The sequence below is a fragment of the Curtobacterium oceanosedimentum genome, from assembly GCF_020297365.1.
Lineage (GTDB): Bacteria > Actinomycetota > Actinomycetes > Actinomycetales > Microbacteriaceae > Curtobacterium.
Genome location: NZ_JAIXIG010000018.1, coordinates 1 through 55,555 on the forward strand (window position 1 = coordinate 1; position 55,555 = coordinate 55,555).

66 protein-coding genes (1 of these 66 cut by a window edge) are annotated in these 55,555 nt (G+C 70.4%); 59 read left to right on the forward strand and 7 right to left on the reverse strand.

Annotated elements, in window-relative coordinates; genetic code table 11:
• The 24 genes from LEL83_RS09495 to map all read left to right on the forward strand — a co-directional run.
• Positions 1-720 (forward strand): DarT ssDNA thymidine ADP-ribosyltransferase family protein (locus tag LEL83_RS09495; RefSeq protein WP_225558639.1); only part of this gene is annotated, 720 nt, incomplete at its 5' end.
• Positions 721-1,241: 521 nt separating this feature from the next.
• A complete protein-coding gene (gene rpsJ / locus LEL83_RS09500) occupies positions 1,242-1,550 on the forward strand; it encodes a 30S ribosomal protein S10 (RefSeq protein ID WP_017885534.1) in 309 nt (102 codons plus the stop codon).
• Positions 1,551-1,563: 13 nt separating this feature from the next.
• A complete protein-coding gene (rplC, locus tag LEL83_RS09505) occupies positions 1,564-2,217 on the forward strand; it encodes a 50S ribosomal protein L3 (protein ID WP_198656995.1) in 654 nt (217 codons plus the stop codon).
• A gap of 2 nt (positions 2,218-2,219) precedes the next feature.
• Entirely contained in the window at positions 2,220-2,879 is a 660-nt protein-coding gene (gene rplD / locus LEL83_RS09510; protein ID WP_198656994.1) for a 50S ribosomal protein L4, read from the forward strand.
• Positions 2,876-3,175 (forward strand): 50S ribosomal protein L23, encoded by a 300-nt coding sequence (gene rplW, locus LEL83_RS09515; RefSeq protein WP_071259768.1) that lies wholly within the window; start codon positions 2,876-2,878, stop codon positions 3,173-3,175. Before rplD ends, rplW begins: the two co-directional genes overlap by 4 nt.
• A gap of 18 nt (positions 3,176-3,193) precedes the next feature.
• On the forward strand, positions 3,194-4,033 hold the full coding sequence (rplB, locus tag LEL83_RS09520) for a 50S ribosomal protein L2 (RefSeq protein WP_027466728.1): 840 nt from the start codon (positions 3,194-3,196) through the stop codon (positions 4,031-4,033).
• Between the two features lie 11 nt (positions 4,034-4,044).
• Positions 4,045-4,326, forward strand: coding sequence for a 30S ribosomal protein S19 (gene rpsS, locus LEL83_RS09525; protein WP_071276761.1), 282 nt, complete (start codon positions 4,045-4,047; stop codon positions 4,324-4,326).
• A gap of 25 nt (positions 4,327-4,351) precedes the next feature.
• On the forward strand, positions 4,352-4,744 hold the full coding sequence (gene rplV / locus LEL83_RS09530; RefSeq protein ID WP_198656993.1) for a 50S ribosomal protein L22: 393 nt from the start codon (positions 4,352-4,354) through the stop codon (positions 4,742-4,744).
• A complete protein-coding gene (rpsC, locus tag LEL83_RS09535) occupies positions 4,744-5,544 on the forward strand; it encodes a 30S ribosomal protein S3 (protein WP_225558640.1) in 801 nt (266 codons plus the stop codon). The genes rplV and rpsC overlap by 1 nt, the downstream gene beginning before the upstream one ends.
• Before the next feature lie 2 nt (positions 5,545-5,546).
• On the forward strand, positions 5,547-5,966 hold the full coding sequence (gene rplP / locus LEL83_RS09540; RefSeq protein WP_198656991.1) for a 50S ribosomal protein L16: 420 nt from the start codon (positions 5,547-5,549) through the stop codon (positions 5,964-5,966).
• Positions 5,966-6,286 (forward strand): 50S ribosomal protein L29, encoded by a 321-nt coding sequence (gene rpmC, locus LEL83_RS09545; protein WP_017885525.1) that lies wholly within the window; start codon positions 5,966-5,968, stop codon positions 6,284-6,286. Before rplP ends, rpmC begins: the two co-directional genes overlap by 1 nt.
• Positions 6,286-6,570, forward strand: a complete 285-nt coding sequence (gene rpsQ / locus LEL83_RS09550; protein WP_017885524.1) for a 30S ribosomal protein S17 — start codon at positions 6,286-6,288, stop codon at positions 6,568-6,570. The genes rpmC and rpsQ overlap by 1 nt, the downstream gene beginning before the upstream one ends.
• Before the next feature lie 31 nt (positions 6,571-6,601).
• On the forward strand, positions 6,602-6,970 hold the full coding sequence (gene rplN, locus LEL83_RS09555; RefSeq protein ID WP_017885523.1) for a 50S ribosomal protein L14: 369 nt from the start codon (positions 6,602-6,604) through the stop codon (positions 6,968-6,970).
• A 3-nt stretch (positions 6,971-6,973) separates the two neighbouring features.
• Entirely contained in the window at positions 6,974-7,333 is a 360-nt protein-coding gene (rplX, locus tag LEL83_RS09560) for a 50S ribosomal protein L24 (protein WP_198656990.1), read from the forward strand.
• A complete protein-coding gene (rplE, locus tag LEL83_RS09565; protein WP_198656989.1) occupies positions 7,333-7,923 on the forward strand; it encodes a 50S ribosomal protein L5 in 591 nt (196 codons plus the stop codon). Before rplX ends, rplE begins: the two co-directional genes overlap by 1 nt.
• A gap of 179 nt (positions 7,924-8,102) precedes the next feature.
• Positions 8,103-8,501, forward strand: a complete 399-nt coding sequence (rpsH, locus tag LEL83_RS09570) for a 30S ribosomal protein S8 (protein ID WP_017885519.1) — start codon at positions 8,103-8,105, stop codon at positions 8,499-8,501.
• Positions 8,502-8,507: 6 nt separating this feature from the next.
• Entirely contained in the window at positions 8,508-9,044 is a 537-nt protein-coding gene (gene rplF, locus LEL83_RS09575; RefSeq protein WP_198656988.1) for a 50S ribosomal protein L6, read from the forward strand.
• Positions 9,045-9,046: 2 nt separating this feature from the next.
• Entirely contained in the window at positions 9,047-9,421 is a 375-nt protein-coding gene (gene rplR / locus LEL83_RS09580) for a 50S ribosomal protein L18 (protein ID WP_225558641.1), read from the forward strand.
• Positions 9,418-10,206: a 30S ribosomal protein S5 gene (gene rpsE / locus LEL83_RS09585; RefSeq protein ID WP_225558642.1), complete on the forward strand. Its 789-nt coding sequence runs from the start codon at positions 9,418-9,420 to the stop codon at positions 10,204-10,206. Before rplR ends, rpsE begins: the two co-directional genes overlap by 4 nt.
• A complete protein-coding gene (rpmD, locus tag LEL83_RS09590) occupies positions 10,206-10,391 on the forward strand; it encodes a 50S ribosomal protein L30 (RefSeq protein ID WP_173168934.1) in 186 nt (61 codons plus the stop codon). The genes rpsE and rpmD overlap by 1 nt, the downstream gene beginning before the upstream one ends.
• Positions 10,388-10,852, forward strand: coding sequence for a 50S ribosomal protein L15 (gene rplO, locus LEL83_RS09595; protein ID WP_110893938.1), 465 nt, complete (start codon positions 10,388-10,390; stop codon positions 10,850-10,852). Before rpmD ends, rplO begins: the two co-directional genes overlap by 4 nt.
• Positions 10,853-10,999: 147 nt before the next feature.
• Positions 11,000-12,322 (forward strand): preprotein translocase subunit SecY, encoded by a 1,323-nt coding sequence (secY, locus tag LEL83_RS09600; RefSeq protein WP_198656986.1) that lies wholly within the window; start codon positions 11,000-11,002, stop codon positions 12,320-12,322.
• Positions 12,319-12,909: an adenylate kinase gene (locus tag LEL83_RS09605; protein WP_225558643.1), complete on the forward strand. Its 591-nt coding sequence runs from the start codon at positions 12,319-12,321 to the stop codon at positions 12,907-12,909. Before secY ends, LEL83_RS09605 begins: the two co-directional genes overlap by 4 nt.
• 58 nt (positions 12,910-12,967) lie before the next feature.
• Positions 12,968-13,747: a type I methionyl aminopeptidase gene (map, locus tag LEL83_RS09610; protein ID WP_372454453.1), complete on the forward strand. Its 780-nt coding sequence runs from the start codon at positions 12,968-12,970 to the stop codon at positions 13,745-13,747.
• A gap of 323 nt (positions 13,748-14,070) precedes the next feature.
• Here map and LEL83_RS09615 read toward each other — a convergent pair whose 3' ends face one another.
• Positions 14,071-15,369, reverse strand: a complete 1,299-nt coding sequence (locus tag LEL83_RS09615; RefSeq protein ID WP_225558644.1) for an LCP family protein — start codon at positions 15,367-15,369, stop codon at positions 14,071-14,073.
• Between the two features lie 291 nt (positions 15,370-15,660).
• On the opposite strand from LEL83_RS09615, the gene infA reads away from it, so the two are divergent.
• From infA to glmM, 12 genes are all read left to right on the forward strand, one after another.
• A complete protein-coding gene (gene infA, locus LEL83_RS09620) occupies positions 15,661-15,882 on the forward strand; it encodes a translation initiation factor IF-1 (protein ID WP_017885509.1) in 222 nt (73 codons plus the stop codon).
• A gap of 70 nt (positions 15,883-15,952) precedes the next feature.
• Positions 15,953-16,069: a 50S ribosomal protein L36 gene (gene rpmJ, locus LEL83_RS09625; RefSeq protein ID WP_022903266.1), complete on the forward strand. Its 117-nt coding sequence runs from the start codon at positions 15,953-15,955 to the stop codon at positions 16,067-16,069.
• 186 nt (positions 16,070-16,255) lie between these two features.
• Positions 16,256-16,630 carry a 30S ribosomal protein S13 gene (gene rpsM / locus LEL83_RS09630; RefSeq protein WP_058728274.1) on the forward strand — a complete coding sequence of 125 codons (375 nt, stop codon included), beginning with the start codon at positions 16,256-16,258 and terminating at the stop codon, positions 16,628-16,630.
• Positions 16,631-16,639: 9 nt separating this feature from the next.
• Entirely contained in the window at positions 16,640-17,038 is a 399-nt protein-coding gene (gene rpsK, locus LEL83_RS09635; RefSeq protein WP_017885507.1) for a 30S ribosomal protein S11, read from the forward strand.
• Between the two features lie 190 nt (positions 17,039-17,228).
• The gene (locus LEL83_RS09640) at positions 17,229-18,224 is read left to right on the forward strand and encodes a DNA-directed RNA polymerase subunit alpha (protein ID WP_198656983.1); all 996 of its coding nucleotides are present in this window, start codon (positions 17,229-17,231) and stop codon (positions 18,222-18,224) included.
• A 63-nt stretch (positions 18,225-18,287) separates the two neighbouring features.
• Positions 18,288-18,860 (forward strand): 50S ribosomal protein L17, encoded by a 573-nt coding sequence (gene rplQ / locus LEL83_RS09645; RefSeq protein WP_198656982.1) that lies wholly within the window; start codon positions 18,288-18,290, stop codon positions 18,858-18,860.
• Between the two features lie 141 nt (positions 18,861-19,001).
• Entirely contained in the window at positions 19,002-20,120 is a 1,119-nt protein-coding gene (locus LEL83_RS09650) for an FUSC family protein (protein ID WP_225558645.1), read from the forward strand.
• A gap of 70 nt (positions 20,121-20,190) precedes the next feature.
• Positions 20,191-21,099 (forward strand): tRNA pseudouridine(38-40) synthase TruA, encoded by a 909-nt coding sequence (gene truA, locus LEL83_RS09655; RefSeq protein ID WP_225558646.1) that lies wholly within the window; start codon positions 20,191-20,193, stop codon positions 21,097-21,099.
• Positions 21,100-21,210: 111 nt separating this feature from the next.
• Positions 21,211-24,336 (forward strand): ExeM/NucH family extracellular endonuclease, encoded by a 3,126-nt coding sequence (locus tag LEL83_RS09660; RefSeq protein ID WP_225558647.1) that lies wholly within the window; start codon positions 21,211-21,213, stop codon positions 24,334-24,336.
• 321 nt (positions 24,337-24,657) lie between these two features.
• Positions 24,658-25,104, forward strand: a complete 447-nt coding sequence (rplM, locus tag LEL83_RS09665; protein WP_017885500.1) for a 50S ribosomal protein L13 — start codon at positions 24,658-24,660, stop codon at positions 25,102-25,104.
• Between the two features lie 38 nt (positions 25,105-25,142).
• Positions 25,143-25,628: a 30S ribosomal protein S9 gene (gene rpsI / locus LEL83_RS09670; RefSeq protein ID WP_111083442.1), complete on the forward strand. Its 486-nt coding sequence runs from the start codon at positions 25,143-25,145 to the stop codon at positions 25,626-25,628.
• A 22-nt stretch (positions 25,629-25,650) separates the two neighbouring features.
• A complete protein-coding gene (gene glmM / locus LEL83_RS09675; protein ID WP_198656978.1) occupies positions 25,651-27,024 on the forward strand; it encodes a phosphoglucosamine mutase in 1,374 nt (457 codons plus the stop codon).
• Between the two features lie 269 nt (positions 27,025-27,293).
• Here the strand turns inward: glmM and coaA are convergent, their stop codons facing one another.
• Both coaA and LEL83_RS09685 read right to left on the reverse strand, forming a co-directional pair.
• The gene (coaA, locus tag LEL83_RS09680; protein WP_198656977.1) at positions 27,294-28,238 is read right to left on the reverse strand and encodes a type I pantothenate kinase; all 945 of its coding nucleotides are present in this window, start codon (positions 28,236-28,238) and stop codon (positions 27,294-27,296) included.
• 101 nt (positions 28,239-28,339) lie between these two features.
• On the reverse strand, positions 28,340-28,825 hold the full coding sequence (locus LEL83_RS09685) for a glutathione peroxidase (RefSeq protein ID WP_225558648.1): 486 nt from the start codon (positions 28,823-28,825) through the stop codon (positions 28,340-28,342).
• 70 nt (positions 28,826-28,895) lie between these two features.
• Here LEL83_RS09685 and glmS point away from each other — a divergent pair, with 70 nt between their 5' ends.
• The 10 genes from glmS (at position 28,896) to LEL83_RS16235 (ending at position 37,688) form a co-directional block, all read left to right on the forward strand.
• Positions 28,896-30,743, forward strand: coding sequence for a glutamine--fructose-6-phosphate transaminase (isomerizing) (glmS, locus tag LEL83_RS09690; protein WP_198656975.1), 1,848 nt, complete (start codon positions 28,896-28,898; stop codon positions 30,741-30,743).
• A 6-nt stretch (positions 30,744-30,749) separates the two neighbouring features.
• A complete protein-coding gene (locus LEL83_RS09695; RefSeq protein WP_225558649.1) occupies positions 30,750-31,124 on the forward strand; it encodes a holo-ACP synthase in 375 nt (124 codons plus the stop codon).
• A complete protein-coding gene (gene alr / locus LEL83_RS09700) occupies positions 31,121-32,224 on the forward strand; it encodes an alanine racemase (protein ID WP_225558650.1) in 1,104 nt (367 codons plus the stop codon). Before LEL83_RS09695 ends, alr (LEL83_RS09700) begins: the two co-directional genes overlap by 4 nt.
• Entirely contained in the window at positions 32,221-33,387 is a 1,167-nt protein-coding gene (gene alr / locus LEL83_RS09705) for an alanine racemase (protein ID WP_198656972.1), read from the forward strand. The genes alr (LEL83_RS09700) and alr (LEL83_RS09705) overlap by 4 nt, the downstream gene beginning before the upstream one ends.
• A complete protein-coding gene (tsaE, locus tag LEL83_RS09710; RefSeq protein ID WP_225558651.1) occupies positions 33,384-33,899 on the forward strand; it encodes a tRNA (adenosine(37)-N6)-threonylcarbamoyltransferase complex ATPase subunit type 1 TsaE in 516 nt (171 codons plus the stop codon). The genes alr (LEL83_RS09705) and tsaE overlap by 4 nt, the downstream gene beginning before the upstream one ends.
• A gap of 69 nt (positions 33,900-33,968) precedes the next feature.
• A complete protein-coding gene (locus LEL83_RS09715; RefSeq protein WP_225558652.1) occupies positions 33,969-34,568 on the forward strand; it encodes an NAD(P)H-dependent oxidoreductase in 600 nt (199 codons plus the stop codon).
• Between the two features lie 40 nt (positions 34,569-34,608).
• On the forward strand, positions 34,609-35,244 hold the full coding sequence (tsaB, locus tag LEL83_RS09720) for a tRNA (adenosine(37)-N6)-threonylcarbamoyltransferase complex dimerization subunit type 1 TsaB (RefSeq protein ID WP_225558653.1): 636 nt from the start codon (positions 34,609-34,611) through the stop codon (positions 35,242-35,244).
• Positions 35,241-35,786: a ribosomal protein S18-alanine N-acetyltransferase gene (gene rimI / locus LEL83_RS09725; RefSeq protein ID WP_225558654.1), complete on the forward strand. Its 546-nt coding sequence runs from the start codon at positions 35,241-35,243 to the stop codon at positions 35,784-35,786. The genes tsaB and rimI overlap by 4 nt, the downstream gene beginning before the upstream one ends.
• Positions 35,773-36,828, forward strand: a complete 1,056-nt coding sequence (tsaD, locus tag LEL83_RS09730) for a tRNA (adenosine(37)-N6)-threonylcarbamoyltransferase complex transferase subunit TsaD (protein ID WP_225558655.1) — start codon at positions 35,773-35,775, stop codon at positions 36,826-36,828. The genes rimI and tsaD overlap by 14 nt, the downstream gene beginning before the upstream one ends.
• 113 nt (positions 36,829-36,941) lie before the next feature.
• Positions 36,942-37,688 (forward strand): DUF4190 domain-containing protein, encoded by a 747-nt coding sequence (locus LEL83_RS16235; protein ID WP_308009904.1) that lies wholly within the window; start codon positions 36,942-36,944, stop codon positions 37,686-37,688.
• Positions 37,689-37,715: 27 nt separating this feature from the next.
• On the opposite strand, the gene LEL83_RS09740 is transcribed toward LEL83_RS16235, so the two are convergent.
• Positions 37,716-38,918, reverse strand: a complete 1,203-nt coding sequence (locus LEL83_RS09740; protein ID WP_225558656.1) for a class I SAM-dependent methyltransferase — start codon at positions 38,916-38,918, stop codon at positions 37,716-37,718.
• A 160-nt stretch (positions 38,919-39,078) separates the two neighbouring features.
• Between LEL83_RS09740 and groES the strand changes: the two genes are divergently transcribed.
• Positions 39,079-39,375, forward strand: a complete 297-nt coding sequence (gene groES, locus LEL83_RS09745) for a co-chaperone GroES (RefSeq protein WP_017885484.1) — start codon at positions 39,079-39,081, stop codon at positions 39,373-39,375.
• Positions 39,376-39,506: 131 nt separating this feature from the next.
• Positions 39,507-40,469 (forward strand): EamA family transporter RarD, encoded by a 963-nt coding sequence (gene rarD / locus LEL83_RS09750; RefSeq protein WP_225558657.1) that lies wholly within the window; start codon positions 39,507-39,509, stop codon positions 40,467-40,469.
• 122 nt (positions 40,470-40,591) lie between these two features.
• On the opposite strand, the gene LEL83_RS09755 is transcribed toward rarD, so the two are convergent.
• Positions 40,592-41,920 (reverse strand): ABC transporter substrate-binding protein, encoded by a 1,329-nt coding sequence (locus tag LEL83_RS09755; RefSeq protein ID WP_225558658.1) that lies wholly within the window; start codon positions 41,918-41,920, stop codon positions 40,592-40,594.
• 237 nt (positions 41,921-42,157) lie between these two features.
• Here LEL83_RS09755 and LEL83_RS09760 point away from each other — a divergent pair, with 237 nt between their 5' ends.
• Entirely contained in the window at positions 42,158-42,958 is an 801-nt protein-coding gene (locus LEL83_RS09760) for an SDR family oxidoreductase (RefSeq protein ID WP_225558659.1), read from the forward strand.
• 72 nt (positions 42,959-43,030) lie between these two features.
• On the opposite strand, the gene guaB is transcribed toward LEL83_RS09760, so the two are convergent.
• Positions 43,031-44,533 carry an IMP dehydrogenase gene (guaB, locus tag LEL83_RS09765; RefSeq protein ID WP_198656962.1) on the reverse strand — a complete coding sequence of 501 codons (1,503 nt, stop codon included), beginning with the start codon at positions 44,531-44,533 and terminating at the stop codon, positions 43,031-43,033.
• A gap of 242 nt (positions 44,534-44,775) precedes the next feature.
• Between guaB and LEL83_RS09770 the strand changes: the two genes are divergently transcribed.
• From LEL83_RS09770 to LEL83_RS09815, 10 genes are all read left to right on the forward strand, one after another.
• Positions 44,776-46,170, forward strand: coding sequence for a branched-chain amino acid ABC transporter permease (locus LEL83_RS09770; RefSeq protein ID WP_225558660.1), 1,395 nt, complete (start codon positions 44,776-44,778; stop codon positions 46,168-46,170).
• A gap of 12 nt (positions 46,171-46,182) precedes the next feature.
• Positions 46,183-47,169 (forward strand): branched-chain amino acid ABC transporter permease, encoded by a 987-nt coding sequence (locus LEL83_RS09775; RefSeq protein ID WP_198656961.1) that lies wholly within the window; start codon positions 46,183-46,185, stop codon positions 47,167-47,169.
• Positions 47,162-48,049: an ABC transporter ATP-binding protein gene (locus LEL83_RS09780; RefSeq protein ID WP_198656960.1), complete on the forward strand. Its 888-nt coding sequence runs from the start codon at positions 47,162-47,164 to the stop codon at positions 48,047-48,049. The genes LEL83_RS09775 and LEL83_RS09780 overlap by 8 nt, the downstream gene beginning before the upstream one ends.
• Positions 48,046-48,858 carry an ABC transporter ATP-binding protein gene (locus LEL83_RS09785; RefSeq protein WP_225558661.1) on the forward strand — a complete coding sequence of 271 codons (813 nt, stop codon included), beginning with the start codon at positions 48,046-48,048 and terminating at the stop codon, positions 48,856-48,858. The genes LEL83_RS09780 and LEL83_RS09785 overlap by 4 nt, the downstream gene beginning before the upstream one ends.
• Positions 48,859-49,044: 186 nt before the next feature.
• Positions 49,045-49,224, forward strand: coding sequence for a hypothetical protein (locus LEL83_RS09790; protein ID WP_198656959.1), 180 nt, complete (start codon positions 49,045-49,047; stop codon positions 49,222-49,224).
• Positions 49,225-49,303: 79 nt separating this feature from the next.
• Entirely contained in the window at positions 49,304-49,927 is a 624-nt protein-coding gene (locus LEL83_RS09795) for a M15 family metallopeptidase (protein WP_225558662.1), read from the forward strand.
• A complete protein-coding gene (gene alr / locus LEL83_RS09800; RefSeq protein WP_225558663.1) occupies positions 49,924-51,108 on the forward strand; it encodes an alanine racemase in 1,185 nt (394 codons plus the stop codon). Before LEL83_RS09795 ends, alr (LEL83_RS09800) begins: the two co-directional genes overlap by 4 nt.
• The gene (locus LEL83_RS09805) at positions 51,105-52,142 is read left to right on the forward strand and encodes a D-alanine--D-alanine ligase family protein (RefSeq protein ID WP_198656957.1); all 1,038 of its coding nucleotides are present in this window, start codon (positions 51,105-51,107) and stop codon (positions 52,140-52,142) included. Before alr (LEL83_RS09800) ends, LEL83_RS09805 begins: the two co-directional genes overlap by 4 nt.
• A 9-nt stretch (positions 52,143-52,151) precedes the next feature.
• Entirely contained in the window at positions 52,152-53,270 is a 1,119-nt protein-coding gene (locus LEL83_RS09810; RefSeq protein ID WP_198656956.1) for a GuaB3 family IMP dehydrogenase-related protein, read from the forward strand.
• Between the two features lie 62 nt (positions 53,271-53,332).
• The gene (locus tag LEL83_RS09815) at positions 53,333-55,219 is read left to right on the forward strand and encodes a glycerol-3-phosphate dehydrogenase/oxidase (RefSeq protein WP_198656955.1); all 1,887 of its coding nucleotides are present in this window, start codon (positions 53,333-53,335) and stop codon (positions 55,217-55,219) included.
• Between the two features lie 273 nt (positions 55,220-55,492).
• Here the strand turns inward: LEL83_RS09815 and LEL83_RS09820 are convergent, their stop codons facing one another.
• Positions 55,493-55,555: the end of a hypothetical protein gene (locus LEL83_RS09820; RefSeq protein WP_225558664.1), read on the reverse strand. Its footprint extends 441 nt past the window's final position; 63 of the gene's 504 nt are visible here — the last part of the coding sequence; its start codon lies beyond the right edge, outside the window; its stop codon occupies positions 55,493-55,495.

A 55,555-nucleotide genomic window follows, 5' to 3' on the forward strand; every position in this document is an offset into this window, starting at 1 on the left:
CGCATCACCACCAACCTGCGCGCCGACCCGCCCGCGTCCGGACCCGGCTCGTCGCTGCGTTCGCCGACGTCGCTGCGGTCGTCCTCCGCCGACCTGCCCGAAGCCCGGCAGCTCGCCGCGCTCCGTGCCCACCACGTGACGCACATCGACAACCTCGACGGCATCGTCGGCGCGGGGGCGATCCTCGCGTCCGACCAGGCGGAACCGGTCGTGGACGTCAGCTCGCCCGAGGCGCGCGCCGCACGAGCGGAGGCGGAGGCTCCTGACGGCTCCTCGATCGCCGCCCACGTCCCGTTCACGCTCTCGCCCGACGCCACCCGCTGGGACGAGCTCCGCAGCGGCGCCGAGGGGGAGCGCTGGTCGGACGCCGCACGCCGGACCCGCGCGATCGACTACGTCGTGCTGGTCGTGCCGGTGGCGTCGTTCGGCGCCTCGGTGATCGTCGCGGACCAGGACGCCGACGCCGACGACGTCCGGTTCGCCGTCGGTCCGGACGCCGCGACGAACCTCATCCGTCGCACCGACTTCACCGACCCCGAGATGCACGGCCTCGAGCTGCTCGCCGGCCCGAGCGTGCCGTTCACGTCGGTCGCGGTGATCGGCGTCCCGAACGACAAGGCGCGGCAGACCGTTCGCGCCGTGCTCGCGGACCACGGTGGACACGCACCCCGCGTCGCGGTGTTCCCGCCCTGGTTCGTGCCCCCGGTGACGGCCGAGTGACGGCCGTCTGACCGACCCGACGGCGCCCTCCGGACCACGTCCGGAGGGCGCCGCGTCGTGCGGGGCCGACCCGCGCCTCCAGGCCGTCGGATCCGCGGAGAACCGGGGGCGCGGCAGAGGATCGACACGCCACGAAATCGCGACACGCCCGGGTTGCACGTCCGCCGGGCCTATGCGAGACTTGTCCGGTTCCGAATTCCCCGTGGGTGCACGCCCACAGGATCACTGCTCTGGCAGTGCACAACCCCCTTGTTCAGCAGGGCTGGGTTGGGCCGCAGGCAGCAGAACACGACTCCCCGAGACGGGACGGACGCAGTGCACCACTGCTGCGCCCGGAACGCGAGGCAGTCGATTGCCCACGCTGGACGGCCCAGGTCGCCCGCGCGGTTGACAGGTGAACAGCGGTCATCCCCAGCGGATGCGGCCGGTTGGTTCAGGAAAACAGCACGGTCCGCAGGAATGCGGAACCGAGCGGCGTCAGGCGGCCAGATGGTGCGCGGCGCAGAGAGGACAAGAGACACATGGCGGGACAGAAGATCCGCATCCGGCTCAAGTCGTACGACCACGAGGTCATCGACACGTCGGCCCGGAAGATCGTCGACACGGTGACCCGTGCCGGTGCGACCGTGGTCGGCCCGGTGCCGCTCCCCACCGAGAAGAACGTGATCGCAGTGATCCGTTCCCCTCACAAGTACAAGGACTCGCGCGAGCACTTCGAGAAGCGCACGCACAAGCGGGTCATCGACATCGTCGACCCGACGCCGAAGGCCGTGGACTCGCTCATGCGACTCGACCTGCCGGCAGACGTCAACATCGAGATCAAGCTGTAAGGGGGCTGCACTGATGGCGAATTCACTCAAGACCGTCAAGGGCCTCCTCGGCAAGAAGCTCGGCATGACGCAGGTGTGGGACGAGAACAACAAGTTCATCCCCGTCACCGTGATCGAGGTCGGCCCGAACGTGGTCACCCAGATCCGCAACGTCGAGCGCGATGGCTACGAGGCCATCCAGATCGCCGCTGGTGCGATCGACCCGCGCAAGGTCAACAAGCCGGCCGCTGGTCACTTCGAGGCCGCCGGGGTCACCCCGCGCCGCACCCTCACCGAGATCCGCACCGCGGACGCTGCTGAGTACGCACTCGGCCAGGAGCTCACCGTCGACACGTTCGAGGCGGGCCAGAAGGTCGACGTCGTCGGCACGTCCAAGGGCAAGGGCTTCGCGGGTGTCATGAAGCGCCACGGCTTCGCCGGCGTCTCCGCCTCGCACGGTGCGCACCGCAACCACCGCAAGCCCGGTTCCATCGGTGCCTCGTCGACGCCGTCGCGTGTCTTCAAGGGCATGCGCATGGCCGGCCGCATGGGTGGCGAGCGCGTGACCGTCCTCAACCTCACGGTGCACGCCGTCGACGCCGAGAAGGGTCTGCTGCTCGTCAAGGGCGCCGTCCCCGGTGCTCGCGGTCGCTCCGTCTTCGTCCGCACCGCCGTGAAGGGTAAGTGATCATGGCCACCACGACCGCAACCACGATCGACGTCCTCGACGCATCGGGTGTCAAGTCCGGCACCGTCGAGCTGCCCGCAGCTCTCTTCGACGTCGAGACCAACGTCCCGCTGATCCACCAGGTCGTCACCGCGCAGCTCGCAGCCGCGCGTCAGGGCACCCACAAGACCAAGAACCGCGGCGAAGTCCGCGGTGCCGGTCGCAAGCCGTTCAAGCAGAAGGGCACCGGCCGCGCCCGTCAGGGTTCCGTCCGTGCTCCGGAGCACACCGGCGGTGGCGTCGTCCACGGACCGACCCCGCGCGACTACTCGCAGCGCACCCCGAAGAAGATGATCGCCGCTGCTCTGCTCGGCTCGCTCTCGGACCGCGCCCGCGGTGGCCGCATCTCCGCTGTGGAGGGCTTCGTCGCGGCCGAGGTGCCGTCGACCAAGACCGCCCGCACCCTGCTCGAGAAGGTCGCGCCCGTCAAGAACGTGCTCGTCGTGCTCGAGTCGGACGACGAGCTGACGCTCAAGTCGATCCGCAACCTGTCGAACGTCCACGCGCTCTCGTACGGCCAGCTCAACGCCTACGACGTGCTCAAGGCCGACGCGCTCGTCTTCAGCAAGAGCGCCCTCGACGCCTTCATCGCGTCGAAGACCGCGAAGGAGATCACCGCATGAGCGGCTTCAACAAGGACCCGCGCGACGTCATCATCTCGCCGGTCGTCTCGGAGAAGAGCTACGGGCTCATCGACCAGGGCAAGTACACGTTCATCGTGGACCCCCGCTCGAACAAGACCGAGATCAAGCTCGCCATCGAGAAGATCTTCGACGTCAAGGTCGCGAGCATCAACACGCTGAACCGCCCGGGCAAGACCCGTCGCACCAAGTTCGGTCTCGGCAAGCGCAAGGACACCAAGCGCGCCATCGTGACGCTCAAGTCCGGTTCGATCGACATCTTCACGGCTGTCGGCTGAGGACCAGAGGGATAAATCATGGCTATTCGTAACTACAAGCCGACGACCCCCGGTCGTCGCGGCTCGTCGGTCGCCGACTTCGCCGAGATCACGCGTTCGACTCCGGAGAAGTCCCTGCTTCGTCCGCTGCCGAAGACCGGTGGTCGCAACAGCTCCGGCCGCATCACCACGCGTCACATCGGTGGTGGCCACAAGCGCCAGTACCGCGTGATCGACTTCCGTCGCTCCGACAAGGACGGCGTCGACGCCAAGGTCGCACACATCGAGTACGACCCGAACCGCACCGCGCGCATCGCGCTCCTGCACTACGTGGACGGCACGAAGCGCTACATCATCGCGCCGAACAAGCTCAAGCAGGGCGACGTCATCGAGCAGGGCCCCGGCGCCGATATCAAGCCCGGCAACAACCTGCCGCTGCGCAACATCCCCGTCGGTACCGTCGTGCACGCGATCGAGCTCCGCCCCGGTGGCGGCGCGAAGATGGCTCGCTCGGCCGGCGCCTCGGTGCGTCTCGTCGCCAAGGACGGCCCCTACGCGCAGCTCCGTCTGCCGTCGGGCGAGGTCCGCAACGTCGACGCACGCTGCCGCGCCACGATCGGCGAGGTCGGCAACGCCGAGCAGTCGAACATCAACTGGGGCAAGGCCGGCCGCATGCGCTGGAAGGGCGTCCGCCCGACCGTGCGTGGTGTCGCCATGAACCCGGTCGACCACCCGCACGGTGGTGGTGAGGGCAAGACCTCCGGTGGTCGCCACCCGGTCAGCCCCTGGGGTCAGTCCGAGGGCCGTACGCGCAAGCCGAACAAGCCGAGCGACAAGCTCATCGTCCGTCGCCGTAACGCCGGCAAGAAGCGCAAGTAGGAGTTCAGAAGATGCCACGCAGTCTGAAGAAGGGCCCCTTCGTCGACGAGCACCTGCTCCGCAAGGTCGTCACGCAGAACGAGGCCAGCACCAAGAACGTGATCCGCACGTGGTCGCGCCGGTCGATGATCGTCCCGAACATGCTCGGGCACACCATCGCCGTCCACGACGGCCGCAAGCACATCCCGGTGTTCGTCACCGAGTCGATGGTCGGTCACAAGCTCGGCGAGTTCGCGCCGACCCGCACCTTCCGTGGTCACGTGAAGGACGACAAGAAGGGCCGTCGCCGCTGAGGCGGCGACGCAGAGGAGGAACGAAATGGTGGAGTCGATCGCACGCGTGCGACACATCCGCGTCACGCCTCAGAAGGCCCGTCGCGTCATCGAGCTGATCCGCGGCAAGCAGGCCCACGAGGCCCTTGCCATCCTGAAGTTCGCGCCCCAGGGCGCTTCGGAGCCCGTGTACAAGCTGGTCGCCTCGGCGATCGCCAACGCGCGGGTGAAGGCGGACTCGACGAACAGCTTCCTCGACGAGCGCGACCTCTACGTGAGCCGCGTCTTCGTCGACGAGGGCACGACCCTGAAGCGGTTCCAGCCGCGTGCCCAGGGCCGCGCCTTCCGCATCAACAAGCGCACCAGCCACATCACGGTCGTCCTCGCGACGCCGGAAGAGGCCGAGGTCGCCGCGACGAGCAAGAAGGCGAGCAAGTAATGGGCCAGAAGGTCAACCCGTACGGCTTCCGTCTCGGGATCACGACGGACCACGTCTCGCACTGGTTCACGGACAGCAAGAAGGCCGGTCAGCGCTACGCCGACTACGTGGCCGAGGACATCAAGGTGCGCGAGTACCTGAAGAAGACCCTCGACCGCGCCGGCGTCGCCCGCATCGAGCTCGAGCGCACCCGTGACCGTGTCCGCGTGGACATCCACACGGCGCGCCCGGGCATCGTCATCGGCCGCCGCGGCGCCGAGGCGGAGCGCGTCCGCGGTGAGCTCGAGAAGCTCACCAAGAAGCAGATCCAGCTCAACATCCTCGAGGTCAAGAACCCCGAGACCGAGGCCCAGCTCGTCGCGCAGGGCATCGCCGAGCAGCTCTCCGCTCGTGTCGCGTTCCGTCGCGCCATGCGCAAGGGCCTGCAGGGTGCCCAGCGCGCCGGTGCCAAGGGTGTCCGCATCCAGGTGTCGGGTCGTCTCGGCGGCGCCGAGATGTCGCGTTCGGAGTTCTACCGTGAGGGCCGTGTGCCGCTGCACACGCTCCGCGCGAACATCGACTACGGCTTCTACGAGGCCCGGACCACGTTCGGCCGCATCGGCGTGAAGGTCTGGATCTACAAGGGCGACATCACGAACAAGGAGCTCGCTCGCGAGCAGGCGAACCAGCGTTCGTCGCGCCCCGAGCGTCGTGGCGGCCCGCGCGGTGAGCGTGGCGACCGTCGTGGCGGCGACCGCGGTGACCGTCGCACGCAGCAGGCCCCGCAGGACGCGCCGGCCGGCGCAGGAGTTGAGGCGTAACCATGCTTATTCCCCGTCGAGTCAAGCACCGCAAGCAGCACCACCCGAAGCGTTCGGGTCAGGCCACCGGTGGCACCAAGGTCAGCTTCGGCGACTTCGGTATCCAGGCCCTCACCCCGGCGTACGTGACCAACCGTCAGATCGAGTCCGCTCGTATCGCCATGACGCGTCACATCAAGCGTGGTGGCAAGGTCTGGATCAACATCTACCCGGACCGTCCGCTGACCAAGAAGCCCGCCGAGACCCGCATGGGTTCCGGTAAGGGTTCGCCCGAGTGGTGGGTCGCGAACGTGAAGCCGGGCCGGGTGCTCTTCGAGCTCTCCGGCGTCAGCGAGGAGATCGCCCGCGAGGCGTTGACTCGTGCAATCCACAAGCTGCCCCTCAAGGCACGCATCATCAAGCGCGAGGAGGGCGACGCATAATGGCGATCGGTTCCAAGGAGCTCCGTCCGACGGAGCTCGACACGTTCGAGAACGAGCGTCTCGCTGACGAGCTGAAGAAGGCCAAGGAGGAACTCTTCAACCTCCGCTTCCAGTCGGCCACCGGCCAGCTGGAGAGCCACGGTCGTCTCCGTGCCGTCAAGCGCGACATCGCCCGCATCTACACCGTCCTCCGCGAGCGCGAGCTCGGCATCCGTGCCACCCCCGCGCCCGTCGAGACCGCCCCCAAGGCCAAGAAGACGACGAAGAAGGCTGACAAGCCGGCCGAGTCGACCGAGGCCGAGACCGCCGAGGAGAAGTAATGGCGAACGAAGAGAAGAACTCCGCCGCCCTCACTCGCGGCTACCGCAAGACGCGTCGCGGCTACGTGACGAGCGACAAGATGGACAAGACCATCGTGGTCGAGGTCGAGGACCGCGTGAAGCACGCGCTCTACGGCAAGATCATCCGCCGCACGTCCAAGGTGAAGGCCCACGACGAGCTCGGCACCGCTGGTGTCGGCGACCTCGTCGTGATCAGCGAGACCCGTCCCCTCAGCGCCTCCAAGCGCTGGCGCCTGGTCGAGATCCTCGAGAAGGCCAAGTAGGCCCCGGCCTGCTTCGGAATAGGAGACAGCAGTGATTCAGCAGGAATCCCGCCTGAAGGTCGCCGACAACACGGGTGCCAAGGAGATCTTGACCATCCGCGTGCTCGGTGGCTCGGGTCGTCGCTACGCCGGTCTCGGTGACGTCATCGTCGCCACGGTGAAGGACGCCATCCCCGGCGGCAACGTGAAGAAGGGTGACGTCGTCAAGGCGGTCATCGTTCGCACCAAGAAGGAGACCCGTCGTCAGGACGGCTCCTACATCAAGTTCGACGAGAACGCGGCAGTGATCCTCAAGGCCGACGGCGACCCGCGCGGTACGCGCATCTTCGGTCCGGTCGGTCGCGAGCTCCGTGACAAGAAGTTCATGAAGATCATCTCGCTCGCGCCGGAGGTGCTGTAAGCCATGGCGAACATCAAGAAGGGTGACCTCGTCCAGGTCATCACGGGAGCCAAGCAGGAGCGTGGCGGCGACCGTGGCAAGCAGGGCAAGGTCATCGAGGTCCTCAAGGACAAGAACCGCGTCGTCGTCGAGGGCGTGAACTTCATCACGAAGCACGTCCGCGTCGGCCAGACGCAGCGCGGCTCGAAGACCGGCGGCATCGAGCAGCACGAGGCCCCGATCCACGTGTCGAACGTCGCGATCGTCGACCCCAAGACGAAGAAGCCGACCCGCGTCGGTTTCCGCACCGAAGAGGTGGAGAAGGACGGCGTCAAGAAGACCGTCCGCGTCCGCTACGCCAAGAAGTCTGGTGAGAAGCTCTGATGACTGACACCACTGCCGCGCCCGCTGGCAAGATCCAGCCGCGCCTCAAGCAGAAGTACCTCGCCGAGATCAAGTCGGCCCTCACCGAGCAGTTCGGGTACGCGAACGTCAACCAGGTCCCCGGCCTGGTCAAGGTCGTCGTGAACACCGGCGTCGGCGAGGCGGCTCGTGACTCGAAGATCATCGAGGGGGCCATCAAGGACCTCACGGCGATCACGGGTCAGAAGCCCCAGGTCAACATCGCCCGCAAGTCCATCGCACAGTTCAAGCTGCGCGAGGGTCAGGCCATCGGCGCGCACGTCACCCTCCGTGGTGACCGCGCGTGGGAGTTCCTCGACCGGCTGATCTCGCTCGCACTGCCCCGCATCCGCGACTTCCGCGGTCTCAGCGACAAGCAGTTCGACGGGAACGGCAACTACACGTTCGGTCTCACGGAGCAGTCCGTGTTCCACGAGATCGACCAGGACCGCATCGACCGTGTCCGCGGCTTCGACATCACTGTCGTCACCACCGCGAAGACGGACGACGAGGGACGCGCGCTGCTCCGTCAGCTCGGCTTCCCGTTCCGCTCGAGCGAGCAGACGGTCTAAGATAGTCCGGGCGCTGCGGGCCGGAGGATTCACGTCCTCCGGCCCGCACGCACGAACACCGGTCGTCGGCGTCAGCCGTCGGCCCCAGGTCTCCGGGAACCGCCCGGAGACCACCCCGATCGCTCAGGTCGGCATTCGTGGAACGGGTGTCGAAACCAGGCGAGAAATGGACGAACATCATGACGATGACCGATCCGGTCGCAGACATGCTGACCAGATTGCGGAACGCGAACTCCGCGCACCACGACGCCGTCGCGCTCCCGAGCTCCAAGCTCAAGAAGAACATCGCCGACATCCTCAAGCGTGAGGGCTACATCAGCGAGTGGAAGGTGGAGGACGCCCGCGTCGGGCAGACCCTCACCATCGACCTGAAGTACGGTCCCGAGCGCGAGCGTTCGATCGCCGGCATCAAGCGCGTGTCGAAGCCGGGCCTCCGGGTCTACGCGAAGTCGACGGAGATCCCCCAGGTCCTCGGTGGCCTCGGCGTGGCGATCCTCTCGACCTCGTCGGGCCTCCTGACCGACCGCGAAGCCGAGCAGAAGGGCGTGGGTGGGGAAGTCCTCGCCTACGTGTGGTGATCGACAATGTCACGAATCGGACGTCTCCCCATCGACATCCCCGCCGGCGTCACCGTCTCCGTTGACGGTCAGAACGTCGCGGTCAAGGGCCCCAAGGGCGAGCTCGCGCTCGTCGTCGCGGCCCCCATCCAGGCCAAGGTCGAAGAGAACCAGGTCCTCGTCACGCGTCCCGACGACGAGCGCGAGTCGCGTTCGCTCCACGGCCTGACCCGGACCCTCATCGCCAACAACATCATCGGCGTGACCCAGGGCTACACCAAGGGCCTCGAGGTCGTCGGCACCGGTTACCGCGTGCAGGCCAAGGGCTCGAACCTCGAGTTCGCGCTCGGGTACTCGCACTCGATCACGGTCGAGCCGCCGGCGGGCATCAGCTTCGCGGTCGAGGGCAACAACAAGGTCACCGTTGCCGGTATCGACAAGCAGACCGTCGGTGAGGTCGCCGCGAACATCCGGAAGCTCCGGAAGCCCGAGCCCTACAAGGGCAAGGGTGTCCGTTACGCCGGCGAGAACGTGCGCCGCAAGGCCGGAAAGTCAGGTAAGTGATCATGGGACTCCTCAAGACACGAGGCAAGAGCAAGGCAGCCGCCAAGGCCCGCCGCCACAACCGTCTCCGCAAGAAGATCACCGGCACCGAGGCACGTCCCCGTCTCGCCGTCACCCGCTCGTCGCGTCACGTGTTCGTGCAGGTCATCGACGACGCGAAGGGTCACACCCTCGCCAGCGCCTCGACGATGGAGGCCGACCTCCGCTCGTTCGACGGCGACAAGACCGCCAAGGCCCGTCGCGTCGGTGAGCTCCTCGCCGAGCGCGCGAAGGCGGCTGGCGTCGAGGCCGTGGTCTTCGACCGCGGCGGCAGCAAGTACGCCGGTCGCGTTGCCGCGATCGCCGATGGTGCCCGTGAAGGAGGGCTGAACCTGTGAGCGACATCGCGAACACCAACGAAGACGCCAACACCGAGGCCACCCCGGCCACGGACGACGCCGCTGCGACGAGCACGGCTCCCGCGACGACCGGCAAGGAGGCGGAGGCACCTGCCGTCGCCGAGCGCCCGGTCGAGACGGCTGCAGGCTCCGCGTCCAACAACCGCGACTCGGCCGACAACCGTGGCCGTCGTGGCGGCGGGCGTGACCGTCAGCAGGGCCGCGACCGCAACAACCGCGGTGGCGACAGCCAGTTCCTCGAGCGCGTGGTGACCATCAACCGCGTCTCGAAGGTCGTCAAGGGTGGTCGTCGCTTCAGCTTCACGGCGCTCGTCGTCGTGGGTGACGGCAACGGCCTCGTGGGCGTCGGCTACGGCAAGGCCAAGGAGGTCCCCACGGCGATCTCCAAGGGCGTCGAGGAGGCGAAGAAGAACTTCTTCCGCGTCCCGCGCGTCGGCAACACGATCCCGCACCCGGTGCAGGGCGAGGCCGCTGCCGGCGTCGTGCTGCTCCGTCCGGCCGCTGCCGGTACCGGTGTCATCGCCGGTGGTCCGGTCCGCGCCGTGCTCGAGTGCGCCGGCATCCACGACGTCCTGAGCAAGTCGCTCGGCTCGTCGAACACCATCAACATCGTGCACGCGACCGTCGAGGCCCTCAAGCAGCTCGAGGAGCCCCGCGCCGTCGCGAGCCGTCGTGGCCTCGACGTCGACCGGGTCGTCCCGGCTCGTCTGCTCCAGGCCGAGGCCGCAGCCCTGCGTGCCGCGACCGAGAAGGCAGGTGCGTGATGGCAACGCTGAAGATCACGCAGATCAAGTCCGTTATCAGCGAGAAGCAGTACCAGCGCGACACCCTGCGCAGCCTGGGCCTCAAGCGCATCGGCCGTACGGTCGAGCGTGAGGACAACGCCCAGAACCGCGGGTACATCGCGACGGTGGCGCACCTCGTGAAGGTCGAGGAGGTCGACGCATGAGCGACGAGAAGAACGAGCGCGTGCAGGTGCTGAAGCTGCACCACCTCCGCCCCGCCGAGGGCGCCAAGAAGGACCGCACCCGTGTGGGTCGCGGTGAGGGCTCGAAGGGCAAGACCGCGGGCCGCGGTACCAAGGGCACGAAGGCCCGTTACCAGGTCCGCGTCGGCTTCGAGGGTGGGCAGATGCCGCTGCACATGCGCACCCCGAAGCTCCGTGGCTTCAAGAACCCGTTCCGGGTCGAGTACCAGGTCGTGAACCTGGACAAGATCTCGGAGCTCTACCCCGACGGTGGCGACGTCACCGTTGCGGGCCTGGTCGCCAAGGGCGCCGTCCGCAAGAACGAGAAGGTCAAGGTTCTCGGTCAGGGTGACATCAACGTGAAGATCACGGTCACGGTCGACAAGGTCTCGGCGTCCGCCGCCGAGAAGATCGTGGCTGCTGGCGGCACCGTCTCCCAGTAACCCCCGTCGGCGGCCCGTGCGTTTGCGCACGGGCCGCCGTTACGGTTTCCTTGACAGTGGCCGGCATCCGCCAGCCGGGTCGGCCCTGCCGACCGACACCGGAACGGCCGCGTCTGACGGCCCCGGTCCCAGAAGTTCGGAGTCCTCGTGTTCAGAGCGGTCGCGCGCATCATGCGCACCCCTGATCTTCGCAAGAAGATCGGCTTCACCCTCGCGATCATCGCGCTGTTCCGTCTCGGGTCGTACATCCCGGCACCGTTCGTCGACTACACCGCCGTGCAGAGCTGTCTCGCCAGCGCGTCGTCGTCCGGCGGCCTCTACGACCTCATCAACCTCTTCTCCGGCGGCGCGCTGCTGAAGCTCTCGGTCTTCGCGCTCGGCATCATGCCGTACATCACGTCGTCGATCATCGTGCAGCTGCTGCGCGTGGTGATCCCGCACTTCGACTCCCTCTACAAGGAGGGGCAGTCCGGCCAGGCGAAGCTGACGCAGTACACGCGCTACCTCACCATCGCGCTCGGTGTGCTGCAGTCGACGACCCTCATCACCGTCGCCCGCTCCGGAGCCCTCTTCGGCACCAACGCGTCGCCCTCCTGCACGTCGATCATCTCGAACGACAGCTGGTACGCGATCATGCTCATGGTCGTCACGCTGACCGCCGGTACCGGCCTGATCATGTGGATGGGCGAGCTCGTCACCGAGCGCGGCATCGGCAACGGCATGTCGCTGCTCATCTTCACGTCGATCGCGGCGCAGTTCCCGTCGGCGCTGTGGGCCATCGAGCAGTCGCAGTCCTTCGAGCTCTTCCTCTTCGTCATCCTCGTCGGGCTGGTCATCATGATGGCCGTCGTGTTCGTCGAGCAGTCGCAGCGGCGGATCCCCGTGCAGTACGCCAAGCGCATGGTCGGACGACGGACGTACGGCGGCAACAACACGTACATCCCGATCAAGGTGAACATGGCCGGCGTCGTGCCCGTCATCTTCGCGTCGTCGCTGCTGTACCTGCCGGCCCTGGTCGCGCAGTTCAACCAGCCCTCCGACGGCTCCGAGCCGGCGGCGTGGGTCACCTGGATCCAGAACAACCTGACCTCGGGTGACAACTGGTTCTACATGGTCCTGTACTTCCTGCTCATCGTCGGGTTCACGTACTTCTACGTGGCGATCACCTTCAACCCCGAAGAGGTCGCCGACAACATGAAGAAGTACGGCGGGTTCATCCCCGGCATCCGTGCCGGCCGCCCGACCGCCGAGTACCTCGACTACGTCCTCACCCGGGTGACGCTGCCCGGTTCGCTCTACCTCGGTCTCATCGCGCTCATCCCGCTGGCAGCACTGGCGCTGTTCGGCGCGAACCAGAACTTCCCGTTCGGTGGCGCGAGCATCCTGATCATCGTGGGTGTCGGTCTCGAGACCGTGAAGCAGATCGACTCGCAGCTGCAGCAGCGTCACTACGAAGGGCTTCTCCGTTGAGCGCACGTCTCATCATCGTCGGACCTCCCGGAGCCGGGAAGGGCACCCAGGCAGGCCGTATCGCGGACTCGTTCGGGATCCCCGCGATCTCGACCGGCGACATCTTCCGCAAGAACGTCGCCGAGGGGACGCCGCTCGGTGTGCAGGCCAAGGCGCTCATGGACGCCGGCGAGTACGTGCCGGACTCGCTGACGAACGAGCTCGTCAAGTCGCGTCTGGCCGAGGCCGACGCCGAGCACGGCTTCCTGCTCGACGGCTACCCCCGCACGGTCGGACAGGTCGAGTACCTCGACGCCCTGCTCGCCGAGCAGGGCACCGGCATCGACGCGGTCGTGCAGCTGGTCGCCGACCAGGACGAGCTCGTCGGCCGTCTGCTCAAGCGCGCCGAGGACCAGGGCCGCAGCGACGACAACGAGGAGACGATCCGTCGTCGTCAGCAGGTCTACGCCGAGCAGACGGCGCCCATCGTGGCCGCTTACGGCGAGCGCGGCCTGGTGGTCGACGTCGACGGACTCGGCGGCATCGACGAGGTCGGCGACCGCATCCAGTCCGCCCTGTCGGGTCGCGGGCTCACCGCAGCCGTCTGACGCCGTGGTGCGGTTCCGCAAGCCCTCGATCTACAAGACGCCCGACGAGCTCCGCGCCATGGTGCGTCCGGGGCTCCTGACGGCCGAGGCGCTCGACGCCGTCCGTGCCGAGGTGCGCCCCGGCATCACGACCGGTGAGCTCGACGCGATCGCCGAGCGGACCATCCGCGACGGCGGCGGGATCCCGAACTTCCAGCTCGTGCCCGGCTACCGCCACACGCTGTGCGTGTCCGTCAACGACGAGATCGTGCACGGCATCCCCGGGGACCGCGTCCTCGCTCCGGGTGACATCGTCTCGGTGGACGCCGGCGCCGAGGTGGACGGGTGGAACGGCGACAGCGCCTTCACCGTGGTGGTCCCCGGTGGCGACGCGTCCGTCACTACCGCCCGACAGACGCTCTGCGACACGACGGAGCGGTCGCTCTGGCACGGGATCGCGGCGCTCGCCACGGCGAAGAACCTGCACGAGGTCGGTGCTGCCGTCGAGGACGCCATCGAGGAGACGGGTGCCTGGGGCATCGTCGAGGACTTCACGGGGCACGGCATCGGTCGGTCCATGCACGAGGACCCGCCCGTGTTCAACTACCGCGTCCGCGGCGCCGGCCCGGCGGTCAAGCCCGGCTTGGTCGTGGCGATCGAGCCCATGGTCACGGCGGGCACGATCGACAGCTCGACGGACGACGACGACTGGACGGTGCGGACGCTGGACGGTTCGGACGCGGCCCACTGGGAGCACAGCGTCGCGGTGCACGCGGACGGCATCTGGGTGCTCACGGCCGCCGACGGCGGCGCCGGGGCGCTCGCGCCGCTGGGTGTGACGCCGGTCCCGATCCCGTAGGACGCGCCTCCGGTCCGGTTCCGCAGTGCTCGCGCCGGTCGCTGACGGCCTGGAGGCGCGGCTCGCGCCCGCCTCGCCCCGCACGCCGGTCGACGGTCCGGGAGACGCCGTGGTGACGCCCTGATGACGGCGAGACGCCGTCGTGTTCCCCTGACGCCGTGACGACGGCGAGACGCCTTCGGAATCGGCGGCGTCTCACGCGGATCACGGCGTCGAGGGGTGACGCCGGCGTGTTGCTGGACGAGCCACGCCAAGACGCCGGCGTGTTGCCCGGACAAGCCCCGCAAGACGCCGGCGTGTCGCCGGCACGCCGGTGGCCGCCGTCAGTTGCCGACGGAGCAGGTTCGCTCGGACGCGCTCTGCCCGGTGATCGACGACGGCAGCGGTGTCGCCGTGGCGGTCGGGGTCCTGGTGGCGCTCGGCGTCGGGGCCGTGCTGCCCGTCGCCGCACCGGGGGTGCTCGGATCCGCGGACGGCGCTCCGGTGCCCCCGGACGAACCGGCTGCCCCGGAGCTCCCCGAGGACGTCCCGCCGCGCGACGGCGACTCCTCGGACGCGCGACCGGTGCTCGAGTCGCTCAAGGACGACCGCACGTCGTTCTGCAGGGCGACGTTGAGCGTGTGCGCGGTCTCCTGGTCGACGATGACCCGCGCCTTGTCGGCGGGGTCGTCGGCGACCGGGTACTGCACGAAGAGCATGTTCGCCGTGCTCATGCCGCGCAGCGCCGAGGCGAGCGCGACGAGCGTGCGGGGCCGCGCGAGTCCGTCGGACAGCGTCATGTTCGACAGGGCGGCCCCGGCCAGCTTGTAGAGCGTGACCGGCTTCGAGAGCGTGCCCTCCGCGGTGACCTTGCGGAGCAGCGCGGACAGGAACACCTGCTGGGAGCTGATGCGCGCGAGGTCGCTGCCGTCGCCGACGCCGTGCCGGGTGCGCAGGAAGGCGAGGGCGTCGGCTCCCTCGAGCGAGTGCGAGCCGGCGGTCAGGTGCAGCCCGGTGAACGTGTCGTCGATCGGCTCGGCCACGCAGACGTCGACGCCACCGAGCGCGTTCGACATCTCGATGACGCCGTCGAAGGTGATCAAGCCGGCGTAGGGAATGCTCAGACCGGTCAGGTTCTCGACGGTGTCCACCACGCAGGAGACCCCGCCGTTGCCGAGTGCGGTGTTGAACATCGCGGCGGTCGCAGCGGGGTAGGTGGTGCCGGTGGCGGGGTTCGTGCACGCCGGGATCGGCACCATGAGGTCGCGGGGGAAGCTGACGGCCGTGAGCTGCTGGTGGTCCTGCGAGATGTGGACGAGCATCGTGACGTCGTTGCGGGCGCCCTCGACGTCCTCGTCGGAGTCGAACTGCCCGACGCGGGTGTCGCTCCCGATCAGCAGGATGTTCGCCCCGCCGTCGATGGCGGTGATGTCGGCGGTCCGCGCGGTGCTCTGGTCGTCGGTGCTCAGCTCCACGGTCTCCGGAGCCGCTGCGAGCTGCGCACCCGCGATCGCGGCGACGCTCGTGCCGCTGACGAGCAGGACGGCCAGTGCCGAGGCCACGACGGTCACGAGCGTGGTCCAGCTCCGCCGCCGGGCCTGCTTGCCATGTCGCGCGAAGGGGCGTCGGGTGGCGTCGGGCACGTGGTCTCCGTTCGGTGGTCCGGCGCGCGTCGCGTCGCGGCGGACGTGGGTGCGTGGCTGACTCCAGCCTCCGCGCGCGTGCACGCCCCGAGCGCACCGTGACACCACTCTGGACCGCTCGGGCCCGGTCGGGAAGCCCCAGACGTGGGGCCTTCCGCGCCCGCACTTGGCAATTGCGGGTTTACCACATAAGATCGATCTTTGGTGTGTCATGCCCTCTCGGGTGTGGCGACCGACCCGCAGACCGGTTCGGGGATCACACCAGTTCCACAACCAAGCGACAGTGAGGCTATGGCCAAGAAAGACGGCGTCATCGAGATCGAAGGCTCGGTGCTCGAAGCTCTGCCCAACGCGATGTTCCGCGTTGAGCTGACGAACGGACACAAGGTCCTCGCGCACATCTCCGGGAAGATGCGCCAGCACTACATCCGCATCCTCCCCGAGGACCGCGTGATCGTGGAGCTGAGCCCGTACGACCTGACCCGCGGCCGGATCGTCTACCGCTACAAGTGATCCGCGAGCTGGAAAGGAACGGCACGGCAATCCTGCCGAGCACGAAGCCAGCGAGCACGAGGAAAGAACCATGAAGGTCAACCCCAGCGTCAAGCCCATCTGCGAGCACTGCCGAGTGATCCGTCGCAAGGGCCGCGTCATGGTGATCTGCAAGAGCAACCCGCGTCACAAGCAGCGCCAGGGCTAGTCCCCGGCGCGTGACCGGCTCCGGCCCTGTCCATCGGACACCCGGCTGCTCGAGCACGACCCACAACTGAAGATCGACAACGCAGTACCAGAACCCGGTCGCACGACGGCCGGGGGACACCTCGGGGCGGAGGCCCGGGCACCGGTACTGCGCCACACCTCCATCGACAACAGGAGCAGCCAGCACATGGCACGTCTAGCAGGCGTCGACATCCCGCGCGAGAAGCGCGTGGAGATCGCACTCACGTACATCTACGGCGTCGGCCGTACCCGCGCCGTCCAGGCACTCGCGGAGACCGGTATCTCCGGCGACATCCGCGTCAAGGACCTGACCGACGACCAGCTCGTCGCCCTCCGCGACTTCATCGAGGGCAACTTCAAGGTCGAGGGTGACCTCCGCCGTGAGGTGGCCGCCGACATCCGACGCAAGGTCGAGATCGGTAGCTACGAGGGTCTCCGCCACCGTCGTGGTCTCCCGGTGCGCGGTCAGCGCACCAAGACCAACGCGCGTACCCGCAAGGGACCGAAGCGCACCGTGGCAGGCAAGAAGAAGGCCCGATAGGAGATCATCATGGCTACCCCCAAGACTGCCGCGCGCAAGCCGCGCCGCAAGGAGAAGAAGAACGTCGCCGTGGGCCAGGCCCACATCAAGAGCACGTTCAACAACACCATCGTCAGCATCACCGACCCGTCCGGTGCCGTCCTCAGCTGGGCGTCCTCGGGTGCCGTCGGCTTCAAGGGTTCGCGCAAGTCGACGCCGTTCGCGGCGCAGCTCGCCGCCGAGTCCGCTGCGCGTCAGGCGCAGGAGCACGGCGTCAAGAAGGTCGACGTCTTCGTGAAGGGCCCGGGCTCGGGTCGCGAGACCGCGATCCGCTCCCTCCAGGCCGCTGGCCTCGAGGTCGGCTCGATCAACGACGTCACGCCGCAGGCGCACAACGGGTGCCGCCCGCCCAAGCGCCGCCGCGTCTGACGCGAGGAGCAACCGGCCGCGCCCTGCTCGTCCCCTGACGGGGCCGGGCAGGGCCCGCGGCCATTCCTGGTCGTTCGATCGCGCACGTGTGTGCGCGTGATCACAACTCAACAGACCCGTCGGGGCCCACGCGGCCCCGTCGTACCGCCAAGTGTCATATAGCGGACACTTCGCCGAAAGGAATCCCACAGTGCTCATTGCACAGCGCCCCACCCTGACCGAGGAGCCGATCTCCGAGCACCGCTCGCGCTTCGTCATCGAGCCGCTCGAGCCGGGCTTCGGGTACACCCTCGGCAACTCGCTGCGCCGCACGCTCCTCTCCTCGATCCCCGGCGCGGCTGTCACCAGCATCCGCATCGACGGCGTCCTCCACGAGTTCAGCACCGTTCCCGGTGTCAAGGAAGACGTCACCGAGATCATCCTCAACATCAAGAGCCTGGTCGTCTCCAGCGAGCACGACGAGCCCATCACGGCGTACCTGCGCAAGCAGGGTGCCGGTCAGGTCACCGCCGCGGACATCTCCGCGCCGGCCGGCGTCGAGATCCACAACCCGGACCTCGTCATCGCGACCCTGAACGACACCGCGCGCTTCGAGCTCGAGCTCACGATCGAGCGTGGCCGTGGCTACGTCTCGGCAACGCAGAACCGTTCCGAGTTCAGCGAGGCCGGGCAGATCCCGATCGACTCGATCTACTCGCCGGTCCTCAAGGTCACCTACCGCGTCGAGGCGACGCGTGCCGGTGAGCGCACGGACTTCGACCGCCTGGTCGTCGACGTCGAGTCGAAGCCGGCCATCACGCCGCGCGACGCCATCGCGTCGGCCGGCCGCACGCTGGTCGAGCTGTTCGGGCTCGCCCGCGAGCTCAACACGGCTGCCGAGGGCATCGAGATCGGCCCCGCGCCGGTCGACGCGGTGCTCTCGAACGAGCTGCAGACCCCGATCGAGGACCTCGACCTGTCGGTCCGCAGCTACAACTGCCTGAAGCGGGAGGGCATCAACACGGTGTCCGAGCTCGTCGCCCTGTCGGAGACGCAGCTCATGAACATCCGCAACTTCGGTCAGAAGTCGGTGGACGAGGTCAAGGACAAGCTCACCGAGCTCGGCCTGTCCCTCAAGGACACCGTCCCCGGATTCGACGGCGCCCACTTCTACAGCGGGTACGACGAGGACGAGTCCAACAACTGACCTCGCGCTCACGCGCACGCGCACTGACAGAGTGCGCACCACCATCACCACTGGAGAACTGACATGCCGAAGCCCACCAAGGGCCCCCGCCTCGGTGGCGGTCCCGCCCACGAGCGCCTGCTCCTGAGCAACCTCGCCAACGCCCTCTTCACGCACGGTCGCATCACGACCACCGAGACGAAGGCCAAGCGCCTGCGTCCCGTCGCCGAGCGTCTCGTGACCTTCGCGAAGCGTGGCGACCTGCACGCGCGTCGTCGCGTGATCAGCATCCTGCGCGACAAGTCCGTCGTGCACACGCTGTTCACCGAGATCGCCCCGCAGGTCGAGGACCGCCAGGGCGGCTACACCCGCATCACGAAGCTCGGCTTCCGCAAGGGCGACAACGCCCCGCTGGCATCGATCGAGCTCGTCCTCGAGCCGGTCTCGAGCACCCCCGCGCCGGTGAAGCGCAACGCGGCTCCGGCTGCTGCTGCCGCTCCGGTCGAGGAGCCGACCGCCGACGAGACCACCGAGGAGGCCCCGGTCGAGGAGACCGAGACCACCGAGGAGTCCGCTCCGGTCGAGTCGGAGACCGAGACCGAGGCTGCCGCCGAGGTCGAGGCCGACGCCGCCGAGAAGGCCGACGACACCAAGTAGTCGCTGCCCGGACGGGCACCGCACCACCACGAAGAAGCCCCCGCGACCCAGCGTCGCGGGGGCTTCCTCGCGTTCCACAGCTGACACCGGTCGGCTCGGCCCACGGGTACCGTGACCGGGCGGGGCACAGGGAAGGAAAGCATGGCGTTCCAGCACGTGGCAGGGCTCGGCACCCGTCTGTGGCGGTGGAGCCGGACGTCCGGCACACAACCGCGTCTGCTGCACGCCGCCAAGGCCGCGACCGCCGCGGTGATCGCGTGGTACGTCGCGCAGTACATGCCGGGTGTTGCTGCGGAGTACCCCTACTACGCCCCGCTCGGCGCGGTGGTCGCGATGCAGGCGACCGTCTTCGCGGGCATCCGGAGCGGGGTCCAGACCCTCATCGGCATCGCGCTTGGCATCCTGATCGCCGGCTTCACGATGTGGGTCGGCGACCCCGGGTTCCTCGCGATCGCCCTGGCCGTGGGCGTCGGGGTCCTGGTGGGCGGGTTCCGGGTGCTCGGCGAGGGCAGCTCGTGGGTCTCCACGGCGGCGCTGTTCGTCCTGCTCGTCGGCGGCGCGCACGCCGAGGGCTACTCGTTCGGGTACCTCGTGCAGATGGCGGTCGGTGTCGTGGTCGGGCTGCTCGTCAACTTCCTGGTGTTCCCGCCGCTGCACTTCTGGGACGCCGAGCACCGCATCGACGCGGTCAACGGCGTGCTCGCCGACCACCTGCAGGGGCTCGCCTCGGTGCTCGAGGAGGGCAAGCGGGACGAGAAGGCGTGGGACCACCAGCAGGACCGGCTCGACCAGGCGATCGCCGACGTGCGATCGCGCGTGGCGATCGCCCACGAGAGCCGACGCCTCAACCCGCGCGGAGCGCTGCGCGGGTCGCGGGCCCGGCTGCAGAAGGACGGTGCGCGGTTCCGTGCGCTCGAGCGGGTCGCCTGGTACACGACCGACCTGACCGAGCTCGTCGCCCGATCGGGCCCGGTGTCCGAGGGACTCGGCCGGCCCGACCCGGCGTTCGCGTCCCCGATCGCGACGGCGCTGCGCCAGATCGCCGCGACCATCCGGGGCGAGTCGCCCGAGGAGGAAGCGGACGCCGCCATCGCGGACCTCGAGCAGGCGCTCGACGCCTCGCGCGAGAACCCGTCGCACGTCGCCGTGACGGCCGCGGCCCTCGTGGCGCTGCAGGGGATCGTGGAGTCCGAACGGCGTGCCACGGACGACCTCGACACCCGCACCGGACCGTCGGCGTTCGGTCGCCCGCGCGGCTGACGACGCAGCGCCCGGTCACCGCACCGGTCGCCGGTCTGGAGGCGCGGGTCGTCGCCGGTACGGTGGTCGCGTGGACGAGACGGTCGCGGTGCAGGACGACGACGGCGCTCCCGGTGTGCGGCTGCGGCTCGACATCGCCTACGACGGCGCCGCGTTCTCGGGGTGGGCCCGGCAGCCCGGGCTCCGGACGGTGCAGGGGGCGCTCGAGAGCGCACTGGCGACGGTGTTCACCCGCTGGGGGGAACCGCCGCTGCTCACCGTCGCCGGGCGCACCGACGCCGGCGTGCACGCCACGGGACAGGTCGCGCACCTCGACCTCAGCGCGGAGCAGTGGGGTGCGCTGACGGCCAAGCGTGGGGCGGGGCGCGCACCGCTCGACGGGTTGGTCAAGCGGGTGAACGGCATCGCCGGACCGGAGGGCGACGTCGTCGTCACCGGCGCCTCGCTCGCGCCCGAGGGGTTCGACGCACGGTTCTCCCCGCTCTGGCGACGGTACGAGTACCGGATCGCGGACGCCGACGCGCCGCGCGATCCGCGTCGGCGTGGGCACACGGTCTGGCACGCGGCGCGGCTCGACCCGGCAGCGATGGAGCGCGGTGCGCTGACGCTGCTCGGGCTGCACGACTTCGCGACCTTCTGCAAGCCGCGCGAGGGGGCGACGACCATCCGGACGTTGCAGCAGTTCCGCTGGGACCGCGAGCCGGACGGCGTGCTGGTGGCGCGCCTCCAGGCCGACGCCTTCTGCCACTCCATGGTGCGTGCGATGGTCGGCGCGACCATCGCGGTCGGCGAGGGCCGCTTCGGGCCGGACCGTCTCGAGGAGCTGCGCGTCGCCCGGACGCGGACGAGTGCGTTCAAGACGGCACCGGCCAGGGGGCTGACCCTGACCGAGGTGGGGTACCCGGCCGACGATGAACTCGCGGGTCGCGCTGAGCAGACCCGGGCCCGCCGCACGGAGGACGGTGCCGTCGGGTCCTGACCGCGACGCACCCCGAACGCGGGTGGAACGGATCGTTCACCCGCCGGAAACCTGAGCGACCGCGCAGGTCGCTAGCGTTCGAGGGTCACCCGTCCCTCACCGAAGGTCAGCATGCCCAAGCTCCACGGACGCACTGTGCTGTGCGCCACGGTCGCCGCGACACTCCTCGCCGCACCACTCGTCACCGTCACCGCTGCCACCGCGAACCCGCAGGGCACCGACCTCGTCATCCAGGAGGCCTACCTGAAGGCGGGGAGCACGGGGGCCTTCTACGACCAGAAGTTCGTCGAGATCGGCAACCCGACCGACGCCCCGGTCTCGCTCGACGGGTGGTCGCTGCAGTACCGCTCGGCGACGGGCACCGGCACCTTCGCAGCCAGCGCGCTCGAGGGCACCGTGCCTGCGAAGGGCACCTTCCTGGTGTCGATGGCGGGCAACGGGGGAGCGAACGCGGTCGGCGCCGACCTGCCGACCGCCGACGACACCGCGTCGCTCAACCCCTCCGGCACCACCGGCACGCTCGTGCTCTCCGACGCCACCGCGCCGCTCGCGCTCGCCGCCGGCCCGGTCGCCACCGGTACCGAAGGTGTCGTCGACCTGCTCGGGTACGGCGCCTCGAACACCTCCGAGGGCGCGGTCCGCACCGTCGAGGGCGGGAACGCCGTGCCGAACGGGCTGGTGCGCCAGGGCACCACGGACACCGACGACAACGCCGCCGACTTCTCGGTGACGACGACGCTCACGCCGCGCAACGCCGCGGGTGAGACGACGGCGCCGACCGGGCCCACGGAGCCGACCGATCCGGGCGACGGCGAGAGCCCCGCGCCCGGCACCCCGGCCGAGACCGTGACGATCGCGCAGCTGCAGGGCGCCACCGACACCTCGCCGTACGCGGGGAAGACCGTGACCACCGACGGTGTCGTGACCGCGGTCTACGCCACCGGTGGCCTCAACGGCTACACGATCCAGACCCCGGGCACCGGCGGTGCGATCGACCTCGGGTCCCGCACAGCGTCCGACGCCGTGTTCGTCTTCTCGTCGGCGACGGCCGGCCTGGTGCAGCAGGGCGACCACGTCCGCGTCACCGGTGCCGTGTCCGAGTACTTCGGCCTGACCGAGCTCACGGTCCCGGACGCGGCATCGCTCGAGCAGCTCCCCGGCGCCGTCGTCGCCCCGCAGCCCGCCGCGGTCGCGTTCCCGTCGTCCGACGCGCAGCGCGAGTCGCTCGAGAGCATGCTCGTCGCACCCCAGGGCGCCTACACGGTCGCCGACAACTACACGACGAACCAGTACGGCGAGGTCGTGCTGGCCAGCGGGACGAAGCGGCTGATCCAGCCGACCGAGGTCGGCCGACCGGGCAGCGCCGAGGCGAAGGCCGTCGAGGCCGACAACGCCGCACGCAAGGTCACGCTCGACGACGGTGCGAGCACGAACTTCCTGAGCCAGGCGAACAAGGGCATCCCGGTGTCCTGGCTGACGCAGGGCCCGGTCACCGTCGGTGCCGGGGCCACGTTCTCGGCGCCCGTCGTCCTGGACTACCGCAACAACGGGTGGAAGCTCCAGCCGACCGCGCCGATCACGGGCGCCACCCCGGCGGCGGACCTGCCCGCGTCGTTCTCGAACGTGCGGCAGCCGCTGCCGCAGGACGTCGGCGGTGACCTGAAGCTCGCCGGGTTCAACGTGCTCAACTACTTCCCGACCACGGGCGACCAGCTGACCGGCTGCACGTACTACACCGACCGCGCCGGCGACCCCGTCACCGTGAACTCCGGCTGCGACGCCCGCGGTGCCGCCGAGGAAGAGGACTTCCTGCGCCAGCAGGTCAAGATCGTCAAGGCGATCAACGGCCTGGACGCCGACGTCGTCTCGCTCGAGGAGATCGAGAACTCGGCCCGCTTCGGCCAGGACCGCGACGCCGCCGTGGCGACGCTCGTCGAGGCCCTGAACGCCGCGACCGGCGAGGACACCTGGGCGTACGCGGAGTCCCCGGCCGTCGTGCCGGCGAGCGAGGACGTCATCCGCCTCGCGCTCATCTACAAGCGGGACGGCGTCGCACCCGTCGGCGAATCCACGATCCTGCTCGACGACGCGTTCACGAACGCCCGCCAGCCCGTCGCCGACGCCTTCCGTCCGGTCGGCGGCACGGCGGACGACGACTTCCTGGTGATCGCGAACCACTTCAAGTCGAAGGGGTCCGGCACCGGCGAGAACGCGGACCAGGGCGACGGCCAGGGCGCGTCGAACGCATCCCGCGTGGCGCAGGCGGAGGCCCTCGTGACCTTCTCCGCCGACATGCAGGAGCAGTACGGCACCGACAAGGTGTTCATGCTCGGCGACTTCAACGCCTACAGCAAGGAGGACCCGATGGTGGTCCTCGACGACGCCGGCTACACGGACCTCGGCCCGGCGCTGGACGGTACCGAGTACTCGTACGTGTTCTCCGGGCTGAGCGGCTCGCTCGACCACGTCCTCGCGTCGCCCTCCGCGCTGGAGACGGTCACGGGCGTGGACATCTGGAACATCAACTCGGTCGAGTCGGTGGGCCTGGAGTACAGCCGGCACAACTCGAACGTCTCCGACCTGTACACCGACGACGTGTACCGGGCGAGCGACCACGACCCGATCCTGGTCGGCTTCGACGTGGACGACGCCGAGACGCCGGGCCCGGGCACGGACCCGACGCCTGGTCCGACCCCGGGTCCGGGGACGGACCCGACGCCTGCGCCGTCGCCGACGCCGGTCTCGCCGGGCGACGGGATCACCCCGCTGCCCACCCCGACCATGCCCCCGAGCGTCGTGCCGACCCCGTCGGTTCCGGTGGCGCCGTCGGAGTCGTCGTTGACGGAGGCGAACCGGGGCGGCATCTCGGCGCCGGCGACGGCTCGTGCGGGGGAGACGATCACGGTGACGGTCGGCACTGCGTCTGCTGGTGAGACGGTGCGCGTGTGGTTGTACTCGTCGCCGACGCTGATCGGTACGGCCGTGGTGGCGGCGGATGGCACGGTCCGGGTGACGATCCCGGCGGACACGGTGCCGGGTGTGCACCGGTTGGCGGTGACGGCTGCGGACGAGTCGTTGTTCGGGTGGACCCCGATCACGATCACGACGGACGGGCAGTTGGCGTTCACGGGTGCCGAGGGCGTGGGTGCTGGTGCGCTGGTGGCGTTCCTGCTGCTCGCGGCGGGTGCGGGCGTGCTGATCGTCCGCCGTCGTCGGAAGGCCGCGACCGCGGAGTAGCCCCCGCGCGCGTTTCGTGAGCAGGAATGGTCGGGTCGCCGTGTGCGACCCGAGCATTCCTGCTCACGACGTGCGGTGGTGGCGAGCGGAGGACGGCCGGGAGGTGCGGGGCGGGACCGCACCGCGCCTCCCGGCCGACAGGCGGTCACGTTCGACAACGCGAGCCGCGTCGGCTAGGCTCTCACCTTGGTCTGTGCGCCCCGTGCGCCGGACAGTCAGATGAGCCCTCCAACCGAGGTGTTCCGCCTGCTTCTGCAGGGGGAACGTCCGACCGGAGTGGGATTCACGGACTCCTCACCTCGACACGAAAGCAGCACTCCTGTGACTCGCACGTTCTCACCGAAGCCGGCAGACGTCCAGCACGACTGGATCGTCATCGACGCGACCGACGTCGTCCTCGGCCGTCTCGCCACCCACGCCGCGGCGCTCCTGCGCGGCAAGCACAAGGCCACCTTCGCCCAGCACATGGACATGGGTGACTACGTCATCATCGTGAACGCGGACAAGGTCGCCCTCACCGGCTCCAAGCTCGCCAAGAAGGTCTACTACCGCCACTCGGGCTACCCGGGCGGCCTCACGGCGACCTCCTACCCGGAGATGCTCGAGAAGCACCCCACCCGCGCCGTCGAGAAGGCGATCCGCGGCATGCTGCCGAAGAACACCCTCGGCCGCGAGCAGCTCAAGAAGCTGAAGGTCTACGCCGGCGCGGAGCACCCGCACGCAGCGCAGCAGCCCAAGGCGTACATCTTCGACCAGGTCGCACAGTAGTTCCGGCCACGACGACTTCAAGGACACAGACAAAACTCATGGCTCAGATCGCTGACTCCCTCGACCAGACCCCGGAGAGCTTCACCACGGAGAGCGCACCCGCCGCTGCCGAGGCCGCTCCCCGTCAGATCCTCAACGTCTCCGGCGGTGCCGTCGGGCGCCGCAAGGAGGCCATCGCGCGCGTCCGCCTGGTCCCCGGTTCGGGCACGTTCGTCGTGAACGGCCGCTCGCTCGAGGACTACTTCCCGAACAAGCTGCACCAGCAGCTCATCAACGACCCGTTCAAGGTGCTCGAGCTCCTCGGCTCGTACGACGTCGTCGCCCGCATCACCGGCGGCGGCCCCTCGGGTCAGGCCGGCGCGCTCCGTCTCGCCATCGCCCGCACCCTGAACGAGATCGACCGCGAGAACAACCGCGCGACCCTCAAGAAGGCCGGCTTCCTCACCCGTGACGCCCGCGTCATCGAGCGCAAGAAGGCCGGTCTCAAGAAGGCCCGCAAGGCGTCGCAGTTCTCGAAGCGCTAGTCGCTCAGCGAACCCGATCGCAATGCCGCGTCTGTTCGGTACCGACGGTGTTCGTGGACTCGCCAACGGCGAGCTGACGGCCGCGCTGGCTCTGGGTCTCGCCCAGGCCAGCGCGGCCGTGCTCACGCACGGACACCATGCGGACGCCCGCCGGGCGTCCGGCCGACCGCGCCCCCGCGCGGTCCTGGCGCGCGACCCGCGCGTCTCCGGTGAGTTCCTCGGTGCCGCGGTCGCGGCCGGGCTCGCCTCTGCCGGCGTCGACGTGCTCGACGCCGGGGTCATCCCCACCCCCGCTGCGGCGTTCCTCGTCGCGGACATCGACGCCGACTTCGGCGTGATGATCTCCGCGTCGCACAACCCCGCGCCGGACAACGGGATCAAGTTCTTCGCCACGGGTGGTCGCAAGCTGCCGGACGAGGTCGAGGACCGCATCGAAGCGGCCATGCACGACCACTCCGCACCGACGCCCACCGGCATCGACGTCGGGCGCATCTCGCGGTTCGCCGACGCCGAGGACCGCTACGTCGTGCACCTGCTCGGCACGCTGCCGCACCGGCTCGACGGCATCCACGTGGTGCTCGACTGCGCCAACGGTGCCGCCGCCGGCGTCTCGCCCGAGGTCTTCGTCAACGCGGGGGCCCGCGTGACGCTCATCGGTGCCGACCCCGACGGCTGGAACATCAACGACGGCGTCGGTTCGACGCACATCGACAACCTCGCCCGCGCGGTGCTCGAGCACGGTGCCGACGTCGGCATCGCGCACGACGGTGACGCCGACCGTTGCCTGGCGGTCGACGCCGCGGGCAACGCGATCGACGGCGACCAGATCATGGCGATCCTCGCGCTGTCGCTGCAGGAGCGCGGCCGCCTGCAGGACGACACCCTCGTCGCGACGGTCATGTCGAACCTCGGGCTGAAGCGCGCCATGGCCGACGCCGGCATCACCGTGATCGAGGCCGGCGTGGGTGACCGCTACGTGCTCGAGAAGATGACCGAGGGCGACTACTCCATCGGTGGCGAGCAGTCCGGCCACATCATCTTCAACGAGTTCGCCACCACCGGCGACGGCATCCTGACCGGGCTGCACCTGGTCGCCGAGATGGCGCGGACCGGGAAGTCCCTGCAGGAGCTCGCCTCGTGCATGACGGTGTTCCCGCAGGTGCTGCTCAACGTCCGCGGGGTCGACCGGCACGGGCTGGCCGACCAGGGCGTGCAGGACGCCATCGCCGCCGCCACCGAGGCGCTCGGCGACAGCGGCCGCGTGCTGCTCCGGCCGTCGGGCACCGAGCCCGTCGTGCGCGTGATGGTCGAGGCCGCCTCGCAGGACGACGCCCAGCGCATCGCCGAGGAGCTCGCCGCCGTGGTCAGCGAGCGCCTGGCGCTCGACGCCGCGTAGGGCGGCGCGGCGGCGCAGCCCCGCGGCGCGGCGCGGCGCAGCCGCACTTCGCACAACCGGAGTCCGTTCGAACCACACCTTTGCGTGGTTCGGACGGACTTTAGTTGTGCGGGGCGCATCCGAACCGGCCCCGCGCCGCGCCCGCGCCCCGCTGCGGTCGTTGCGCCCCGGCTCTTCGGGGCGCGATGACCGTGCCGGGGCGCGACTCCGCGCCCGCGAGCCCGCGCCCGCACCGCCCGCGCCCGCGCCAGCGCGCACCCCCGCCCGGGCTAGATCTTGCGGAGCAGGACCGAGTTCACCTTGTGGTTCGCGCCCTTCTTGAGCACCAGGGTCGCGCGGGAGCGGGTGGGCAGCACGTTCTCGATCAGGTTCGGCTCGTTGATCGCCCGCCACACCTGGGTCGCCGTCTCGACCGCGTCCTCGCGTGAGAGCGAGGCGAACCGGTGGAAGAACGAGTCCGGGCTCGAGAACGCCTCCTCCTGCAGGGCCAGGAACCGGTCGACGTACCAGGACTCGATGTCCTTCGTCTTCGCGTCGACGTAGATCGTGAAGTCGAACAGGTCGGACAGTGCCAGCCGCCCGTGCACCGGCGGCGCGAGCACGTTCAGCCCCTCGACGATGAGGACGTCCGGCTGGCGCACGACGATCTCGGCGTCCGGCACGATGTCGTAGACCAGGTGCGAGTAGTACGGCGCGCGCACCTCGGTCGCCCCGCTCTTCACCTGGCTGACGAACCGCAGCAGGGACCGGCGGTCGTACGACTCCGGGAAGCCCTTGCGGTCCATGATCCCGCGCCGCTCGAGCTCGGCGTTCGGGTACAGGAACCCGTCGGTCGTGACGAGCTCCACGCGCGGGGTGTCCGGCCAGCGCTTCGTCAGCTCCCGCAGCAGTCGCGCGACCGTCGACTTGCCGACGGCGACCGACCCGGCGACGCCGATGACGAACGGCGTGCGTCCGGCGCGGTCGCCCAGGAACGCCGACGTCGACGCGTGCAGGTCCCGCGCTCCGGCGGCGTACAGCGTCAGCAGGCGGGACAGGGGCAGGTAGACCTCCTGCACCTCCTGCATGTCCAGCCGGTCGCCGAGGCCGCGCAGCTGCACGATCTCGGTCTCCGTGAGCGACAGGTGCTCCTTCGGTGCGAGCTGCGACCAGTCGTCCCGTGGGATCTCGACGAAGGGGGTCGGGTGCGCGACGGCGGTCTCCGAGAGCGGCATGGGATCGAGCGTACAGACGGGAGGCCCGCAGCACGTGAGCCGACCGGCTCACGCGGGGCGGACCTCCCGTCCGACACCCGCGCTGCGCGCGACGGGCGCGCTCAGGCGGGCAGGGCCGCCTCGATGGCGGCGACGACCTCGGGGGCGTCCGGCGTGGTCGTGGGACGGAAGCGGGTGACGGTGCCGTCCGGGCCGACGAGGAACTTCTCGAAGTTCCAGCTGACGCGGCCGGCCTTGCCCGACGCGTCCGGGGTCTCCTTGAGCGCCTGGTACAGCGGGTGCGCGCCCCTGCCGTTGACCTTGACCTTCTCGGACATCGGGAACGTCACGCCCCAGGTGGTGGAGCAGTACTCGTCGATGGCCTCGGACGAGCCGAGCTCCTGCAGGAACTGGTTGCTCGGGAACCCCAGGACGGTGAAGCCGCGCGGGCCGTACTCCTTCTGCAGGGCTTCGAGCTGCTCGTACTGCGGGGCGAGGCCACAGCGGGAGGCGACGTTCACGACCAGCACCGCCTTGTCGGCCCAGGCGCCGAACGTGGTCTGCTCGCCGTGCAGGGTGGTGATGGCGATGTCGTCGAAGCGTCCCATGGTCGAAACGTTATCCCCACCCCCGGGACTTCGCAGGGTCGGCGTCCAGCCAGACCGTAGGATCGATCCCATGTGTGGAATCGTCGGCTACGTCGGCAGCAACAGCAGCCAGGACGTCCTCCTCGGTGGCCTCCGTCGCCTCGAGTACCGCGGCTACGACTCGGCGGGCATCGCCGTGGTCGACCCTGCCGGAGACCTCGTGTCGGCCAAGAAGGCCGGCAAGCTCCAGGCCCTGGTCGACGAGCTCGAGTCGTCGCCGATCCCGGACGGCGCGACCGGCATCGGGCACACCCGCTGGGCGACGCACGGTGGCCCGACCGACGGCAACGCCCACCCGCACCTGGCCGACGGCGACAAGCTCGCCCTCATCCACAACGGCATCATCGAGAACTTCTCCGAGCTCCGCGCCGAACTGCAGGCCGAGGGCACCGAGTTCCGCAGCGAGACCGACTCCGAGGTCGCCGCGCACCTGGTCGGACGGGCGTTCCGCGAGACCGGTGACCTGACCGCCGCCATGCAGCAGACCGTGCAGCGGCTCGAGGGCGCGTTCACGCTCCTCGTCGTGCACGCCGACCAGCCCGGCGTCGTGGTCGGCGCCCGTCGGAACTCGCCCCTGGTGGTCGGGCTCGGCGACGGCGAGAACTTCATGGGCTCCGACGTCGCCGCGTTCGTCGCCCACACGCAGCGGGCGCTGTCGATCGGGCAGGACGAGATCGCCACGATCCGCCCCGACGGCGTCGACGTCATCCACTTCGACGGCACCCCGGCGGAGCCGGCCGAGTTCGAGGTGAACTGGGACGCCTCCGCCGCCGACAAGGGCGGCTGGAGCTCCTTCATGGCGAAGGAGATCAGCGAGGAGCCCGAGGCCGTCGCGAAGACGATCCTCGGCCGCGTGCACGACGGTGCCGTCACCCTGACCGACCTCGACCCGATCGCCGAGCGCCTGGCGACCGTCGACCGCGTCATCGTCATCGCCTGCGGCACGGCTGCGTACGCCGGGATCCTCGGCAAGTACGCCATCGAGCAGTGGGCCCGCGTCCCCGTCGAGGTCGAGCTCGCGCACGAGTTCCGCTACCGCGACCCGGTGCTCGACGACCGCACGCTCGTCGTCTCGATCAGCCAGTCCGGTGAGACCATGGACACGCTCATGGCCGTCAAGTACGCCCGCGAGCAGGGCGCCCAGGTCCTGTCGATCTGCAACACGCAGGGCGCCACGATCCCGCGCGAGTCCGACGCCGTGATCTACACGCACGCCGGGCCCGAGGTCGCCGTGGCGTCGACCAAGGCGTTCATCGCCCAGGGCGTCGCGCTCTACCTGCTCGGGCTGCACCTGGCCACGCTGCGCGGCACGCTCACCACCGAGCAGATCGCCGAGCAGGTCGCCGAGCTCGAGGGGCTCGCGCCGAAGCTGCAGCAGACCATCGAGGACGCCGCCGGCATCAAGGACCTGGCCCGCTGGATGGCGGACACCCGCAGCGTCCTGTTCCTCGGTCGTCACGTCGGGTACCCGATCGCGCTCGAGGGTGCGCTCAAGCTCAAGGAGCTCGCGTACATCCACGCCGAGGGCTTCGCCGCCGGTGAGCTCAAGCACGGCCCGATCGCGCTGATCGAGCCGGGCCAGATCGTGTTCGTCATCGTGCCGTCGCCCCGCGACCCGCGGTCGTTGCACCCGAAGGTCGTCTCGAACATCCAGGAGATCCGCGCCCGCGGTGCCCGGGTGATCGCCATCGCCGAAGAGGGCGACGCCGCCGTGCTGCCCTTCGCCGACGAGGTCCTGCGCATCCCGCTCGCGACCCCGCTGTTCGAGCCCCTGCTCGCCGTGGCACCGCTGCACATGTTCGGCATGGAGCTCGCCGCGGCCAAGGGCCTGGACGTCGACCAGCCGCGCAACCTCGCGAAGTCGGTCACCGTCGAGTAGTCGGACGTGATCATCGGCATCGGGGTCGACGTGGTCGACCTGGAGCGGTTCGAACGGGTGCTGTCGCGCACGCCGGCGATGCGGGCGCGGCTGTTCACGCCGTCCGAGCAGGTCCGGGACGGCGAACCCCGGCCGATCGCGTCGCTCGCGGCACGCTTCGCGGCGAAGGAAGCACTGATCAAGGCCTTCGGGTCGAGCGCGGGGCTGAGCTGGCAGGACCTCGAGGTCGTCTCGGACGACCAGCGGAACCCGTCGCTGACGCTGCACCAGGGTGCGCGGCGGGTGGCCGATGCGCGTGGCGTGACCTCGGTGCACCTGTCGCTCTCGCATGATGGAGGGATCGCGACCGCGTTCGTGGTCCTGGAGGGGACAGAGCAGTGAGTGCGTTCACCGGCATCACGGTCGACCGTGGAGCCCTGATCGAGAACTACGCGACGATCGCCGAGCGGGTCGCCCCGGCCGGGGTCATCGCCGTCGTCAAGGCGAACGCCTACGGACACGGGGCCCTCGCCGCCGCGCAGGCGTTCGTCGACGCGGGCGCCGAGTGGCTCGGGGTCGCCGACATCGACGAGGCCGTCGCCCTCCGGCAGGGCGGCATCGACGAGGGCGTGCGCATCCTGGCGTGGCTGCACGCCCCCGACGAGGACTTCCGCCGTGCGGCGCAGTACGACGTCACCCCGGCGGTGTCGAGCGTCGAGCAGCTGTCCGCCGCCGCCGACTCCGACGTCCGCGCCGTGCACCTGTGCGTCGACACCGGGCTGAGCCGCAACGGTGCGGTGGAGTCCGAGTGGGCCGAGCTCTTCGCGACCGCCGGGGCCCTGGCTCGCGGCGGCAACCGCACCCGGGTCGAGGGACTCATGTCGCACCTGGCGAACGCGTCGCGCTCCGACGACCTCGACCAGGACGCCGCGCTGCAGCGGGCACTCGACGGCCTCGCGGCGAACGGCATCGTGCCCGACGTGGTGCACCTGGCCGCGAGTGCCGCGAGCATCGCCGTGCCGGAGACCCGTCACGACCTGTCCCGCGTCGGACTCGCCCTGTACGGGTTGAGCCCGTTCGCCGACCGCACCTCGGCCGACCTGGGGCTGCGGCCCGCGATGCGGGTGACCGCCGCCGTGCTCCGCACCGTGCCGGTCCGTGCGGGTGACGGCGTCTCCTACGGGTACACGTGGCGAGCCGAGGCCGACACCCGCCTGGCCGTGATCGGTCTCGGGTACGCGGACGGCTTCGACCGCGACCTCGGCAACCGTGTCTCGGTGCGCATCGGCGACCGTACGTTCCCCGTGGTCGGTCGCGTCGCGATGAACGCCATGCACGTCGACATCGGAGACGCCGACGTGCAGGTCGGCGACGAGGCCGTGCTGTGGGGCGACCCCGCCGACGGCGACCCCGCCGTCGAGGACTGGGCCGACGCCATCGGCACGATCAACTACGAGGTGGTCGCCCGGATCGGCCGCAGCGTGGAACGGAGGACGACGTGAGCTCGGCACCGCTCCGGCAGGCGCGCATCGACCTCGACGCCTACCGTGCGAACCTCGACCTGGTCCGCGAGTGGATGGACCCCGTCGAGGTGATGGCGATCATGAAGGCCGACGCCTACGGGCACGGTCTCGAACCGATCGCGCTCGCCGCGGTCGACGCCGGCATCCGATGGATCGGCGTGCTGACGGTCCCCGCGGCGCTGCGTCTGCGGTCCATCGGCGTGGGCGAGGACGTCCACCTGTTCACGTGGCAGCACGCGCCCGACCTGGACTTCCGCGACGCCATCGACTCCGCCGTCGACCTCGGGGTCTCGAACGCCACGGAGCTGCAGCGCATCGTGGACGCCGTCGACCAGCGGCCCGCACGCGTGCACCTGGGCGTCGACTCCGGCCTGCACCGCGACGGTGCGACCGCGTCGGACTGGCCGGCCCTGGTCGAGCTCGCGCGGGACGCCCAGCGCGACGGCCGCATCGAGGTCGTCGCCGCCTACACACACCTGGCGGAGTCGTCGGACAGCGACGACAGTGCCGCGGTCGCGGTGTTCGACGCCGCGGTCGAGATCGCCGAGGACCTCGGGCTCGACATCCCGACGGAGCACGTCGCCGCGTCGCTCGCCGGGCTGGAACGCAAGGAGTTCCGCAAGGACATGGTCCGGATGGGCGCGAACCTGTTCGGGATCCCCGGGGCCGACGGTGTCTCGGCAGCCGACCTCGGCCTCGAGCCCGTGATGACACTGACCGCCTCGGTCGCGAAGACCAAGCGCGTCCCGGTCGACACCGGCGTCTCGTACGACTACACGTACCGCACCGCGACGGAGACCACCCTCGCGCTCGTCCCCGTCGGGTACGCCGACGGCGTCCCGCGCCTGGCGCAGGGACGCATCGAGGTCGCGATCGGTGGCAAGCGGTACCCGATCGCCGGCCGCGTGGCGATGGACCAGTTCCTGGTGGACGTCGGTGACGACGACGTGCAGACCGGAGACACGGTCGTGCTCTTCGGCACCGGTGGACACGACGAGCTGACCGTGCTCGAGTGGGGCGCGGCGCTGGAGACCATCGGCGAGGAGATCGTCTGCCGCATCGGCAGCCGGGTCCCCCGGGTCTACGAGGGCCACGAGGTCGAGGGGCGGGTCGGCGCCTACCTGCGGGGAGAGCGGCCGTGACCGAACCGGCACGGGTGCTGCTCGACACGACCGTCGACAGCACCGAGGCGATGGGGGAGCTCGGCGCCCGGCTGGCTGCGGTCCTGCGTGCCGGCGACCTGGTCGTGCTGACCGGGCCGCTCGGTGCCGGCAAGACCACGCTGACCCGCGGACTCGGTGCGGCGCTCGGCGCACGGGGGCAGGTCTCCAGCCCGACCTTCGTCCTCGCCCGGACGCACCCGACCACGGCCGGGCCGGACCTGGTGCACGTGGACGCCTACCGGCTGTCCGACCCCATGGAGCTCGACGACCTCGACCTCGACTGGGACGCCGCGATCGTCGTGGTCGAGTGGGGTCGCGGGATGGTCGACGGCATCAGCGAGAGCGTGCTCGACGTCGAGATCACCCGGGCGACCGGCGCGGACGCGGTCGAGCACGGCGACGACGACCTCGACCCCGACGACGTGCCCGACGAGCCGCGGCGCGTCGTCGTCACCGCCACCGGTCCGCGCTGGACGGACGTCGTCCTCTGACCCGGTGACGGATCCGCGGCGTACCCGCACGCCCTGGTGCCGCACAGCCGCGGTCGAGAGGATCAGGGCGTGCCGACGCTCATCGTGACCGCCCACCCCGACCCAGACTCCCTGACCCACCACGTCGCCGACCGGCTGCGGGCCGCGCTGCCGGAGGGCACGGTCGAGACCGCCGACCTCGCCGCCGAGGGCTTCGACCCGCGCTTCACCCTGGCCGACCGGCACACGTACCGCACCGGCACGGACGCCCCACCCGAGGTCGTCGCCGAGCAGCAGCGGATCGACCGCGCCACCGACCTGGTGCTCGTGTTCCCGGTCTGGTGGTGGTCGATGCCCGCGCTGCTCAAGGGCTGGGTCGACCGTGTGTTCGTCAACGGCTGGGCCTTCGACGTCGAACCCGAGGGCGGGATGCGTCGGAACCTCGGCCGGCTCACCGTGCACCTCGTCCCGATCGCCGGTGACGACGCCGGCGTCTACGAGCGCCACGGCTACGCGGAAGCGCTCCGGACGCAGATCGAGCACGGCATCGTCGACTTCTGCGGGGCCGACCGCGGCGTGACCGCGTTCGTGCACGAGTCCGAGCACGACGACGCGGCGGTCCGCGAGGGTGCGGTGGCCGTCGCGGTCGACCGGGTCCGGCGCGCGATCGCTGCGGACGCCGTCGACTGACCCGGCGGTGCGGGAGCCCCACCCCGCCTACGATGGACGGGTGCTGCTCGCGATCGACACCTCCGCCGGGACCTCCGTCGCCGTCGTCGACCCGGCCACCGGCCGGCCGCTCGCGACCCGCGACACCGAGGACAGCCGTCGGCACGCCGAGGTGATCGGCCCGTTCCTCGCCGAGGTGCTCGCCGAGGCCGGCATCACCGGCGCGGACGTCACGGGCGTCGTCGCCGGCACGGGCCCCGGCCCCTTCACCGGCCTGCGCGTGGGCATCGCCGCCGCACGCACCTTCGCCGCCGCACGCGGCGTCCCCGTCCTGCCCCTCGTCAGCCACGACGCGGTCGCCGCCGACGAGCGCGACGGCCGGCGGGACGGTCCGTTCGTCGTCCTGACGGACGCCCGCCGCCGCGAGGTCTACTGGAGCGCCTACGACCAGGCGGGCGCGCGCGTCGCGGGCCCGGGACTCGCCAGGCCCGCCGACCTCGACGAGGCGATCCGGGCCTCCCGGCCCGAAGCGGTGGGCTGGGACCGCGTGACGGTCGCGTCCATCCCGGCCTGGAGGCTCGGCTCGCTCGCCGCGGACCGGCTCGCGTCCGGCGCGGCGTTCGACCCGGACACGGCCCTGTACCTGCGTGATCCCGACGTCACCGTGCCGGGAGCGCCCAAGCGGGTGAAGCAGTGACCCTGCCGGACGGGCTCCGCCTGCGGCGAGCACACCCGCAGGACCTCGACGACATCATGTGGCTCGAGCACGTCTCGTTCCCGACGGACGCCTGGTCGGCGTCGCAGATGTCGGGCGAGCTGTACTCGCCGCACGGGTACTACGTCGTGATCGAGACCGTCGACGACACCGCTGCGCCGCTCGTCGTCGGGTACGCCGGACTCTCGTCGCTGGACGGCAACCCGGTGGCCGACGTGCAGACCATCGCGGTCGCAGCGGACCAGCGCGGCAAGGGCCTGGGCCGGGTGCTGTTCACGGAACTGCTCGACGAGGCGCGGCGTCGCGGCGTGCGCGAGGTGTTCCTCGAGGTGCGCGAGGACAACCCCGTGGCGCAGGCGATGTACACCGCGTTCGGGTTCGCGCACATCGCGACCCGCCCCCGCTACTACCAGCCGGACGGCGTCGACGCGTGGGTGATGCGGGCGGAGCTGCCCGGCCCGGACGCCGAGCGGTCGTCGGGCGTCGGACCCATCGGACAGGAGGCCCTCGGTGAGCGCGACTGAACCACTGGTGCTCGGCATCGAGACGAGCTGCGACGAGACCGGCGTCGGCATCGTGCGGGGGAACACCCTGCTCGCCAACGTCATCGCGTCGAGCATGGACGAGCACGCGCGCTACGGCGGGGTCGTGCCCGAGGTCGCCGCGCGGGCCCACCTCGAAGCCATGACCCCGACCCTGCACGAGGCGCTCGACCGCGCCGGGGTGACGCTCGACGAGCTCGACGCCGTCGCCGTCACCGCGGGGCCCGGGCTGGCGGGGGCGCTCATGGTCGGGGTGGGGGCAGCGAAGGCGCTCGCCGTGGCCACCGACAAGCCGCTGTACGGCGTGAACCACCTGGTCGGGCACGTCGGCGCCGACGTGCTGCGCGAGGACGGTAGCGACATCGAGCTGCCGACGGTGGCGCTGCTGGTGTCCGGCGGGCACACCTCCCTGCTCCTGGTGAAGGACCTGGTCGGCGACGTCGAGCTGCTCGGCGAGACCATCGACGACGCCGCGGGCGAGGCCTTCGACAAGGTCGCCCGGTTGCTCGGACTGCCGTACCCGGGCGGTCCGCAGATCGACCGGGCGGCGGCGGACGGCGACCCGACGGCCATCCGGTTCCCCCGTGGCCTGACGTTGCCGAAGGACATGGCCGCGCACCGCTACGACTTCTCGTTCTCCGGACTCAAGACCGCCGTCGCGCGGTGGGTCGAGCGGTGCCGCGACGAGGGTCGCGAGGTGCCCGTGGCCGACGTCGCCGCGAGCTTCCGCGAGGCCGTCGTCGACGTCCTGCTCACCAAGGCCCTGAACGCCTGCCGCGACACCGGTGTGGACCGGTTGCTGCTCGGTGGCGGGGTGGTGGCGAACGCCCGGCTGCGACAGGTCGCCGAGGAACGCTGTGCTGCCGCCGGGGTGCGCCTGCGGATCCCGCCGTTCGACCTGTGCACCGACAACGGCGCGATGATCGCTGCGGTCGGGGCGCGTCTGGTCGCCGAGGGGCACGCGCCGAGCGACCTCGGCATCGCCGCCGACTCGACCCTGCCGGTGACGACCGTCCAGGTCTGAGTCGGTCCGGCGACGTCGCTGCTGGGGGCCACCCGCTCCCGGTCGTCTGACGGTCGCTTGTGGGAGGATCCTCACGGGCGTCGGAGAGACCGGGCGCCCGAGAGGGGTGGACGGTGTCCGATCAGAACGAGTGGCCGAAGCCGGGCGAGACGCCGAGCGGCGCAGCGAACGGGCAGCCGGACGGCGCACCCGCCCCGGACGCACCGCAGGCCCCGTCGGCACCGGAGGCCCCCGGGGCACCGCAGCACCCGTTCGGACAGCAGCAGCAGGACCCCTACGCCGCACCGCAGCAGCCGCAGAACCCGTACGGCGCTCCCCACCCGCAGAACCCCTACGCCCAGCCGCAGTACGGCCACCAGCAGCAGCACCAGCCGTACGCCGCACCGCAGCAGCCGTACGGACAGCAGCAGCAGAACCCGTACGCGCAGCAGCAGAACTCCTACGGGCAGCAGCAGAACCCGTACGCGCAGCAGCAGAACCCCTACGCCGCCCCGCACAACCCGTACGCCCAGCAGCAGTACACCGCCGACCCCGCGGCCTACCAGCCGTACGCGCAGCGGCCGAAGACGAACACGCTGGCGATCCTGTCGATCGTGTTCGGCCTCGCCGCGATCCCGATGTGGTTCCTCGCCATCCTCCTCGGGCCGGCCGGTGCGATCCTGGGCCACGTCGCACTCGGCAAGATCAAGCAGAACGGCGAAGCGGGCCGTGGGCTCGCGCTGACCGGCATCATCTCGGGATGGGTGATGACCGGCATCTGGCTCATCTGGGTCGCCTTCATCATCTTCCTGGCCGCCGCCGGGCAAGACGCGTACTCCACCTACGACTACGACTCGTCGACCGGCGCCTTCATCGGCTGACCCAGCGCCACACGCGGCCCCCGGCCGTCACCCGGCCACGTCGCCGAGCCGCTCGCACAGGATCGCCGTGTGGCGTCCCTCCAGGCGGGTGAGCACGAGCGTGACGCGACCCGATCCGCGCAACCGCAACCGCTTGCGGAACTGCGCCGGGTCGACGTCGACGCCCCGCTTCTTGATCTCGACGGTCCCGATGCCGTCGGCGGCGAGCCGCGCGGACAGGCGCTTGACGTCGAGCGGCATCGTGTCGAGCACCCGGAACCCCTGCGCGAACGGGGTCGAGACGGCGCGGTCCGACGTCACGTAGGCGATCCCGTCGGACAGCATGTGCCCGTCGAGCCCGCGTGCCAGGTCACCGATCAGCCGCGCCCGGATCACGGCGCCGTCCGGCTCGTACAGGTGGGTGCCGAGTGGCCCGACCTCGGCGTCCTCGGCATCGGCCGGTCCGGTCATCTCGGCGATGCCGTGCGCGCCGATCACGGTGGCCGCCCGTCGGATGCCGGGTCGGGCGAGGGGGCCGAACCACAGGGCGAGTTCGACGACCTCGCGGTCGACCGAGGTCCACTGCGCCTCGGCGGTGTCCGGGATCAGGTCGCGGTCGATGCCCGGGCCGAGCTTGACGCCCGTCGGGGTGGTCGTCGCGGCTGCGAAGACGGTGTCGAGCGAGGGGGACCAGTCGTCCGGGTCGGCCAGTCGTCGGGTGTCGGAGTGGCCGCTCGTCCGTCGTGCCGGGTCCATCCACACGCCGTCGACCGAGCTGACGTCGAAGGTGGCGGCGTCGCCGAGCTCGACCCGGGCGTTCGGCCAGACGGCCAGGTTGTGCGTGGCGACGGCGGCGGTGACCTCGTCGCGGTCGACCGCGGTGACGTCGAGGTCGAGCGCGGCCATCGCCATCGCGTCCCCGCCGATGCCGCAGCCCAGGTCGGCGACGCGCGTGATGCCGGCGGCGGCGAAGCGTCCGGCGTGCTGTGCCGCCACCTGCAGGCGTGTGGCCTGTTCGAGTCCGGCCTCGGTGAAGAGCATGCGGGACGCGAAGTCGCCGAACTTACCGCGGGCCTTCAGCCGCAGCTTCGCCTGGGTCAGCACCGCGGCGACCAGCCGGGGATCGTGCCCCTCGGCCCGGAGTCGTGACACGACGCGGACGATCTCGCCGCCGTCGGAGACGCCGGGGGTACGGTCGAGCAGGGCCATCCCGTCGGGGGTCAGCAGTGCGGCGAGTTCGGCGGCGTCCATGCGTCGATCCTCGCAGGTGCTGCGTGTCCTCTGGATGTGCTGGCACTCGGATTGACCGAGTGCCAGAGGCCCCCTAGAGTTGGCGTTGGCACTCTCCTGTGCGTAGTGCCAACCCGGTTTTCATCTGTACCGAGTCCGTACCGAGAAAGAAGAGGTCACCGTGGCCGTCAGCATCAAGCCGCTCGAGGATCGCATCGTCATCCGCCAGGTCGAGGCGGAGCAGACCACCGCTTCCGGTCTGGTCATCCCCGACACCGCGAAGGAGAAGCCCCAGGAGGGCGAGGTCGTCGCCGTGGGTCCGGGTCGTATCGACGACAACGGCAACCGCGTCCCGCTCGACGTCGCCGTCGGCGACAAGGTCATCTACTCCAAGTACGGCGGCACCGAGGTCAAGTACTCGGGCGAGGACCTGCTGGTCCTGTCGGCCCGCGACGTCCTCGCGGTGATCGTGCACTGAGTCCAGTACTCCTCTCGGACGCCCCGTCCGGCCCTGTGGCCGGCGGGGCGTCCGTGCGTTCCGGCCCGGTCCGCCCTGCCTGGAGGCCCGGTGCGGCCCCGGTGGTCCGCCGACCTTCCTAGGATGGTTCCGTGAGTGAACCGAGTCGGGCGCGACCCGCCCGCAGCGAGGCGTCCGTCGGCGTGGTGCAGGCCGTCGTGGCCTACGGGCTCTGGGGCCTCATGCCGCTGCTCTTCGCAGCGATGGCCCCCGCGGCGGCGTTCGAGATCGTCGCCTGGCGGATCGTCTTCGGCCTGGTGTTCTGCGCGGTCGCGATCGCCGTGACCCGCTCGTGGCTCCGGACCCGCACCCTGGTCGCCCAGCGCCGGGTGATGCTCGTGATGGGGCTCGCGGCCGTCCTCATCCTGGTGAACTGGACGGTGTACGTCCTCGCGACGACCACCGGCCACACGGTCGAGGCGGCGCTCGGCTACTTCATCAACCCGCTCGTCACGATCGCGCTCGGCGTCGTGGTCCTCCGCGAGCGCCTGCGTCCGGCGCAGTGGGTGGCCGTCGGCCTGAGCGTCGTCGCGGTCGTCGTCATCGCGGTGGGCTACGGCCGCATGCCGTGGATCTCCCTCGCTCTGGCGTTCTCGTTCGGGCTGTACGGCCTGGTGAAGAAGCGGGTCGGCGGCACGGTGGACGCCCTGAGCGGCCTGACCATCGAGACCGCGTGGCTGCTGCCGATCGCGGTCGTCGCGCTGGTGGTGCTCGGGGTCACCGGCCTCGGCGGCGGCGTGACGTTCACGACCGAGGGCTGGGGCCACACCGTCATCACGGTGCTGACCGGGCCGGCGACCGCGGTGCCCCTGCTGCTGTTCGCCTCGTCGGCGCGCCGGGTGAGCCTGTCGACCCTCGGGCTGACGCAGTACCTCGCCCCGGTGATGCAGCTGCTCGTCGGGGTGCTCGTGCAGCACGAGGAGATGTCGGCCGGACGCTGGTTCGGCTTCGGCATCGTGTGGCTGGCGCTCGTGGTGCTGACGGCCGACTCGTTCGCCGCGGCGCGCGCGTCCCGTCGCGGAGCCGGTGCACCCACCCCGGCCGAGCCCGCCTGACGGAGGCCCCACGGGCCTCCAGGCCGCTCGTCGCGTCTGCCTGCCGGACCGGCGACCATCGCCGAACGCGACAGTCCCCCGCGGGAGTTCCGCGGGGGACTGTCGATCGCCGGAGCGGTGCCCTACTTCTTCACCGCACCCTGGATGGCGCTCTGGTACACGGGCTTGTTGTCGCCGTCGAACTTGTAGATGCCGATGTAGGCGCTCGACGGGTCGTTGTTCTCGTCGAACGGACCGATGCCCGACGGGCCGGTGTAGTGCACGTCCTCACCCTTGTCGAGCAGGTCCTTGCACTCCTCGAACGTCGCGCACTCGGTGCCGCCGTCAGCACCCGACACCGCCGCCATGTTGGCCTGGATGGTGCCCGAGTCGGTGCCCTTGCCCTTCACCGCAGCGAGAGCGGCGAGGATCGTCGCGTCGTACGACTCGGCCGCGTACGAGTAGTCGGCGAGGGTCTTGCCCGACGACTCCTTGTAGAACGCGGCGAGCTCCTTCTTGAAGTCGTCCTTCGGCGAGGCGCCGGGGATGGTGCCCTGGGCGCCGGACAGCGTGCCCTTGTCGAAGTCCTTCGAGTAGTCCGCCGTGTTGCCGTCGGACATGTAGATCTTCGCGGTGTTCCCCTGCGAGACGAGCTCCGGGATGATCGACTTCGTCTCGTCGAAGGACAGGACGACGATCGCGTCGGGCTTCTCAGCGAGCGCCGCCGTCACCTCGGACGAGAACGTGGTCTGGCCGGGCGGGAACTCCTGGCCCTTGCCCTTGCCGCCGTAGACGACCTGGCCGCCGGATGCCTCGACCGCAGCCTGCACCGAGTTGCGGAGGCCGGTGCCGTAGGTGTCGTTGAAGACCAGGAAGGCGACCTTCGCGTTGCCGTCACCGGTGACGAGCTGGCCGAGCGCCGAACCCTGCACCGAGTCCGGCGGAGCGGTCCGGAAGTAGTGCGACGAGTAGCCCGACAGGTCGGTCGCTGTGTTCGCCGGCGAGATCTGCACCATGCAGTTGCTGGTGAGCTGGTCGATGACGTTGAGCGTGACCGACGACGACTCGGCGCCGATGACCACGGGCACCTTGGCGTTGACGAGCTTGGTCGCGGCCGAGCTCGACACGGTCATGTCGTTGCTGTCGCCGGAGTCGGTCGCGGGGTCGATGGTGACGTCCTCGTCGAGGACACCGCCCGCCGCGTTGATGTCCTGCACGGCGAGGCCCACACCGGACTCGGCGGGCGGGTTGAGGTAGGCCAGCGAACCGGTCAGCGGCAGGATCGTGCCGATCTTCAGCGGATCCGTGCCGGGGGAGTCGGGGGCCTTGCAGCTGGCGGCGGGATCCTTCTTCGCGTCGCTCGACGCGGAGCTCGAGGGGGAAGCACTGCCGGTGGTGGAACACGCGGCGAGGAGGACGGCTGCTGCGCCCGCCAACGCCAGTGCCGCGGTGGCACGGGTGGTTCTGATCATCCGTGGAGCCCTTTCTCTGCGCGGAGGCTCTGTCGCTTCGGGTGAATGCGGCGCCTCCACTGGATGACGAGAAAGCTAGGGTCCGGGTGTTTCGCCCGTGTGACGGGGCGGTACGCAATCATGTTTCGTTACCGAGCCGTGACGTTGCGCCCCCTGGCGGTCCCGTGCTGGGCTCCGTCCTGCGCCTGGCGGATGGTCCGGCACGACGGCCGGGAGGCGCGGCGTACGTTCCGCCGCATGAGCGACTTCCAGCCCACCACCGCCATCGTGACCGGCTCCGAGTCCGGGATCGGCCGCGCGACCGCCGTCGCACTCGCCGAGGCCGGCATGGACATCGGTATCACCTACCTGTCCGAGCCCGACCGTGCCGAGTCCACCGCCGACGAAGTCCGCGCACTCGGCCGGCGTGCCTTCGTCGAGCAGATCGACGTCGCCGACCTGCCCGCCGCGGCGCAGGTCGTCGACCGGCTGGTCGAGCAGCTCGGCGGCGTGGACGTCTTCGTCGCCGACGCCGGCACGGGTGACAACGCCCCGTTCCTCGAGATGACCCTCGACCAGTGGCGGCACACGGTGTCGACCGACCTCGACGGCGCCTTCGCCACCATGCAGGCCGCCGCCAAGCACATGGTCCGCGCTGGCCACGGCGGACGGATCATCGGCATCACGAGCGTGCACGAGCACCAGCCGCGGTACGGCTCGAGCGCGTACGACGCTGCCAAGCACGGGCTCGGCGGACTGCTGAAGACGATGGCGATCGAACTCGCCGAGCACGGCATCACCGTCAACGCCGTGGCTCCCGGTGAGATCGCGACGCGGATGACCGGCGCCGAGGACGAGGACCCGCACACGATCAGTCGTCCCGGCGTGCCGCTCGGTCGTCCGGGCAACGCGTGGGAGATCGCGGCGGCGGTGGCGTTCCTGTCGTCGCGTGCGTCGTCGTACATCACGGGGGTGTCCCTGCCGGTGGACGGCGGGATGCTGCAGATGGGGCCGCACGGCGGGTCGCACATCACGTCGGACGACTGGCGGTCGGCCTGACGCGTCGACGGACACGGACGCAGGACGCCCCCGCTCCGTCCGGAGCGGGGGCGTCTCGACGAGCGATCGACGCTAGCTGCGGTAGTTCGGCGCCTCGACGACCATCTGGACGTCGTGCGGGTGGGACTCCTTGAGCCCCGCCGCGGTGATCCGGACGAACTTGCCGCGGGTCTTCAGCTCGGGGATCGTGCGACCGCCGACGTAGAACATCGACTGCCGGAGCCCGCCGGTGAGCTGGTAGACGACGTTGCCGACCGAGCCGCGGTAGGGCACCTGGCCCTCGATGCCCTCGGGGATGAGCTTGTCGTCGTTCGGCACGTCCGCCTGGAAGTAGCGGTCCTTCGAGTACGAGGTCTTCTTGCCGCGGGTCTGCAGCGCGCCGAGCGAACCCATGCCGCGGTAGGCCTTGAACTGCTTGCCGCCCACGAACACCAGGTCACCGGGGGACTCGTCGGTCCCGGCCAGCAGCGACCCGAGCATGACGGTGTCAGCACCGGCGACCAGGGCCTTCGCGATGTCGCCCGAGTACTGCAGACCACCGTCGGCGATGATCGGCACGCCGGCCTCGCGCGCGGCGAGGGAGGCCTCGTACACGGCGGTGACCTGGGGGACACCGACGCCGGCGACCACGCGGGTGGTGCAGATCGAGCCCGGGCCGACGCCGACCTTGACGGCGTCCACGCCGGCGTCGATGAGCGCCTGGGCGCCCGCGCGGGTGGCGACGTTCCCGCCGATGACGTCGATGGCGGCGAACGACGGGTCGGCCTTGATGCGACGGACCATGTCGAGCACGCCCTCGCTCTCGCCGTTGGCGGTGTCGACGACGAGCACGTCGACGCCGGCGTCACGCAGGGCCTCGGCGCGCTGCCAGGCATCGCCGAAGAAGCCGATCGCGGCGCCCACGCGGAGTCGGCCCTCGTCGTCCTTGGTGGCGTCGGGGTACTGCTCGCTCTTGTCGAAGTCCTTGACGGTGATCAGACCGCGGAGCTTGCCGTCGGCGTCGACCAGCGGCAGCTTCTCGATCTTGTGCTGCGCGAAGATGGCGATCGCCTCTTCGGGGTCGATGCCCTCCATCGCGGTGATCAGCGGGGCCTTCGTCATGACGTCGCGCACGTACGTGGTGGCCTGCTCGAACGCGGCCACGAACCGCATGTCGCGGTTGGTGATGATGCCGACGAGCGTGCCGTCGTCCTCGACGACCGGCAGGCCGGAGACGCGGAACTGGCCGCACAGGGCGTCCACCTCGGCCACGGTGGCGTCGGGGGTGGTGGTCACCGGGTTGGTGATCATGCCCGACTCGGAGCGCTTGACCTTGTCGACGTAGGCGGCCTGGTCCTCGATGGACAGGTTGCGGTGCAGGATCCCGATGCCGCCCTGTCGTGCCATGGCGATGGCCATGCGCGCCTCGGTGACGGTGTCCATCGCCGCGGAGAGCAGAGGGACGTTCACGGAGATCCGCTTGGTGAGCCGGGACGCGGTGGACGCCTCGCTCGGGATGACGTCGGTGTGCCCGGGCAGGAGCATGACGTCGTCGTACGTGAGTCCGATGAATCCGAACGGATCCGGCTGGTCCATGGGCCCCCTTCGTGGGCGAGGTGAAGTGGTCGAGACACCGGGAACGCGTCGGCGGGTTCCGGATAGGACATGGTAACGCGGGCGGCTGTCGCCGCATTCCGCCGGGAGGCGCGGCCCCGTCCGGCAAGGAGCCTCCTCCACAACGTCACATTTCGAGTACGAATCACACAGGGAACCTGTTGGAAACACGGGTGTCACACAATTCTCATAACGTCCTCGGCATCCGAACGAGAGGCTCTTCCGTGGGATCCATCACTCCGCCGGGACGGGCGCAGCCGCGCCTGTTCCGCCTCCGCCAGGCTCGGCGTCGACCGGTCCTGGCGGCCGTGCTCGTTGCCGCCTTCCTGGCGACCTTCCTGATCGACTGGGCGGTCACCCTGCCGGCCTTCAGCGCCACCTCGGCACCGGCCACCAGCCAGGCGTGCACCGTCAGCCCGGACAACGGGTGCATCCAGGGCACGATCACCGACTCCGAGCGGAAGCCGGCCGAGGGCGTCGACGTCGACGTCACCGGTCCATCCGGCTTCGACGAGACCGCCACGACGAACAACGAGGGCCGCTGGTCCGTCAGCGTCGACACGGCCGGCGAGTACACGGTGAGCGTCGACCAGGGCACCCTGCCGAAGGGGCAGTACCTGACGAACGCCGCCGACGCCGAGCGCAAGGTGCAGGCGACGCTGAACGCCAACGTCGGGCAGATCTTCCAGCTGTCCGACCAGCAGGGCGTCACGACCTCCACGGACTCGTCGAGCGTCAGCCCCCAGCGCGCCTGGCAGCAGTTCGCGTCGGGCCTCCGGCTCGGGCTCCTCATCGCCCTGGCGTCCATCGGGCTCTCGCTCATCTACGGCACGACCGGCCTGTCGAGCTTCTCGCACGGCGAGCAGGTCACGCTCGGCGGTCTGCTGGCGTACGTCTTCGCGAACCAGCTCGGCTGGAACATCTGGGTCACCGGCATCGTGGTCACGCTGTTGTGCGCGGCGACGGGCTACCTGCAGGACGCCGCGATCTGGCGGCCACTCCGTCGCAGGCGCATCAGCCTGACGCAGCTCATGATCGTGACGATCGGCCTGTCGATCGCCGCCCAGTACGCGTTCCAGTACTTCTTCGGCGCCTCGACCGTGCGCATCCAGCAGGGCAACCCGGACACCATCCGGTTCGCCGGGGTCACCCTGACGGTGCAGTCCTACGTCGCCATGGGCATCGCGCTCGTCGTCCTCGTCGCGACCGGGCTCTTCCTGGCGAAGACCCGGTTCGGCCGGGCCACCCGCGCCGTCTCGGACAACCCGGCGCTCGCCGCCGCGTCCGGCATCGACGTCGACCGGGTGATCCGGTTCGTGTGGACGCTCGCCGCCGGGCTCGCCGGCCTGTCCGGCGTGATGCTCGGCCTGGTGCTGAACGGCGTGAACTGGCAGACCGGTCTCCAGCTGCTGCTGCTCATGTTCGCCTCGGTCACGCTCGGCGGGCTCGGGACCGCCTACGGCGCGCTGGTCGGTTCGATGATCATCGGCGTCGTCGTCGAGCTGACGAACCTGGTGCTCCCCGGCGACTTCAAGTACGCGACCGCCCTCGTCATCCTCATCCTCATCCTGCTGTTCCGGCCGCAGGGCATCTTCGGCCGCGCCGAGCGGATCGGCTAAGGGAGCACGCGCATGGACTACATCCTCAACCTGCTGTCCTCGCTCACCCAGGAGGCACTCGCCCCGACCACGGCGGCGTTCGCCCTGGCCGCGATCGGCCTGAACGTGCACTTCGGGCTCACCGGCCTCGTGAACATGGGCCAGGCGGCGTTCCTGCTGCTCGGCGCCTACGGCTTCGCGATCTCGATCACCAACGGGCTGCCGTTCGTGATGGCCGTGCTGATCGCGTTGCTCGTCGCGATCGTGTTCGCGATCATCCTCGGCATCCCGACCCTGCGGCTGCGCGGCGACTACCTGGCGATCGTCACGATCTCCGGCGCCGAGATCATCCGCATGGTGGGACGCTCGAGTCTGCTCACCTCGACGACGGGCGGGTCGAACGGCATCACCGGGTCGAGCTACCGCGACCCGTTCAACGCCCTCAGCCCGCTGCCCGACGGCACCACCACGATCCTGTGGTTCACGTACGCGAACAACGGCGTCAACGGCTGGTGGATCCGCATCGCGGCGTGGGGACTCGTCGCCCTGTTCACGCTCGTGCTGTTCCTGCTCATGCGCAGCCCCTGGGGTCGCGTGGTGAAGGCCATCCGCGAGGACGAGGACGCCGTCCGCTCGCTCGGCAAGAACGTCTACTCGTACAAGATGCAGGCGCTCGTGTTCGGTGGGGCGCTCGGTGCGATCGCGGGCATCATCTACGTCCTGCCGAGTTCCGTGCAGCCCGACGCCATGGGCCGCTCGATGACGTTCTTCATCTGGACGGCGCTCATCCTCGGCGGTGCGGCGACGGTGTTCGGACCGGTGCTCGGAGCGGTGCTGTTCTTCGTCGTCCGGCTGTTCATCCGCACGCTGGCCGGCGACTTCATCCCCGACTCGATCATGAACGCGCAGCAGGCCGAGCAGTTCTCGTACGTGCTCGTCGGCGTCGCGCTCATGCTGCTCATCGTGTTCCGTCCACAGGGCCTGCTCGGCAACAAGAAGGAGCTGACGTTCAGTGTCTGACACCTACGGCCACCCCAAGGCCGACCCGATCCTCACCGTCGACGGCGTCACCCGGCACTTCGGCGGTATGACGGCGGTCGACGTCGACCACCTCGAGGTCCAGCGCGGCTCCATCACGGCCCTCATCGGCCCGAACGGCGCCGGCAAGACCACGTTCTTCAACCTGCTCACCGGGTTCGACAAGCCGAGCCCCGGTGCGAAGACGCGGTTCGACGGCGCCACGCTGCAGAAGACCAGCGCGACGCACATCGCGAACAAGGGCATGGTCCGCACCTTCCAGCTGACCAAGGCGCTGTCGCGGCTCACCGTGATGCAGAACATGCTGCTCGGTGCGCGTGACCAGCCGGGGGAGAACTTCTTCGCGGCCCTGGTCAAGCCGGTCTGGGCGAAGCGCGAGCGCGAGATCACGGCCAAGGCCGAGGACCTGCTCGCCCGCTTCAAGCTCGACACGAAGGCGGACGACTACGCCGGCTCGCTGTCCGGCGGCCAGCGGAAGCTGCTCGAGATGGCCCGGGCGCTCATGTCCGACCCGACGATGATCATGCTCGACGAGCCGATGGCCGGCGTGAACCCCGCGCTCACCCAGTCGCTGCTCGGGCACATCCAGTCGCTGCGCGACGACGGCATGACCGTGCTGTTCGTCGAGCACGACATGCACATGGTCCGGCACATCTCGGACTGGGTGGTCGTGATGGCCGAGGGCAAGGTCGTCGCCGAGGGCCCCGCGGACACGGTGATGGACGACCAGGCCGTCATCGACGCGTACCTCGGTGCGCACCACGACACCGACCTGGGCGACGACGCGCTCCTGACCGAGGAGACGTTCGAGGAGCTGGCCGAGGAAGTCAAGGAAGAAGACGAGCAGGAGGCGACCCGATGACGGACGCAACGGATCCCACGAACGCGAGCAGTGCCTCCAGTCCGACCGCCGCCCCGGCGGCCACGCTGGACCGCGAGCCGGTGCTCAGTGCGAAGAACCTGGTCGCCGGGTACCTGCCGGGCGTGAACATCCTGAACGGCTGCGACCTCGACTGCTACCCGGGCGAGCTCATCGGCATCATCGGGCCGAACGGCGCCGGCAAGTCGACGCTGCTCAAGGCGCTCTTCGGGCTCGTGTCGATCCGCGAGGGGTCGGTGACCCTGCAGGGCGACGACATCACGAACCTCAAGGCGAACAAGCTCGTGCAGGCCGGCGTCGGCTTCGTCCCGCAGACGAACAACGTGTTCCCCTCGCTGTCCATCGAGGAGAACCTGCAGATGGGCCTGTACCTGCGGCCGAAGAAGTTCGCCGAGCGGCTCGAGGTGATCTACGACCTGTTCCCGGTGCTGGCACAGCGGCGGAACCAGCGGGCCGGTTCGCTGTCGGGCGGTGAGCGGCAGTCGGTCGCGATGGCCCGAGCCCTGATGATGGACCCGAAGGTGCTGCTGCTCGACGAGCCGAGCGCCGGACTGTCCCCGGTGCGGCAGGACGAGACGTTCCTGCGCACCCGCCGGATCAACAAGGCCGGTGTGTCGATCATCATGGTGGAGCAGAACGCGCGACGCTGTCTGCAGATCTGCGATCGTGGGTACGTGCTCGACCAGGGGAAGAACGCGTACTCGGGCACGGGGAAGGAACTCGCGGACGACCCCAAGGTCATCGAGTTGTACCTGGGGACGCTCGCCAAGGACGTCGACGCGGCGCGCTAGCGCCGGGTCGTCGAAGACGTCGACACCGCTCTGCGGCGTCGACTGCGGGTACCGCTGTGGGGGTGGTATCCGCGACGGGTGGGGTCGTGCGTGGTCGCTTCGCGCCGCACGACCCCGCTCCCGTCCGTGGCCGGTCGACGGCCTGGAGGCTCGGCGCACCCCCGCCGGGTCGGTATCGTTCCGCAGGTGCGGAGACTGTCGGCAGGCGCGATGGACGCCCTGGTGTGGGTGGTCTTCATCGCGGTGTTCGTCGGGGCGGCCCTGCTCGTCAAGGTCGCGGCCGTGCTGCTCGTCGTGTTCGTGGTGCTGGCACTCCTGCTCGGTCTCGTGCTCCGGATGCTGAGGAAGCGTCGGTCTCGCGGCTGATCCTGCTTCATCCCGCAGGACGACCGCCATCAACCGCTGCCCCGATCCGCCGGGCGCGCGCCCCCGCCACGCTGATGACGTGATCACCCTCATCAACGACGCCCGCGTCCTCGCGGTCCCCGTCCGGCCGTCCCGCGAACCGCTGGTCCGGCTGACCGACCTCGGGCTCCGCGCTCCGGCCGGCCCGGGTGGACTGGTCCGACTCGGTGTCGCCGAGCGCCTCGTCCGGGCCGACCGCGCGCTCCCTGCCGGGTTCCACCTGCTCGTCGTCGAGGGCTACCGGACGATCGACGCGCAGCGGGCGATCATCGACGACTACCGGGCCTCCCTCGTGCCGCTCCACCCCGACGCCGGAGCGGCCGAGCTCGACGACCTGGTGTCCCGGTTCGTCGCCCCCGCAGACGCGGCACCGCACGTCGCCGGTGCCGCGGTCGACTGCACCGTGGTGGACGACGACGGGCGACCGCTCTGGATGGGCACCGCCATCGACGACACCCCGGAGCAGAGCGGCGGGCGGTGCTTCACGGCGTCCCCGGACATCGACGACGTCGCCCGCGACAACCGAGCGCTGATGGCCTCCGTCCTGGAGCCGGTCGGCATGGTGAACTACGAGACCGAGTGGTGGCACTGGAGTCACGGCGACCGGTACTGGGCCTGCCGGACGGGTGCCACGGCCGCCCGGTACGCGGCGGTCGGGGCGTGACCGCGTCGGCGGTGCCCCGTGCCGCCGCCGCGACGGCCGCTCCTGGCACCATCGGTTCGCCGGCCGCGCCGGTCGGTCCGCTCCGCACCGTGCACCCCGACGCGATCGCCGCGAACGTGCGCCGCGTGACCGCCCGTGGCCACGACCTCATCGCCGTCGTGAAGGCGGACGGCTACGGGCACGGCAGCGTGACCGTCGCGCGGACTGCCCTCGCCGCGGGGGCCTCCGCGCTCGGCACAGCGACGCTGCCCGAGGCCCTCGCGCTCCGCGACGCCGGCATCGACGCACGGGTGCTGTGCTGGCTGCACCTGCCCGGGGCGGACTTCGACGCGGCCGCGCTCGAGCGGATCGAGATCGCCGTGGGCGACCTGGCCACCCTGACGGCGGTCGCCGCCGCGGGACGCCGGACCGGCACCCCCGTCGCGGTGCACCTGCACATCGACACCGGCATGGCGCGCGAGGGGGCGGAACCCGACCACTGGCAGGCCCTGCTCGACGCCGCCGCGGCCGCCGAGCGGTCCGGTCACGTACGGACGGTGGCGGTCATGGGCCACGTGCCCGGCGCCGACCGTGCATCGGCCGCCCGCGCCGCCACGCTGCTCCGGCTCGCCGCCCTCGCCGCCGACCGCACCCTGGGCCACCCCGTCGACCTGCACCTGGGCGGCACCCCGGCCGCCTTCGCGGGAGCGGACCTGCGCGGCATCGCGGTCCGCGTCGGTGCGGCACTGGTCGGCATCGGTCCCGCCGACGCCGGCCTCGTCGGAGCGATGACCGTCACGGCGCCCGTCGTCGCCGTGCGGACCGTCCGCGCGGGCACGCCCGTCGGGTACGACGGCACGTGGACCGCACCGACGGACGCCGTCCTCGCGGTCCTGCCCGTCGGGTACGCCGACGGGGTGCCCCGTGCGGCGTCCGGGTCCGCGCGGGCACGGGTCCGGGGTCGCATCGTCCCCGTCGTCGGCCGGATCAACATGGACCAGGTCGTGCTCGACGTCACCGGGCTGCCCGTCGCCCGCGGCGAGACCGTCACCCTGCTCGGTGGCGCCGGTCCCACCCCCGGCGACTGGGCGCGGTGGGCGGGCACCAACGCGCACGAGATCGTCACGGGCATCGGCGGGCGCATCGGGCGCACCGTCGCACCCGCCACCACCACGCCCACCACCACCAGGAGCACCACATGACCCCCACCGAGTCCGTCCGCGTCGTCGTCATCGGCGGCGGAGCCAACAGCGAGCACGAGGTCGGGCTCGCGAGCGCGGCCTCCGTCGCCGCGGCACTCGACCCGAGCCGGTACGAGGTCCTGCCACTGACGATCGACCGCGACGGCGGGTGGCGGTCCGGAGGGGAACCGTGCTCGTTCGCCGAGGTGGCCGCGGTGATCAGCCGCTCGGACGTGGTGTTCCCGGTCGTGCACGGGCCGGGTGGCGAGGACGGGTCGCTCGCCGCCCTCGCAGCGCTCGCCGGCGTGCCGGTGGTCGGGTCGCCGGTCGGTGCGGGCGCGGTCGCGATGGACAAGTGGGTGACGAAGCTGGTCGCACGGGCGTCCGGCGTCGCCGTGGCCGCCGGGGTCCTGCTGACGGACGACGCCGACGCCGACTGGCTGCGGTCGACCGTCGGACCGATGCCGTGGATCGTCAAGCCGGTCGCGGGCGGGTCGAGCTTCGGGGTGAGCCGCGTGGACGAGCCCGGCCAGCTGACCGACGCACTCGGCGAGGCCTTCGCCCACGACCGGAGGATCCTGGTGGAGCGCATGGTGGTCGGGCGCGAGGTCGACGTCGCCGTGCTCGAGCGCACCCCGGGCGAGCTGGTCGTCGGACCGCCGCTCGAGGTCGTGAACGACGCGGCCGGGTTCTTCGACGCCGACACCAAGTACGACGGCAGCGCGCGCTTCGTCCTGCCCGCCCGGCTCGACGCCGCCGTCGCGGACCGGCTCGACGCCGTCGCCCGCGCGGTGTTCACCCGCCTCGGGTGCACCGGCATCGCCCGTGTCGACTGCTTCGTCACGCCGGACGGCGAGGTCGTGCTCAACGAGGTCAACACGATGCCGGGCCTCACCGCGCAGTCGCAGGTGCCGAAGATGTTCGCCGCGGTCGGTGTCGACTACCCGGAGCTGCTCGGGATCCTGGTGGAGACCGCGCTCGCCTCGGCGCCGAGCCGCTCGGAGGACACCGTGTCGGCCGAGGACACCGTGTCACCCGGGGGACACGACCGCTAGGCTTGCCGGGTGAGTGAAGTCGAGATCGGTGCAGGCAAGCGCGGACGTCGGGCGTACGCGTTCGACGACATCGCGGTGGTCCCTTCGCGACGGACGCGCGACCCGCGCGACGTCAGCGTGCAGTGGTCGATCGACGCGTTCACGTTCGCGTCGCCGATCCTGTCGGCACCGATGGACTCCGTGTCCTCGCCGGCGACGGTCATCCAGATGGGCAAGCTCGGCATCCTCGGGGTCCTCGACCTCGAGGGGCTGTGGACCCGCTACGAGGACCCGACCCCGTACTACGACGAGATCCGCTCGCTCACCGACGGCAACGTCACGAAGCGCATGCAGGAGATCTACTCCGAGCCGATCAAGGCCGAGCTGATCACCGCGCGCCTGGCCGAGATCCGGGCTGCGGGTGTGCCGGTCGCCGGGTCGCTCAGCCCGCAGCGCACCCAGGAGTTCTCGCAGACCGTCGTCGACGCCGGTGTCGACCTGTTCGTCATCCGCGGCACCACGGTCTCCGCCGAGCACGTCTCGGTGACCGAGGAGCCCCTCAACCTCAAGAAGTTCATCTACGAGCTCGACGTCCCGGTGATCGTGGGCGGCGCCTCGACCTACACGTCGGCGCTGCACCTCATGCGCACCGGTGCCGCCGGCGTGCTCGTCGGCTTCGGTGGCGGCGCGGCGTCGACCACCCGTGCCGCGCTCGGCATCCACGCGCCGATGGCCACGGCCGTCGCCGACGTCGCCGGTGCCCGGCGTGACTACCTGGACGAGTCCGGTGGGCGCTACGTGCACGTCATCGCCGACGGCGGGCTCGACACCGCGGGCGACATCGTCAAGGCGATCGCCGTCGGTGCCGACGCCGTCATGCTCGGCACGGCACTCGCCCGTGCGACCGAGGCCCCGGGTGGTGGCTTCCACTGGGGTGCTGAGGCGCACCACCCCGAGCTGCCCCGCGGCCGCCGGGTGCAGGTGGGCACGATCGCCCCGCTCGAGAACGTCCTGAACGGCCCGACGCCGACCTTCGACGGCCGCGCCAATCTCGTCGGTGCGCTGCGCCGATCGATGGCGACGACCGGATACTCCGACGTCAAGGAGTTCCAGCGAGTAGAAGTGGTCGTGGCGCCGTACCACCAGTGACGGTGGCACCCGTGCAGCAGCACGGGTGACGCCACGGCGCCGACCGTGACCCGGAGGCGACGATGGCGAAGTCCAGCACGACGAAGCAGACCAGCACGGCCGGACGTCCGCGTGACGTCGCGCCCGGCGTGGGGTTCGACCCCGCGGCGAAGCTCGGACCGGACGAACGCGCGGCTGCGATCGAGACACTGAAGACCAAGGAGCTCGACGTCCTGGTCGTCGGTGGCGGCATCGTCGGAGCGGGCAGCGCGCTCGACGCCGTGACCCGTGGCCTGAGCGTCGGCATCGTCGAGGCCCGCGACTGGGGATCGGGCACCTCGAGCCGCTCGTCGAAGCTCGTGCACGGTGGCATCCGCTACCTCGAGCAGCTCAACTTCGCCCTCGTCCGCGAGGCCCTCATCGAGCGCGGCCTGCTGCTCCAGCGCATCGCCCCGCACCTGGTGAAGCCCGTGCGCTTCCTCTACCCGCTCAACCACCGGGTGTGGGAGCGCTTCTACATCGGCATCGGCATGGCGATGTACGACGTGTTCAGCTGGTCCGGCGGCCGTCCGCCCGGCGTCCCGCACCACCGGCACCTCAGCCGCAAGCAGGTGCTCAGGAACATGCCCGGGCTCAAGAAGGACGCCTTCGTCGGCGGCATGACGTACTACGACGCCCAGGTCGACGATGCGCGCTACGTCGCCTCGCTCGTGCGCACCGCGGCCTCGTACGGTGCCGAGGCGGCGAGCCGCGTGCGCATCGAGGGCTTCATCAAGGTCGGGGAACGCGTGGTCGGCGCGCAGGCCCACGACATCCAGACCGGCGAACGGTTCGAGATCCGCGCGAAGCAGGTCGTCAACGCCACCGGTGTCTGGACCGACGACACCCAGGCGATGATCGGCACCCGCGGCCAGTTCAAGGTGCGGGCGTCGAAGGGCGTCCACCTCGTGATCCCGCGGGACCGCTTCCAGTCGAACACGGGCATGATCCTGCGCACCGAGAAGAGTGTGCTCTTCGTCATCCCGTGGGGCCGGCACTGGCTGGTCGGCACGACCGACACCGACTGGTACCTCGACAAGGCGCACCCGGCCGCGACCGCGGCGGACATCGACTACATCCTCGAGCACGTCAACAAGGTGCTCGCCGTCCCGCTCACCCGCGAGGACGTCGAGGGCGTCTACGCCGGACTCCGGCCGCTGCTCGCGGGGGAGTCCGACCAGACCTCGCAGCTCAGCCGGGAGCACGTCGTCGCGCACACCGTCCCGGGCCTGGTCGTGGTCGCCGGCGGCAAGTGGACCACCTACCGGGTGATGGGCAAGGACGCCATCGACGAGGCCGTCGCGGCCATGGACGGCAGGATCCCGGAGTCGACGACGGAGGACATCCCGCTCCTCGGCGCCGAGGGCTACCCCGCCGCGTGGAACCGACGCGCCCGCACCGCACGGAGCTTCAACGTCCACAAGGTCCGCATCGAGCACCTGCTCAACCGGTACGGCACGCTCGCGACCGAGGTGCTGCAGCTCGTCGAGCAGGACCCCGCGCTCGCCGAACCGCTGCCGGGGGCCGACGACTACATCGGCGCCGAGGTCGTGTACGCCGCGTCGCACGAGGGCGCCCTGCACCTGGAGGACGTCCTCGCCCGCCGCACCCGCATCTCGATCGAGGCCTGGGACCGCGGCGAGTCGGCAGCGCCCGTCGCCGCGAAGCTCATGGCGGACGTGCTCGGCTGGGACCAGGAGACGACCGAGCACGAGGTCGCGAACTACCTGAAGCGCGTCGCCGCCGAACGGGAGTCGCAGCTGCAGCCCGACGACGAGAGCGCGGACCGCGTGCGGCTCGAGGCCCCGGACATCGCCTTCGGCTTCGACGAGGACGACGTGGTCGTCGGCGGCGGTCGCTCGGACGGTGCCGAGGGCGCGAAGGCGTCCGACGAGCAGGTCATCGGCGAGAAGACGAGCGAGCCGGAGTAGCGCGTCCGGCAGGCGCCGTCGTGTCACCGAGACGCTGGCGTCTGCCGTTCCGGTGACGCCGTCGTGTTGCCGAGACGCCGGCGTCTGCCGTCCTGGCGTGACGCCGTCGTCTTGCGCTGACGCCGCCTGGCCGTCAGGACGCCTCCAGATCCGGCGGCGTCTCGCGGTGGACGGGGCGTCTCGACGAGACGACGGCGTGTTGCGGGGCCCACCCGCGCCTCCAGGCCGGAAGGACGGCGGACCGGAGCGGACTGGAGGCCCGCGGCGCGTCCGTCAGGCGGCGTGCGCCCGCACGGCGGTGCGGCGCACGTGCGCCGCCTGGCCGACCACGAGCAC

Bases quoted from the DNA above. Each gene is read 5' to 3' on its own strand.
- rpsJ (WP_017885534.1), top strand. From the start codon at position 1,242: ATGGCGGGACAGAAGATCCGCATCCGGCTCAAGTCGTACGACCACGAG.
- rplC (WP_198656995.1), top strand. From the start codon at position 1,564: ATGGCGAATTCACTCAAGACCGTCAAGGGCCTCCTCGGCAAGAAGCTC.
- rplD (WP_198656994.1), top strand. From the start codon at position 2,220: ATGGCCACCACGACCGCAACCACGATCGACGTCCTCGACGCATCGGGT.
- rplW (WP_071259768.1), top strand. From the start codon at position 2,876: ATGAGCGGCTTCAACAAGGACCCGCGCGACGTCATCATCTCGCCGGTC.
- rplB (WP_027466728.1), top strand. From the start codon at position 3,194: ATGGCTATTCGTAACTACAAGCCGACGACCCCCGGTCGTCGCGGCTCG.
- rpsS (WP_071276761.1), top strand. From the start codon at position 4,045: ATGCCACGCAGTCTGAAGAAGGGCCCCTTCGTCGACGAGCACCTGCTC.
- rplV (WP_198656993.1), top strand. From the start codon at position 4,352: ATGGTGGAGTCGATCGCACGCGTGCGACACATCCGCGTCACGCCTCAG.
- rpsC (WP_225558640.1), top strand. From the start codon at position 4,744: ATGGGCCAGAAGGTCAACCCGTACGGCTTCCGTCTCGGGATCACGACG.
- rplP (WP_198656991.1), top strand. From the start codon at position 5,547: ATGCTTATTCCCCGTCGAGTCAAGCACCGCAAGCAGCACCACCCGAAG.
- rpmC (WP_017885525.1), top strand. From the start codon at position 5,966: ATGGCGATCGGTTCCAAGGAGCTCCGTCCGACGGAGCTCGACACGTTC.
- rpsQ (WP_017885524.1), top strand. From the start codon at position 6,286: ATGGCGAACGAAGAGAAGAACTCCGCCGCCCTCACTCGCGGCTACCGC.
- rplX (WP_198656990.1), top strand. From the start codon at position 6,974: ATGGCGAACATCAAGAAGGGTGACCTCGTCCAGGTCATCACGGGAGCC.
- rplE (WP_198656989.1), top strand. From the start codon at position 7,333: ATGACTGACACCACTGCCGCGCCCGCTGGCAAGATCCAGCCGCGCCTC.
- rpsH (WP_017885519.1), top strand. From the start codon at position 8,103: ATGACGATGACCGATCCGGTCGCAGACATGCTGACCAGATTGCGGAAC.
- rplF (WP_198656988.1), top strand. From the start codon at position 8,508: ATGTCACGAATCGGACGTCTCCCCATCGACATCCCCGCCGGCGTCACC.
- rplR (WP_225558641.1), top strand. From the start codon at position 9,047: ATGGGACTCCTCAAGACACGAGGCAAGAGCAAGGCAGCCGCCAAGGCC.
- rpmD (WP_173168934.1), top strand. From the start codon at position 10,206: ATGGCAACGCTGAAGATCACGCAGATCAAGTCCGTTATCAGCGAGAAG.
- rplO (WP_110893938.1), top strand. From the start codon at position 10,388: ATGAGCGACGAGAAGAACGAGCGCGTGCAGGTGCTGAAGCTGCACCAC.
- map (WP_372454453.1), top strand. From the start codon at position 12,968: ATGGTGCGTCCGGGGCTCCTGACGGCCGAGGCGCTCGACGCCGTCCGT.
- infA (WP_017885509.1), top strand. From the start codon at position 15,661: ATGGCCAAGAAAGACGGCGTCATCGAGATCGAAGGCTCGGTGCTCGAA.
- rpmJ (WP_022903266.1), top strand. From the start codon at position 15,953: ATGAAGGTCAACCCCAGCGTCAAGCCCATCTGCGAGCACTGCCGAGTG.
- rpsM (WP_058728274.1), top strand. From the start codon at position 16,256: ATGGCACGTCTAGCAGGCGTCGACATCCCGCGCGAGAAGCGCGTGGAG.
- rpsK (WP_017885507.1), top strand. From the start codon at position 16,640: ATGGCTACCCCCAAGACTGCCGCGCGCAAGCCGCGCCGCAAGGAGAAG.
- rplQ (WP_198656982.1), top strand. From the start codon at position 18,288: ATGCCGAAGCCCACCAAGGGCCCCCGCCTCGGTGGCGGTCCCGCCCAC.
- LEL83_RS09650 (WP_225558645.1), top strand. From the start codon at position 19,002: ATGGCGTTCCAGCACGTGGCAGGGCTCGGCACCCGTCTGTGGCGGTGG.
- LEL83_RS09660 (WP_225558647.1), top strand. From the start codon at position 21,211: ATGCCCAAGCTCCACGGACGCACTGTGCTGTGCGCCACGGTCGCCGCG.
- rpsI (WP_111083442.1), top strand. From the start codon at position 25,143: ATGGCTCAGATCGCTGACTCCCTCGACCAGACCCCGGAGAGCTTCACC.
- glmM (WP_198656978.1), top strand. From the start codon at position 25,651: ATGCCGCGTCTGTTCGGTACCGACGGTGTTCGTGGACTCGCCAACGGC.
- coaA (WP_198656977.1), bottom strand. From the start codon at position 28,238: ATGCCGCTCTCGGAGACCGCCGTCGCGCACCCGACCCCCTTCGTCGAG.
- LEL83_RS09685 (WP_225558648.1), bottom strand. From the start codon at position 28,825: ATGGGACGCTTCGACGACATCGCCATCACCACCCTGCACGGCGAGCAG.
- glmS (WP_198656975.1), top strand. From the start codon at position 28,896: ATGTGTGGAATCGTCGGCTACGTCGGCAGCAACAGCAGCCAGGACGTC.
- LEL83_RS09740 (WP_225558656.1), bottom strand. From the start codon at position 38,918: ATGGACGCCGCCGAACTCGCCGCACTGCTGACCCCCGACGGGATGGCC.
- LEL83_RS09755 (WP_225558658.1), bottom strand. From the start codon at position 41,920: ATGATCAGAACCACCCGTGCCACCGCGGCACTGGCGTTGGCGGGCGCA.
- LEL83_RS09760 (WP_225558659.1), top strand. From the start codon at position 42,158: ATGAGCGACTTCCAGCCCACCACCGCCATCGTGACCGGCTCCGAGTCC.
- guaB (WP_198656962.1), bottom strand. From the start codon at position 44,533: ATGGACCAGCCGGATCCGTTCGGATTCATCGGACTCACGTACGACGAC.
- LEL83_RS09775 (WP_198656961.1), top strand. From the start codon at position 46,183: ATGGACTACATCCTCAACCTGCTGTCCTCGCTCACCCAGGAGGCACTC.
- LEL83_RS09785 (WP_225558661.1), top strand. From the start codon at position 48,046: ATGACGGACGCAACGGATCCCACGAACGCGAGCAGTGCCTCCAGTCCG.
- LEL83_RS09805 (WP_198656957.1), top strand. From the start codon at position 51,105: ATGACCCCCACCGAGTCCGTCCGCGTCGTCGTCATCGGCGGCGGAGCC.
- LEL83_RS09815 (WP_198656955.1), top strand. From the start codon at position 53,333: ATGGCGAAGTCCAGCACGACGAAGCAGACCAGCACGGCCGGACGTCCG.